Raw genomic sequence first — 55,487 nt, forward strand, 5'->3', positions numbered from 1 at the left:
TTGCCGGCGGCGTCCTTCAGGGGCGCCCCCAGCAGGTTGGCGCTGCGGATCATCAGGCTGTCGAGGCTCATCACGTCCCTCCGGTTTGCGTGGGGAACGCCTAGCTGCGCCGTTCGATCCCGGCGTTCGGTGGTGCGAAAAGGCAAGCCGGGATCCGGCCCGGCCTGAAGCTAGGCGGCGCTGGCCTTGCGGTCCTTGGTGCGCCGCTCGGCCACCGTCTCGGGCGTGAGCGGATGGCGGCACTCGCTGCAGATCACCACGGTGTCGACCGGATGGCCGCACTGGTTGTGGGTGACGATCACCGGCGGCTGATCGTCGTTGAGAAGCCACTTGTCGGCCCAGATCAGCAGGGCCAGGGCGTGGGGATAGAGATCCTTGCCCTTCTTGGTCAGCCAGTACTCGTAGCGCGGCGGCGACATCTCGTAGAGCCGCCGCTCGAACACCCCGTTGGCCACCAGCACCCGCAGGCGGTCGGTGAGGATGTTGGTGGCGATGTCCAGCATCGACTGGATGTCGTCGAACCGGTGGATGCCGAAATACTGGGTCGAGATGACCAGGCCGGTCCAGCGGTCGCCGGTCATGTCGACGACGTCGGCGACGGTGCGCGAGGCGTCCTCCGCGCTGGACTGGCGGCGGCGGTGCAGGCGGGCGATCTCGACTTCCTCGAAGCCGGCGCCGGGGCCGGGATGGTGGCTGCAGCTATGCAGCGAGACGTCGCCCCCGCAATGGCGGCAGACCATGATCGGCAGCATCGACTTGCCGCATTCGGTGTGGACCAGGCCGGCCGGGCCGTTGGGGGCGGTGGCGTCCCAGCGGATGCCCCAGCACCAGGCGATCAGCACCGAGTCGAACAGGTCCAGGCCCATCGGGGTCAGGTGATAGGACTGGCGGGCCGCGCCCTCGCGATGCGCGCGCTGCTCGAAGATGCCGCTGGCGACCAGGCCGCGCAGGCGGTTGGAGAGGGTGTTGCGGGGGGCGCCGGTGCGGGCGCGGAACTCCTCGTACCGGGTCGCCCCACGGAAGGCTTCCTGGATGATCAACTGGCTCCAGCGGTCGCCGATCGTGTTCAGCGCCCGGTGCACGGAGTTCTTGATGATCTTGCGGGTGCGGGCCATCCTGCGTCCAGGCCTATCGCCGCTCAACCCTACTGTCCAGTCGGGATTAGCGAACCGGAGGCGGCTGCGCGTGGAGCGCGAGCGCAGGCAAGTCTCTTTTTGAAAGTGCTTAGAAGTCCCTTTGTGCAACCTGCTGAATCGAGGCGCAGCATCGAGCTCCTCGCGGCCTGACCGCCTTCCGCCAGGAGGGCGGCCTTGGCCGCTTACGGCCGGCCGACGCGTGACGCTACTGAGGCTGCGGCACGATCCGCAGGTAGGGGCGCGGGGCGTCCCAGCCGTCGGGATAGATGGTCTTGGCTTCGTCGTCGGACACCGAGCCGGCGATGATCACCTTGTCGCCGTGCTTCCAGTTCACCGGCGTCGCCACCCGATGCTTGGCGGTCAGTTGCATCGAGTCGAGCACCCGCAGGATCTCGTCGAAGTTCCGGCCCGTGGTCATCGGATAGGCCAGCATCAGCTTGATGCGCTTGTCGGGACCGATGATGAACACCGTCCGCACGGTGGCGTTGTCGGCGGCCGTGCGCCCGTCCGAGCCGCCTTCGATCTCCTCGGGCAACATGTTGTAGAGCTTGGAGACGGCCAGGTCGGTGTCGCCGATCATCGGATAGTTCGGCGCGGTCCCCTGCGTCTCGGCGATGTCCTGGGCCCAGCGGGCGTGGTTGTCGACCGGGTCGACCGACAGGCCGATGACCTTGGTGTTCCGCTTGTCGAACTCGGGCCTCAGCTTGGCCATGTAGCCCAGCTCGGTCGTGCAGACCGGGGTGAAGTCCTTGGGGTGGGAGAACAGGATCGCCCAGCTATCGCCGATCCAGTCGTGGAAGTTGATCGTCCCCTCGGTGGTGTCGGCCGTGAAGTTCGGCGCCTCGCCGTTGATACGAAGTGTCATCACCCCATTCCTTTCATCAAGGCCGAGGCGATCACGGCTCCCGCGGCGCAGGGCGACCGGCTGACGCTCGGCGAAGTGTCTCCCTGCTAGGGAACCCCCGCGCGGCGCGCGATGCAATCCCGGCATGAACCTGGGGGGCGGTTCAGGGCGAGCGAGGTCCGAAGACGATCTCGGCGGCGCGCCCTTGCTCCTCGATGTCCTTGGCGGCCTTGGAGGCTGCGCTCCGCGCGGCGTCCTGCGAGAGATAGTCGCCGAAAAAGACGTCGTCGCAGGTGACGTGCCAGACGCCATGAGCGCGGGCGCTGCGGATCACGACGGGCGAGGGGACGTGCGTCGGCATGATGTGCTCGAACTCTCCGATGGGGGCCTCCACGAAAGCGGATCCTCCAGGCTGGGGCCCGGCCTCGACGGCCGCGCGACGGCGCGAAAGCCATGCCTCATATCTGGGGGTTTCGATGCGGGCCGCCACTCGAATAGAGAAAATACGCCGAGTTTTCCGATCACGATTATGAATGACTGCGTATTATTCCAGTGAACGTGATATGTTGTGGTGATCAAAAGCGCTGAATTGGCGCCTTCTCTCAGATAGATACGCGCGGCGTAGCTCTGGGGGAGATTGTGAAAGCTCACCCCATGAGCACTTTATCCAACCGAATTGATATAGCGAATGCTCCCGGATACTGGGCGATCGAGATCCGTCTGGGCGAGGCCGGGCAGGGACGCCGCTATCTGTGCCACGCCGAAAACGACCGCGCCGCCGTCAACATGGCCGGCCGCCTGATGGGATCGGCGGTGGAGGCGCGCGGCTTCGACAGCCTGTGGATCCAGGAAGCGCTGCTGGAGCGGGAGCGCGCGTCGCTGCCGGGCATGGGCGCCCACCAGGTCGTGTCGAGCTCTGCGGAGTGGGACGGGCTGGTCGCGGCTCACAACGCCTCCGAAGCCGCAGACCCGCTGCGGTCCTAGGGCGCTCGCCGATGACCCAGCACCTGAAGCTCTATCCCGGCGCGACGGCGAACGACTCGTCGCGCAACCGGCGTTGGATCTCGCAAGAGAACGTAGTCCGCCAGCCCGGCCACGGCCGGGCGGCGGCCGAGCCGGCTGGGCCGGTCGCGGTCAACCCTGTCGCGGTGTGGGAGGATGACGGCGGCAATGCTTCGTTCCCGACCGGAAGCGACAGGACCGCGCGCCGCCCCCGCTAGGGCCGACGCGCAATCCATGGGCTGTTGAGCGTCAGAACCCGAGTTGGCGTCCGGCCAGGTCGCGCAGGATCTCTTCCGAGCCGCCGCCGATGACGAAGATGCGGGCCTCGCGGTAGATGCGCTCGACGCGGTTGTCGCCGGTATAGGCGCGGCCGCCCAGAACCTGCAGGCTCTCGCGGGCGACGAACTCCAGGGTCGTGGTCGCCTGCACCTTCATCATCGCCAACTCGGCGACCGGGGTCTGCCCCTGCTGGAAGCGCCAGACCAGGATGTCGAGGAAGGCGTAGCAGGCGTTCACCCGCTGGATCATCTCGACGATCTTGTGGCGGATGGCCTGGTGGTCGATCAGCCGCTGGCCGAAGGTGTGGCGCTGGCGGGCCCAGTCGATGGCCTCGGCGATGGCCGTGCGCGCCATGGCCAGGGTGGCGGCGATGCCGCTGAAGCGCTCGATGTTGAACTGGTTGGCCAGGCCCGCGAAGCCGCGGTTCTCCACCCCGATGAGGTTGGCGGCCGGGACCTCGACATTGTCGAAGGTCAAGGACCCATTGTTGCCGTTGTACCAGCCAAGGCCCTTGACCGGGGCGCTGGAGACGCCGGGACGGTCGGCCTCGATCATCAGCAGCGACAGGCCGCCGACGCCGGGGCCGCCGGTGCGCACCGCGGTCAGCAGGTAGTCGGCGCGGGTGGCGCCCGAGATCAGCGTCTTGCCGCCGTTGACGATGTAGCTGTCGCCGCGCTTCTCGGCGGTGGTCTGGAAGGCGCCGACGTCGGAGCCGCCCGACGGCTCGGTCACGGCGAAGGCGATCTTCTTCTCGCCGCGCAGGATCGGCTTGGCGACCCGCTCGCGCATCTCCTGCGGCCCGAAGGCGATGATCGGGGGCAGGGCGATCCAGTGGGTGGCGAGGTCGGCGAACACCACCCCCGAGCCCATGCGGAAGAACTCCTCGGCGAAGATGATGCGGTGGTAGAGGTCGATGTCCTCGCCCGTGCCGCCCAGGTCCTCGGAAAAGCCCATGCCCAGGACCCCGGCCTTGGCGGCCTTCACATAGAGCTCGTCGGGGAAGGTGGCGGCCGCATCCCAGGCGTCGAGGTGCGGATTGATCTCGGCGTCGATGAAGGTGCGAAGCTGCCGGCGCCAGGCGTCGTGCTTCTCGGTCAGGAAAGGGCTCGGCGGGCGCAGCCCGTCGAAATCAAGGCGAGGTTTCTCCGCCGCGGCCATCCGTTCGTCCTCCCGGCTTGTTACTTGCGAAATGATACTAATGAGGCGGGGCGGGGCGGGCAATGGCTGGTTTGCGGGGCCGTGCGATTTCTGCGGCGGAGAGAATGAGATGCTCCCCCTCTGGGGGAGCTGTCAGCCGAATGGCTGACTGAGGGGGACTTTGACTCTGCAGACTTGAGAGCAATCCCCCTCCGTCTCCATGCTGCGCATCGATCCACCTCCCCCAGGAGGGGAGGAGCTAGGCCAGCGTCGCGCGCAGTTCGCGCTTCAGCACCTTGCCGACCGGGTTGCGGGGCAGGGCGGGCAGGATCTCCAGACGCTCGATCTGCTTGAAGACCGCCACCTTGCGCTCGCCGGTCAGGAAGGCGTTGATCGCCTCGCGGTCGAGCGTCTTGCCCGGCCGCGGCACCACGAAGGCGCAGACCCGCTCGCCCAGCCGCGCGTCGGGCGAGCCGACCACGGCGGCGTCGGCCACCTCCGGGTGGGCCATCAGGTGGTTCTCCAGTTCCTCGGACGAGATGTTCACCCCGCCGCGGATGATGATGTCCTTCAGCCGCCCGACGAAGTGATAGTACTGGCCCCTGTCGCCGGCGATTTCGAACAGGTCGCCGGTGCGGAACCAGCCATCGGCGTCGAAGGCCCGCGCCGTCAGTTCCGGCGCCCGCCAATAGCCGGCGAAGACGGTCGGTCCCTTGATGCGCATCTCGCCATGGCGGCCGGGCTCGGTGATCTCCTCCTCGGTGTCGGGATCGACGATGCGGCTGAAGAAGCGGTCGTTGAGCGGATAGGCCCAGTCGAAGCCGGGCGCGCCGACCCGCGGGAAATAGGTGGCGCGATCGCCGGGCGCGGGGATGTCGGCGGCGGTCCCGCACAGGGACATGCCCTCGTTGGAGCCGAAATAGTTGACGATCTCGACCCCGTAGCGGTCGAAGAAGGCGCGGATCATGGTCTCCGACAGCGGCGCCGAACCCGAGCCGATGGCCCGCAGGCGGCCGAAGTCGACGCCTTCCAGCAGCTTGGGATCCTGGGCCAGCAGGTTCAGCACCGCCGGCGGGGCGATGGTGTAGTCGATGGCGTGGTCGCGCATCTGCTGCAGCATCACGGCCAGGTCGAAGGGGTGGTGCTGGATCAGCACGCCGCCGATCAGCAGCCAGCCGGCGACGGCGGTCGAAACGCCGCCCATATTGACCATCGGGAACGGGTTCAGCACCCGCGCGCCCATCGACAGGCCGCCGGCGGCGACCACGCCCTGGGCCATGATCAGCCATTCGTTGTGGCTGCGCGGCACGCCCTTGGGCTCGGCCTCGGTGCCGGAGGTCCAGCAGATGGTCGCCACGTCGTCGGCGGTGATGGCGGCGGCGTCGGCCGCGGCCTGCGCGGCGGCGAGCTGGCCGGGCGTCATGGCGGCCATGGCGGCGCCCAGCTCCTGCGCGCCCTCAGCTTCCCCGACGCTGAAGACGTGCGCCAGCGGCAGGCCGCGCAGTTGGGTCACGTGGTCGTGCCCGCCGATCGTCGCGCCGGTGATCGCCGCCTTGGCGTTGGTGCGGCGCACGATGCTGGAGAGCTCGTTCTCGCGGTACTGCACCGGGGCGGGGGTGACGATGATCCCCAGCCTGAAGGCGGCGAGATAGGCGAGGCTCAGCTCCACGACATTGGGCAACTGCACCAGCAGCACGTCGTCCTTGGCCAGGCCCGCGGCGTGCAGCACCGCGGCCAGGCGCTCGACCTCGGCGCCCAACTGGCTCCAGGTCAGGCGGCGCGGGGGCCGGCCGATGATCGCTTGCGTGTTCGGCGGGTCGATCAGGGCGTCGTCGCCGGGCCGCTCGGCCACGTGGCGGTCCAGCAGGTCGATCATGGTGGTGTCGCCCCACCAGCCCTTGGCGCGGTATTCGGCGATGCGGTCGGCGGGAACGAGGATCATCGTCGGCTCCGATCAGGCCAGGCGCTCGACCACCATGGCCGCCCCGACCCCGGCCGCGCCGGTGGCGACGACCAGGCCCAGCCGGCCGTCGGCGTCATCCAGGGCGTCCAGCAGCGAGGAGAGCAGGATCGCCCCGGTGGCGCCCATCGGATGGCCCTTGGCCAGGTGGCCGCCGCCGACATTGACCTTGGCCGGGTCGGCCGGCCGGTCGCGCAGGAACTTGGCGATGGTGACGGCGAAAGCCTCCATGAACTCGATCCGGTCCATGTCGGCGAGCGTCAGGCGGGCGCGGGCCAGCGCCTTGTCCATGGCCGAAAACCCGGCCAGCAGCGAGGCCTGCGGATCGCCGCCGGATTCTGCGTAGGCGAGGATGCGGGCGCGGGCCTTGCGCTCGCCCGTCGGCGCGCCGCCGACGAGCGCCAGGCCGGCGCCGTCGCAGACCGGCGGCGCGTGAGCGATGGTGTGACGGTGGTCGATCGGGCCTTCCAGCGCCTCGGCATAGTCGGCCGCCAGCGGGGCGAAGGCGGGGGGCATGGCGGCCAGGGATTGGGCGGTGGTCTGCGGCCGGGCGCACTCCTCGCTCGCCGCCGCGCCGACCGCGATGCGCGAGGCGACCAGGGCGCGGTTCGCCTCGGCCAGGCCGGTGCGGACCTGGGAGACGAGGGCGACCGCGTCCAACTCCTCACGGCTGACGCCCTCGGCCTGCGCCAGCCGGTCGGCGGCGACGACGACGGGGATATAGCGCGAGCGCTTCGGGAAACTGGCGTCGGTATAGTAGCCGGCGTTGTCGCCCATGAACGGCACCCGCGACATCATCTCGACGCCGCCGGCCAGGGCGCGGTCGATCGCGCCCCCGGCCGCCATGGTCGCCGCATGGCCGATCGCGGTCAGGCCAGAGACGCAATAGTTGTTGAGCGTGAAGGCGTAGGCGTCCTCGGCTACGCCGGAATGCAGCTTCGACACCAGGGCGATGTTGGCCCCCTGGTCGCCGATCTGGCCGACGCAGCCCAGCACCATCGCCTGGCTGGCGCGCGGGTCGCAGCCGCGGGCCTCCAACGCGTCGACCAGCGCGCCGACCAGTTCCTGCGGCTTGTTGGCGGCCAGCGCGCCGTCGGGGCGGGCCTTGCCGCGCGGGGTCCTGACGGCGTCGTAGATCCAGGCGTCCACGTGCGTGTCTCCTCCCGGCCGCGCCCTTGATCGGGCGTCTGGCCAGGCTCCGGCTTGCCACGATAAGTTCAGGAATGCAAGCTAACGAAAAGTGGGTTGGGAGCGGTCATGGCGCGCAGGCTGCGGGTCGTCCAATGGGCGAGCGGATCGATGGGAAAGACCTGCCTGCGGGCGGTGCTGGATGCGCCGGACCTGGAGCTGGTCGGGCTCTACGTCTACTCGCCGGCCAAGGCGGGCGTGGACGCCGGCGAGATCGCACGGCGGCCCACCAGCGGCGTCCTGGCCACCCGTTCGATCGACGCCATCCTGGCCCTGGACGCCGACGTGGTGCTGCACTGCCCGATGCTGGCCAGCCCCTATGACGGCCACGACGCCGAGGTGAAGCGGCTGCTGGAGAGCGGCAAGAACGTCATCTCGATCAACAACTACTTCCACCCCTGGGCGCTGGGCGCGGCCTACGCGCAGGATCTGGAGGCCAGCGCGCGCAAGGGCGGGGCGACCCTGGCCGGCGTCGGGGTCAATCCCGGCTGGGTCGCCGAGAAGGTGGCCGCGGCGGTGGCAGGCATATCGCTCCGCCTGGACCATATCGCCACCCGCGAAGTCATCGACTGTTCGGGCGTCCCCAACGCCGCCTATGTGTTCGGCGCGCTGGGCATGGGCGCCGATCCCGCCGGCCTGGACCTCAAGGATGGCCCGCTCGCCCGCACCTTCACCGCCATGTACGCCCAGCCGGTCGCGGCCCTGGCCCGGAAGCTGGGGATCGAGCTGGACGCGCTCGAGGTCGACCACGCCGTCATGTTGGCCGACCACGACCTCGACGTCCGCGCCGGGGTGGTGCGGGCCGGAACGGTCGCGGCGACCACTTGGCGCGTGCATGGCCTCAGCGACGGCGTCCGCCGCATCACCCACGCGGTCAACTGGGTGATGGACATGAGCCTGCCCGCCTTCGCCGGCAAGCCGCACTGGGAGATCGAGGTGACCGGCCTGCCGGGCGTGCGCCTCTCGATGGACCTGACCGAAGCCGCCGAACCGGGCGTGCGCACCAGGCCCGAGCAGTACGCGCTCGCCGGCATGGTCCTGGCCGCGATCCCGCAGGTGGTCGCCGCGCCGCCGGGCCTTTGGCGAGGCTAGAGCCCTCCAATTGCTCCCCGCTGGGGGAGGCCGATCGCATGTGCCCCGTTTTCCTCCCCTGCGCAGCGGGGGAGGGGGGAGGAAAAATGCGGCGACCTCCATAGCGATACCCCCCGCTGGGGGAGCTGTCAGCCGCATGGGCGCATATGGCGCTGTCGTCTCGCCCCCACGGCCCGGCCATGACGAAAGATGGAGGAAAGGGGGTTTGAGCGCCTACGCCGCCCGGCCGATCACGAAGCTGACCACGGTCCCCAGCGAGCCGCCGATGTTCAGGGTCTGGTAGGTGCGCGCGCCTTCGACCTGGTAGTCGCCGGCCGTGCCGGTGACCTGGCGGCCGGCGTCCAGCAGCATCCGCGCGCCGGTGGCGCCGACCGGGTGGCCGACGCCGATCAGGCCGCCCGAGGCGTTGACCGGGCACTTGCCGCCGAAGTCGATCAGCCCGTCCTCCACCGCCTGCCAGGACTGGCCCGGCGCGGTCAGGCCCAGATGGTCGATGGCCATGTACTCGGTCGCGGTGAAGCAGTCGTGGGTCTCGACGCCGCTGAGGTCCTGCGGCCCGGCGAGGCCGGCCCGGCCCCAGGCGTCGGTGATCGCCTTGCGCACATGCGGGAAGACGTAGTCCTCGCCCTTCGAGCGCTCCAGCTTGTCGAGGAAGCGGATGCCGGCGTTGGTGTGGCCCCAGCCGAGGATCTGCGGGAAGTCGCTCGCCTTCACCCCGCGCCGGGCGGCGTAGCGCTCCATGAAGCGCTCCGAGCACAGCACGATGGCGCAGGTCCCGTCGGTGATCTGGCCGCAATCCATGCGCCGGGTGCCCGGCTCGATGATCGGGTTGGCGGTGTCGTCGTCGGTGAAGTTCTCGGGCGTGAACGCCCACTTGCGGGTCTGCGACAGCGGGTTGCGCTTGGCGTTGGTGAGGTTGATCTCGGCGATGCGGTTGAGGTGCCTGCGGTCCAGGCCGTAGCGCTCGCCGTACTCCTGGGAGAGGCGGCCGAACACGGCCGGCCACATGAAGCGGCAGTCGATGCCCTCGCGGCCCTGCCAGGAGGCGGCGTTCTGGACCTTCGACGCCTCGTCGCCGGGCAGGTTCTTCTCTTCCTCGACACCGGCGATCAGCACGCAGTCGTAGCGTCCGGCCTCGATCTCGGCGGTGGCGGCCAGCACGGCGATGGAGGAGGAGGCGCAGGCCGCCTCGTGGCGCATGGCCGGCACGCCATGCAGTTCGGGGACCACCTGGGCGACCATGGCCGCCAGGTGCCCCTGGCCGCGATAGAGTTCGCCGAAGGCGTTGCCGACATGGACCGCGTCGATGTCCGACGGATCGAGCTGGCAGGCGTTCAGCGCCCCCAGGACGCCGTCGCGCATCATGTCGGAGAGGTCGAGCCCTTCGCGGGACCAGGCGCGGGCGAAGTCGCTCTGATGACCGCCCAAGAGATAGATCGCCATGGCTTCCTCCAAGCTCGTCTTTCGTGATCTTGCCGGCGAGCCTAAGGTGTAAGTTCGTAAATGCAAGTGATAAGGCGCCGGGCGTCATCGCTGGCCCAGCCGGGCGTGCCCGAGACCCTGGCCAGGGCCACGTCTCTGGGCCGCGCCGGCCGCCCGGAAGAGGTGGCGGAGGCCGCCGCCTCCCTGTGCAGCCCGGCGTCCGCCTACGTCGCCGGGACCAGCCTGCTGGTCGACGCCTCTCGTGTCATCCCGGAAAGCCCGGAGGGCTTGTCCGGGACCCATTCGCGCCGTGTCTGACGAACGAGGCGCCGCCCCGCCGCATCCCCTTCCATCCGGTGTTCATGGGTCCCGGTCTTGCTTCGCAAACCGGGATGACACCTGCTTTTCCTCCGGTGGCGTTTGGCGCAAGCTGCTCGGCGGATTTTGAAACACCAAGACCACGAAGGACACGAAGAGCACGAAGGCGCCGTGCGGGTGGAGGGCGTGGTGCGAGGGGTGGAGTGCGCCTTTGGCGCAGTTGTCGCCTTCGTCGCGGGCGTGCTCCCCGTGTCATCCCGGAAAGCCCGCAGGGCTTGTCCGGGACCCATTCGCGCAGCGCAGGCAGGACGAGGCGCGGCCCCGCCACTTCTGGCGCCACTAGGCGTGGCTCGGGCAGATCGCGCTCCGACGGCCCTTGCACCGCAGCAAGGTTCGTGTAGCTTTCATATAAAGACTAAAAGACGGCGCGGGGAGGAAACGCGCGCTCATGCAGCTTGAGGGGCCTTCATGCAGGTCAAGGATTCCGTCGCCCTGGTCACCGGGGCCAACCGCGGCATCGGCGAGGCGTTCGTGCGCGAACTGGTCGCCGCCGGCGCCGCCCACGTCTATGCCGCCGCGCGCGACCTGGCCTCCGCGGCGCATCTTGAGGCCGAGTTTCCCGGCAAGGTCACGGCCATCCAACTCGACGTCGGCAAGCCTGACCAGATCGCCGCCGTCGCCGCGGCGCGTCCGGACGTCTCGCTGCTGGTCAACAACGCCGGGGCCTTCACCCACGGCCTGCTGATCGGCTCGGCCAGCCTCGACGGCGCCCGCGAGGAGATGGAGGTCAACTATTTCGGCCCCGTCGGCCTCTGCCGCGCCTTCGCGCCCGCCCTGGCCAGGAACGGCGGCGGCGGGATCATCAACGTGCTGTCGGTCGGCGGCATCCTCGCGGCCCCGAACATGGGCGGCTACAGCCCCTCGAAGTTCGCCATGCGCGCGGCGACCCAGTGCATCCGCGCCGAACTGGCCGACCAGGGCACGAGCGTCTGCGCCCTCATCGTCGGCTCGGTCGACACCCGCATGGCCGAGCACGTGAAGGGCGCCAAGGAGCCGCCCTCGGTGATCGCCAAGGCCGGCGTCAGGGCGATCGAGCGCGGCCAGGACGAAGTCGACACCGACCGCATGGCCATCGAGACCCGCGCCGCCCAGGCCCGCGATCCGAAGGGCCTGGAACGCCAGATGGCCAGGATGCTCAAGGCCACAGAAATCTCGACCGGCCGCTAGGGGGAACGACCATGCCTGAACTGTCCCAGATCGCGACCTTGCTCGCGGTCAATTTCGGCCTGCTGGTCGCCGCCTTCCTGATCCTCTGGATGATCGGGGTGGCGATCAGGGACGTCACCTTCGTCGACGCCTGCTGGGGGCTGGGCCTGGCCGGCATGGCGGCGGCGAGCTTCTTCCAGACGCCGGACGGCGCGCAATCCCGCCGCTACCTGCTGACCGGCCTGGCGCTGGCCTGGGGCCTGCGGCTGGGCCTGCACATCCTCGGCCGCTGGCGCCACGAGGGGCCGGATCGCCGCTACGTCAAGATGATGGACCGCGCCAAGTCGGACAAAGGCTGGAGCTACGCCCACGCCTCGCTGCGCATGGTCTTCGCCTTCCAGGCGCCGCTGCTCTGGGTGGTCAGCCTGCCGGTGCAGCTCGGCCAGATGTCGTCCCAGCCGGCGGCCATCGGCGTCCTGGGTTGGATCGGCGCGGCCCTGTCGGTGTTCGGCGTCGCCTTCGAGACCACCGCCGATTCCCAGCTCAAGCGCTTCAAGGCCGACCCCGCCAACAGGGGCCAGGTGCTGTCGAGCGGCCTGTGGCGCTACACCCGCCATCCCAACTACTTCGGCGACATCTGCGTCTGGACCGGCTTCTACCTGATCGCCGCCGAGACCCAGCTCGGCCTCTGGGCGCTGCCCGGCCCGCTGCTGCTGATCTTCCTGCTGACCCGCTGGAGCGGCGGGCCGTCCTACGAGCGCCGCCTGACCCACCAGCGGCCCGGCTATGACGACTACATCCGCCGCACCAGCTCGCTGATCCCCTGGCCGCCCAAGCCCGCCGAAAGGAGCGCTCCGTGAGGACCCTGCTGTCGCCGACCATCGCCGCGCCGGCCCCGCGGCCGATCGGGACCTTGCCCGGCCTGCACGCGGCCCGCGACCCGCATGCCCCGGCCATCACCTGCGAGGGCCAGACCCTGACCCGGGCGCAGTTCGCCGCCCGCGTGAACCGCCGCGCCCGGGGCCTGGCCGCCCATGGCGTGCGGGAAGGGGACTTCGTCGCCATCGCCCTGCCCAACGGCCCGGCCTTCCTGGAGCTGGCCTTCGCGGCCTGGACGCTGGGCGCCACGCCGGCCCCGGTCTCCTACCGCCTGCCGGCGCCGGAACTGAAGGCGATCATCGAGCTGATGCAGCCGCGCGTCGTCATCGGCGGCGAGGCGACCCGCGCCGCCGGCGTCGACTTCCTGGACGAGGCGGCGACCCACGACGAGGCGACCTCCGCCGATCCGCTGCCCGAACTGATCGCCAGGCACGTCAAGGCGATCGCCAGCGGCGGCAGCACCGGACGCCCCAAGGTCATCGTCGACCACGCCACCTCGGTCTGCGACCCCGACGCGCCGTCGCTGGGCATGCAGCCGGGCGACACGGTGATCATCCCGGGCCCGCTCTATCACGCCGCCCCCTTCGGCCTGGCCTACATGGCGCTCTGCTGGGGCTGCCATCTGGTGGTCACCAAGCGCTTCGATCCGTCCGAAACCCTGCGCCTGATCGGCGAGCACAAGGTCCAGTGGGCCTATCTGGTCCCGACCATGATGCACCGCATCTGGCGGCTGCCGGAGGAGGGGCGGGCGGCCGCCGACGTCTCCAGCCTGGAGATGATCGTCCACATCGCCTCGGCCTGCCCGGTCTGGCTGAAGGAGAAATGGATCGAGTGGCTGGGCCCCGACGCCGTCTGGGAGGTCTATTCCGGCACCGAGGCCATGGGCGGCACCTCGATCGGCGGCCGCGAATGGCTGACCCACAAGGGCTCGGTCGGCCGCCTCATGCCCGGCAGCCAGATCCGCATCCTGCGCGAGGACGGGAGCGAGGCCGCGCCGGGCGAGGTGGGCGAGGTGTTCTTCCTGCCGGCCGGCGGCCGCGGCGCCACCTATCACTACATCGGCGCCGAACCGCGGGCGAAGGGCGAGTGGGAGACCTTCGGCGACCTCGGCCATATCGACGGGGAGGGCTACCTCTATCTCGCCGACCGCCGCACCGACCTGATCATCTCCGGCGGGGCCAACATCTATCCGGCCGAGGTCGAGGCTGCGGTCGACGCCTATCCGGGCGTGCTTTCCAGCGTCGTCGTCGGCCTGCCGCACGAGGACCTCGGCCAGAGCGTCCACGCCATCCTGGAGATGGCGCCCGGCGGCCCGCCGCTGGACGAGGCGGCGGTCAAGGCGTTCCTGGCCGAGCGCATCGCCCCCTACAAGATCCCCCGCAGCCTGGAGGTCACCCACGAGCGCCTGCGCGACGACGCCGGCAAGGTCCGCCGCAGCGCCCTGCGCGACCAGCGGACGAAGGTCGAGGCTTGAGCATGACCTGAGAGGTAATCGCCCCCGCCGCCCCTGCCGCCTAGCCTGGCGTCGTGCAGATGGAGGTGCGGTCGATGTCGGGTTTCTGGCGGACGTGGATGGCGGGCTGGTGCTGGGCGGTCGCCGCCTTCGGCGCGCTGCTGGCCGGCGGAGCGGTGGAGGCGACCAGCGGGCCGGTGCGGCTGTTGCTCGAGGTCCTGAACGGGCCGGCCGTGGTGACGTTGGACGACACCGCCCGCTTCAGCCTCGCCGTCCTGGGCGCGGTCACCATCGGCTGGAGCCTGACCCTGCTGGCGGCGATCGATGCGGCCTGCCGGCTCGGCGCGCAGGGACGCCCCATCTGGCGGCTGATCGCGATCAGCCTCGCGGTCTGGTACGTGATCGACTGCGTCCTCTCGGTCGTCACCGGCTTTGGGCTGAACGTGATCCCCAACACGGTGCTGACCGCCGCCTTCCTGCCGCCGATCGTCGGCCTGCTCCGGCGGCCCTCAGCCGCATTCCATTCGCCATAGGAGAACCCCGGCTGGACCGCCCCCCATCGGCTCATCCCGGCGAAGGCCGGGCCCCAGGCGGCGCTTGCGCCAGGGCGGGAACGCTGCTGGCTTGTTTGCGATTCAGCTTGGGTCCCGGCCTTCGCCGGGATGAGCGGTATTGAGTGCGGCCATGCGCCTCTTCCACTTCAGCGAGGATCCGGGGATCACCCGGTTCGAGCCGCGTCCGGTCCGGGTTCCGTCGGCCCGCGCGCCGGGCCGCGAGTGGCTGAACGGGCCGCTGGTCTGGGCGATCGATGAGCCGCACCAGGGCATGTACCTCTTCCCCCGCGACTGCCCGCGCATCCTGATCTGGCCGGTGGCGGCGACGACCGCCGCCGACCTAGCGCAATGGTGGGGCGAGCGATCCTGCGCGATGCTGGCCCATGTCGAGCGCGGTTGGGCCCAGGCCCTGCACGCGGCGCGGCTCTATCGCTACGAGCTGCCGCCAGAGGCTTTCGAGAGCCTGGACGACGCCGGCATGTGGGTGTCGCGCCAGGCCGTCACGCCGTCCGCGGTGGACGAGATCGCCGACCTGCCGGCCGCGCTGGCGGCCTGCGGCGTCGAACTGCGGGTGGTCGGCAGCCTCACGCCCCTGCGCGGGGTCTGGGAGAGCAGCCTGCACGCCAGCGGCGTCAGGCTGCGCAACGCCGTCGGCTGGTAGGCCCTCCCTCCGCCGCGCGGCGGCAGGGCAGGCGCGCCGGTCAGTGCGTGGCGTTGGGATCGGCCATCTGGAAGTAGTCGCGCCAGCCGACGATCTTGCCGTCCGGCTTGAACTCGATGACGCCCATATAGGGATGGGTCACCGTCTGGCCGCTGGCGTTGACGTATTCCTCCCGGCCCTCGGTGAAGAGGTGGGTGTCGGTCTCGGCGTGGCGCTCGATCACCCAGGTCGAGCCTGAGTTGTCGGCCCAGTACTTGGTGATGAACTTCTCGACCCAGTCGCGGCCCATCAGCGGGCGGGTGCCGACGTGATAGTGGTACTCCACCTCCGGCGCGAAGAAGTCGAGGAAGCCGGCCTTGTCCTTGGCGGCGATCGCCTGCTGCAGGCGGCGGATGACGTCGATCTTGGCCTCGCTCACGCGGCGGTCTCCTTGCGGGGCGGCGCCTGGATGCGCGCCGAGTCGTAGTAGTCGCGCAGCTTGCAGATCTTGCCGTCGCGGAATTCGATCGCCTGCATGAACGGGTTGTCGATCAGCACGTCCTTGGCGCGGTCGTAGAGCTTCTCCATACCCTCGACCAGAATCTTGTCGTCCTTCTCGGCCCAGTTCAGGACCGTCCACTCCTGCTGATCGAAGCCCTGCTCATAGTTCCGCAGGAACTTGCGCATGGTGGCTTTGTCGCGGATGGGCTTGGTTCCCATGTGCCAGTGATACTCGATATCGTCGGTCAGGGTGTCGAGGAAGGCGTCGTGGTCCTTCCGTTTCGAGGCCGCCATCATGGCCTCAAGGGTCTTCATGTTTTCGCTCATGGCGCGTTTCCTGCGTTTCCCTGCACGCAGGCTATTTGCGTTAGTTCGAATTTGCAAGTAACAACGCCGGGGCGGTTGACGCTGCTTCGTGCGGCAAATAAGTTGCGATTTGCAAGTTAATGGGCGCGGGGGCTCGCGCCTGGGGATATAAGGATACCCGATGCAGGATTTGGTTTCGCTCAAGGGGCGGCTGCGGCTGCCGGCCATCGCTGCGCCGATGTTCCTGGTCTCCGGACCGGAACTGGTGCTGGCGGCGTGCAAGGCGGGGATCGTCGGCTCGTTCCCGGCCAACAACGCGCGCACCATCGAGGTGCTGGACCAGTGGCTGGGCGAGATCAAGGCGGCGGTGGGCGACGCGCCCTGGGCCATCAACATCATGGTCCACCGGACCTATGAGCGCATGGCCGAAGAACTCGCACTGATGATGAAGCACAAGCCGCCCATCGTCATCACCGCCCTGGGCAGCCCAAGGGAGCTGGTCGCCGAGGTCCAGGCCTATGGCGGCAAGGTCCTCGCCGACGTGAACAGCATCGGCTACGCCCGCAAGGCGGCCCAGGCCGGCGTCGACGGCCTGGTGCTGATCTCGGCCGGCGCCGGCGGCCACACCGGCCAGCTCTCGGCCTTCGCCTTCGTGCCGGCGGTGCGCGAGTTCTTCGACGGGGTGATCGTGCTGGGCGGGGCCATCGGCTCGGGCCAGGCGGTGCGCGCGGCCGAGATTCTCGGCGCCGACTACGCCTATCTCGGCACCCGGCTGATCGCCTCGGAAGAGAGCATGGCCCACCCGGACTACAAGACCATGCTGGTCGAGGCGAGCGCCGACGAGATCATCCTCTCGGCCTCGCTGACCGGGGTGCCGGCCAACTGGCTGAAGGGCAGCCTGGTCGCGGCCGGCTTCGACCCGGCCCAGATGGGCGCCAAGGCCGAGATCGACCTGGGCCGCCCCGAGAACAACGACGCCAAGCGCTGGAAGGACGTCTGGTCGGCCGGGCAGGGGGTCGGCGCGGTGCGCGCCATCGAGCAGGTCGGCGCCATCGTCGACCAACTGGTGGACGAATACCAGGCCGCCAAGGCCCTCTAGGCGGGCTCGGGGGCGTCCTGCCGCAGCGGCGAGGCGCCCATCAGCGAGCCGATCACCCGCCGTTGCTCCATCGGCACGGGCCTGGTCCCGAACACGTCGGACAGCCACAGGCCGTCGGCCACCAGCCGCTGGAGCAGGGCGTCGTCCGCCCCGACCACGTCGTTCGGCTCGTCGCGGGTGATCCTGTCGGTCCACCAGCGCCAGCGATCGGCCAGCGCCGGCTCCAGCAGGCAGGCGATCAGCACCACCTTGCTGGTGCGGACGTCCTCTTCGCTCATCGTCAGCTCGACGGTGGCCGCCAGATAGGCGCGCGCATAGCGCCCGACCCGATGCGGGTCCCTGGCCGCCTGGGCCTCGACGGCGTTGGCGAACTTCTCGCCGGCCTCGTCGACCAGCGCCTTCAGCAGTTCGGCCTTGCTGGGAAAGTGGTGCAGCAGCGCGCCCTTGCTGACCGGCAGCCGCGCGACCACGGCGTCGAGCGTGAAGCCCGCCGCCCCGCTCTCCTGCAGGGTCCGCATCGCCGCCCCGATGATCTGGGCGCGGGTGGCTTCGGGCTGGCGTCGGCGGGGCTGCTTCATTGCGCCTACATACCAATCGGACGGTAATTATCAACGGCCCTTGCCGTTGCGTCAGGTGGTGGTCGCCAGCCACCGGCGCAGGACCGCGCTTGTCTCTTCCGGCTGCTCGATCGCCGGCAGGTGGCCGCAGCGGTGGAACAGGTGGAACGCCGGGCGGGGCAGGGCGCGGAACATCCCCACCGACTCGGCCGGCGGGGTCAGCACGTCGCCGTCGCCGACCGCGACCAGCACCGGGATGTCGATCGAGGCGAGCAGCGGGCGGCTGTCGGGCCGGTGCATGATGGCGGTCTGCTGGCGCACGAACGCCTCGCCGCCCACCCGCAGGGCCATGGCCTTCAGGTCCTCGCCGACCGGCCCGCCCAGGTGCTGCTCATCGACCAGCCGCGGCAGCAGCCGGTCGGTGACCCCCGCGAACCGCCCCGAGCCGAGCGAGGCCAGCGCCGCCTCGCGTTCGGCCGAGCGCCCCGGCGCGTCGGGCGCGGCGCTGGTGTCGAGCAACGCCGCCGCGCCCACCCGCTCGCGCGCCTGGCGCAGGACCTCGAACGCCACATAGCCGCCCATCGACAGGGCGATCAGCGTGAATCGCGGCGGGGCGGCGGCCAGTAGCCGCGCGGCCATGGCTTCGACGCTGTCGTCCAGCGTCACGTCGGCGATGCTTGCGGGGGCGAGGGCGGCCAGCGACTCGCGCTGGTCGCGCCACAGCCGCTCGTCGCAGAGCAGGCCGGGGATGAAAACGATGGGAAGCATGCCGCGGTTTTAGCGCGGGCCGGCCTCAGCTGTCGCCCTCGACCAGGACCAGCTTGCTGAGCGTGGTGCGTTTGCGCAGCGCGAACAGATCCTGCGCGTCGGGATCGTTCAGGAACGCGCGGGCATGATCGCTCGTGGGGAATTCCAGCACGACCATCCGCTCCGGCGCCCAGTCGCCCTCCATCACCTCCGCCTCGACGCCGCGGACGATGTAGCGCCCGCCGTGCTTGGCGATGAAGGCGGGGATGGCCTCCACGTACGGCATGAAGCCGCGGAGGTTCTTGATCGAGAAGTCGAGCACCAGATAGGCGGTCATCGTCGCTCCCCATGTTGGGCGCCGGAGCCTAGCATCACCAGCGCGCCGAGCCAGCCGCTCGACGGCGCCGGCGCGGCGCGGCTAGGTTCACCCCGACCGGCGGCGGCGTGCGCTGGCGGCGAAGGGGCGAGCGATGGCGCGACAGGCGGAACGACGGGCGGCGACCAGCGCGGCGATGCTGGCGGCGGCGCGCGACCTCTTCTGCGCCGAAGGCTACGAGGCGGTCAGTATCGACGACATCGCCACGGCGGCGGGCGCCACCAAGGGCGCCTTCTACCACCACTTCGCCACCAAGCAGGCGATCTTCGACCATCTCGTCGACCAGTTGCAGGGCGAGATCGCCAGCCGGCTGGCCGCCCGCAAGCCCGCGCCTGGGGGACCCGAAGAGGCCATGGCCGCCAGCATCGGCGCCTATCTCGAGGCGGCCAACCAGCCGCATGTACAGCGGATTTTGCTGATCGATGGCCCGGTGGTTCTGGGCTGGCGGCGCTGGCGTGAGATCGACGACGCCCACTTCGCCGGCATGGTGCGCGCCGGCGCGGCGCGACTGATGGGACCGCAGGCGCGCCCAGCCGAGGTGGACGCCGCCGCGCGCCTCGTTCTCGGCGCGGTCATGGAGGCGGCGCTGGCGCTCGGCGATGCCGACGACAAGGGCGCTTCGGCGTCCGACTACGGCGCGTCGCTGACCCGCCTGTTGCGCGGCCTTCGACCGGGGTGACAGGTCCGTGGTTGACTTGCATACCGCGGGTCTGCAAAAACAGACTCAAAGTATGTAAATCAACGGAGGAGACGTCATGGCTATCGACACCGCGGCCCTGTTCGCCCGCTATCACGCAGCCTGGGAAGCCAAGGATCCGGCCCGCATCGCGGCGCTGCATTCGGAGGACTCCAGCTTCATCCTGCACGACGGCTCGGCCCGCGTGCATGGCCGCGCGGCGCTGGAGGCCGACTTCGCGGAATTGTTCCGCAAGCTCCCGGGGTTCGGCTTCAAGATGCGCCGCACGATCTTCGGCGAGCGCCACTGGGTATTCGAGTGGGCGATGACAATGCCGCTGCCGGGCGGCGGAACCGCCAGTGTCGACCTGCTGGATGTGGTCGACCTCAACGAGGCGGGCGAGGTCGTCCGCAAGGACGTCTACATCAACGGCGCCCAGCAGGCGGCCTTGTATGCGCGGCTGGAGGCGGCCTAGCCTTCGCGGAGCGGCGCCTGCCCAAGGGGCGCAGGGCAGGCCGCCCGCCTGACTAATGCGTCGACAGCTTCTCGCGCTTCACTCGGATCCCCGCGGCCTCGCGGTCCCAGGTCTGCGCGGTGACGCCTTCCTTGCGCAGCTCGACCTTCTGGATCTTGTTGGTCGGGGTCTTGGGCAGCTCGGCTTCCACCCGCACGTAGCGCGGCACCATGAAATGGGCCATGCGCGGGATCAGGAACTCGATCAGCGCCTTGGGATCGACGCTTGAGCCCTCGCGCGGGGCGACGCAGACCATCACCTCCTGCTCGCCGCCGGGCAGGTCGACGCCATAGGCCGCCACCTCGCGCACGTGCTCATAGGCGCTGACCTCGATCTCGATCTCCAGCGAGGACATGTTCTCGCCCCGCCGGCGGATCGCGTCCTTCTTGCGGTCGACGAAGTAGAAGCGGCCCTCGGCGTCGCGCCACAACAGGTCGCCGGTGTGGAACCAGCCGTTGCGCCAGGCCTGGGCGGTGGCGGCCGGGTCGCCCAGATATTCCTTGAACAGCTCCCAGGGGCGGTCGGTGCGGAGGGTCAGCTCGCCGACCTCGCCGACCGGAACCTCCTGGTCGAAGGCGTCGACGAGGCGGCACTGCACCCCGGCGCGCGGCCGTCCGCAACTGCGCATGGTCTGCTCGTTGACCTCGCTGATCAGCGGCGAGGAGACTTCGGTCATGTTGAAGCCGGAGACGTAGTCGAAGCCGAACCGCTCGGCCAGGGCCACGGTCTCCTCCGACACCGGCGACAGCGTGCAGATCCGCAAGGGATTGTCCCGGTCGTCGGGGCGCGGCGGCTCCTTGTGCAGGAAGCTGGTCAGGGCGCCGATGAAGCCGCTGCAGGTGGTCGAGCCGGTCTCGCGCACCAGGTCCCAGAACCGGCGGGTGTCGAAGGCCTCGAACAGGGCGATGGAGCCGCCGCTGGCCAGCGCCGCCATGATCCCGCTGATCCCGCCGACGTGGAACATCGGCAGGTTGACCAGCATCCGGTCGTCGGCCCGCATGTAGCCATAGGTGACGCGGGCGGTGGTCCACTCCTGGACGTATGAGGTCACCACCGCCTTCGATGGCCCCGTGGTGCCGGAGGTGAAGATGATCACCGGCGTGTCCCAGGGCTGCGGATCGGCCAGGACCGCCTGCGCGGCGTCGCCGTCCAGCGCCGAGGGCGGCTCGATCGCCTGGGTCAGGTCCAGGGCGTTGGGGCCGGGCGCGGTCAGGATCACCCGCTCCAGCGCGGGCAGGGAGAGGCCGGCCAGGCGCGGGGCCAGGTCCGGATGGACGATCGCGACCTTGGCCCCGGTCTTGTTGACCGCGTGCTCCAGCAGCCGGCCGCGGAAGCTGGTGTTGATCGGGGCCAGGGCCGCGCCGGCGTAGTTGGCGCCGAACCAGGCCCGGCAGAGGGCGGCTGAGTTGGGCGCCCAGGCCGCCACGATGTCGCCGGCCTCCACCCCGCGCGCCCGCAGGGCGGCGGCCGTGCGCAGGGCGATGTCGCGGGTCTGGGCCCAGGTCCATTCCTCGCCGGTCTCGAACCGCAGGAACACCTTGTCGGGCGTCGCCGCCGCATGCCGGTCGATCAGCCGCGGAACCACGCAGTCCGCCGCGCTCGGCGCAGCCTTGGGGTCGAACCAGACGGGGTGGGACATGCGTTTCCTCCAACAGACGCGTGACGCCCGGGCGGCCGCTTCGGTCGGCGGCGCTGCCCTGCGCACGGATTGAGATACATCAAATCAGTCTCGAAATGAAAGTGATATTCGGCGCCGGGCCGGATCGGATCGCGGACTGGCGAATTCTAACTGGCAAATTGGAACTAACTGCGCCTATCATGCGCCAACGACGGACGGCCGTGAGCCGTCCAGCCAAGGGAGAACGACATGCCCGTCGAACTGGTGAACCGGGTCCAGACCACCATCGCGCCGAACGACCATCCGTACATGAACGGCGCCTGGGCGCCCCAGCACGAGGAGTTCAACGGCACGGAGCTCGAGGTGATCGGCCAGGTTCCGGCCGACATCGACGGCGTCTATGTGCGCAACACGGAAAACCCGGTGCACGAGCCGATCGGCCGCTATCACCCCTTCGACGGCGACGGCATGCTGCACGTCATGAGCTTCAAGGACGGCAAGGCAGCCTATCGCAACCGCTTCGTCCGCACCAAGGGCTTCCAGGCCGAGGAGGAGGCGGGCCGCGCCCTGTGGGCTGGCCTGGCCGAGAACCCCGCCAAGTCGACCCGTCCCGGCTGGGGCGCGCACGAGCGGCTGAAGGATTCGTCCTCGACCGACGTGGTCGTGCACGCCGGCAAGATCCTCTCGACCTTCTACCAGTGCGGCGAGGGCTATCGCCTCGACCCCTACACGCTGGAGCAGGAGGGCATTGAGAGCTGGACGCCGATCGACGGCATCTCGGCCCACCCGAAGGTCGACGAGCACACCGGCGAGCTCCTGTTCTTCAACTACTCCAAGCACGCGCCCTACATGCACTACGGGGTCGTCGGGCCGGACAACAGGCTCAAGCACTACGTCCCCGTGCCGCTGCCGGGTCCGCGCCTGCCGCACGACATGGCCTTCACCACCAACTATTCGATCCTCAACGACCTGCCGGTGTTCTGGGAGCCGGAGCTGCTGGAGAAGAACCTGCACGTGGTCCGGTTCCACCGCGAGATGCGCTCGCGCTTCGGCATCCTGCCGCGCTACGGCCAGCCGCAGGACATCAAGTGGTTCGACGCCGACCCGACCTACGTGCTGCACTTCCTCAACGCCTATGAGGACGGCGACGAGGTCGTGCTCGACGGCTATTTCGAGGAGAACCCGGAGCCGAAGTCGTCCAACAGCGCCCCGGCCGGCTATGAGCGGATCATGGCCTACCTCGACCAGAACGAGCTGCGGCCGAAGCTGCACCGCTGGCGCTTCGACATGAAGACCGGCGAGACCCGCGAGCAGCGTCTGGACGACCGCATCCTGGAGTTCGGGGTGATCAACAACCAGTACGCGGGCCGCAAGTACCGCTACGGCTACAGCGCGGTCTCCAAGCCGGGCTGGTTCCTGTTCACCGGCCTGGTCAAGCACGACCTGGACACCAGCGAGAGCTGGGCGATCGACTTCGGCGAGGAGCGCTACGGCAGCGAGCCGGGCTTCGCCCCCCGCGTCGGCGGCGTGGACGAGGACGACGGCTACCTGGTGACCTTCGTCACCGACATGATCGCCGATCGCTCGGAATGCGTGGTCTATGACGCCAGGAAGCTGGCCGACGGCCCGGTGTGCCGGATCGTGCTGCCGGGCCGCATCTCCAGCGGCACCCACGCGACCTGGGGCCAGGGCGAAGCGATCCGCGCCGCGCAGGACCGCTAAACCCCCGCCTCGAGCGCCATCCCGGAATGCGCCACGCGCATGTCCGGGATCCGTTCGCGGCATCTGTCACGAACCACAACCATTGGCCTCGTCAGTCGCCGTCGCCGAAACGGCCGAACCGCTGTCCGCGCGACCGGGAATGTCTGCGAGGGGGGGTTAGGAGGCATTGGATTGCCTCCCTTGGCGAGAGGACGCCCGCCGGCCCAGTGAGCTATGATTGCATATTACGCAGGCATATCCCCTCTGGCAGGCTTAAGCTGGAACTCAGGTGTCAGCGACATCAACACGATTGCGATCAACGATAAGCCTGCCGTGGCGATCAGCGGAGCGCCCAGCGACGCCCCGCCACTCTGGTGAGACACCGTAGTGAAAAACCCAAACATGAGCGGCGGTCCCATCATCGCGGCGAGAGCTGCAATGGCGCTCCTCACCCCCGTAAACCGGCCTTGTTCTTCGGACGTCACCTGCCCGCTGAGGGTGGCGATCAAAGCGGGCCCGCCCACGGCGCCCAGAAGGTTCAAGGGGACGCCGCACCACAGAATGGTCGCGTTGTCGGCGAAGGCGAAGATGAGCAAGGCGGCCGCCCTGAGGCCGACGCCGATAATCGCAGTAAACTTCAATCCCAACCACTGGGCGGCCAGTTGAGTCCCTCGAATCTGTGCGATCGCATCGCCAAAGCCGAGGACGGCGAACAGGAGTCCATTTTGCGCGGCCGAGAAGCCATATCTGTTTGAAGTATACAGGACCAAATACACCGTGACCCCAGCAAGGCATAGCTCCAGCAGAAAACCTGCAACCATTAATCCACGTAGTTCTTTGTAGTCTTTCATGAAGGACCAAATCGCCGCGAGGGGGTTCATATGCTTCCAACTCAGTGTGAGCTTGGCCGATTTCGCCGGCAGGGACTCGCGAAGAAGGACGATTGCCGAAGCCCAATTGATAAAGCTCAGCATCGCCGCCGCCGCAAAGGGCAGGCGTTCGTGGACTTCGCCGAGCGCGCCGCCAAGCAGCGGGCCGACCACGGCCCCAACACTTGCCGCTGCGCCAATCCAGCCAAAGCCCTGGATGCGCTTATCCGCAGGGAGGCAGTCGGCGATATAGGCATAGGCTAGAAACGACGCCCGCCCCACCACCCCGGAGATGGCGCGCCCGACGATCAACCACACCATGGTTGGTGCTAGAGTCATCAATAGATAGTCGAGCGCCAAGCCGAGGTTAGACAGCAGCAGCACTGGGCGCCGGCCAAATCTGTCGGACAATGATCCGAGAAGCGGCCCAACGGCGAACTGACCCATTGCGTAAATCACTGCGAAGACAGTGAGTGACCGAGCTGCGCGCGCTGTGTCGCCGCCCTCCAGTGTCAGGGCTAGCTTCGGGAGCACCGGATAGACGATACCCATCGAGAGGCAGGCGAGAAATACCGTAGCTAGGACAATGCTGATGGATCGGGTCAGCAGCGGAGGCTGCGAACCTCTTGGAGGCGCGCCGCCGCGGGTCATAGGTGCAGGTTGGCTCATGGCTCGAATGACGCCACCCTAGGCTGTGGAATGCAAGGAGCTTTGCCTTGGGCTCAAACCGCCCGCCATGTAGGCGGGCTACAGTTCTGAAAATCGGTCGCTCGTTTGCGATGGAACTGGCCGGCCGCCGAAACTTCAGCGGGCAATGCGGACATTGACGCGTTCGCCGAAGACCGGCGATCCTGCAGCGTGAGGCAGGGGATGACATGAGCAAACCCGTTATTTCGGCACTTCTGTTCGATGCCGACGGAGTTATTCAGCGCGCGCCCCATTTCGCTCAAAGACTCGAAAAGGCCTTCGGAGCCGCCCCGACGGATTTGGCCGGCTGCGTCGCGGAGATATTCGCGGCCGAGACGCCATGCCTCTCCGGGAAAGGTGAGTATACGGAGGCCTTGAAACCGGTTCTCCAGCGGTGGGGCGCAGGGTGCGATCCGCTAGAGTTTCTCGAGGCTTGGCACCTCATCGACGCTGACGCCGGTGTCCTATGCTTGATCGAGACGCTACGTGCGACCGGCGTCTACTGCGCCCTTGCGTCCAACCAGGAAGCTCATCGCGCGCGTCGGATGTCTGATGCTCTCGGTTACAGGACCATGTTCGACGCGGAATTTTACTCCTGCGATATCGGGCACGCAAAGCCTGATCCTCGTTACTTCGAGCACATCCTGAGCAGCGCCAGCCTCGATGCTCGAAGGACGCTCTTCATTGATGATCGTCCTGACAACGTGGATGCTGCGCGGGCTGTCGGCTTGAACGCGATGCTCTTTGAGTTGGAGGGACGGCCGGAATGCGCAGATCGCTTGGCTATATGCTTGAGCGCCTACGATTTGCGCCCGATATGATTGGCGTCCGATAGCGGACCTTCCGAAGGACGGGTGGGAAAGCGGAACCGACTGCGCGCATCGTGCCACCATGCAGGGCAAGGCATATGGACCCGAAGATATTACTCGGCTGCTCAAGGAGCGTGGGCGGCTCGTGGAATTTGTTCAGACGATTGAGTCACGAGACCGTAGTCGGGTCGCAAAGCTGCTTGAGGAGGTGCTGCGTCACGATGATGGGACGCTGACCGCACTCTACTTGAGCGAGCCGGAGCTGCTTGCCGATCTCCGCATGCACCTTTGAAGCCGCGAGGTCCACGACGCCCGCCACGGGTCGATTTCGGTCCTGCGCCTTGTGGCGGAAAGCGGACATCGGTCGAGTGGTCGAGGACCGGACGCCAGAATTGTCAGCAACGCGTGCGACGGACCTAACCTCGGAGCGGGCTTCGTTGACGCCACAGGCGCTCTCCGCAGGCTCCAACTCGGAAAACCAACCGCCCCGACCACAGTGGCGAGCGCCAAGCTGGCAATCCAGCTAGGCCAACAGGTCAGCGCCCCCATGATGCAAGGGCGGAAGGTTCGACACCAAGACCACGAAGGACACAAAGGACACAAAGGGACTGGCGATCTGGCAGCCCCGAAAGATCCTGGGAGCGCGCCTCCGGCGCGGGCCTCTTGGTGGTCTTCGTGTCCTTCGTGGTCTTGGTGTTTCCCTTTTTGCAGCCCCCGCCCGAGGCAATCGAGCCGGCCGTCTACAACGGGTCGGGGCGATCCGCTTCTGGCCGGATAGCAGCGGTCGTTGCGGGCAGCCTTGCCTCAAGCTCCGGCGCTATGGCCCTATGGTCGGCCCGCGTCGCAAGTTGGAGTTCGCGTGCCTTCGCCTGACCTTCCGCTCCTCGCCTTTCCGCACGCCGAGGCGTTCGAGGCCTGGCTTGCAGATCAGCCGCAAGCGGCGGCGGGCGCCTGGATCAAGCTTGCCAAGCCCGGCGCGCCCGAGGCGACGCTGAGCAAGTCGGACGCGATCGACAGCGCGCTGGCCTACGGCTGGGTCGACGGGCAGCTCGGGCGCGTGGACGAGCACTACTACAAGGTCAGGTTCACGCCCCGTAAGGCCCGCAGCGCCTGGTCTCAGGTGAACCGGGAGCGCGTCGAGCGCCTGATCGCGGCTGACCGGATGAAGCCCGAAGGCCTGGCGCAGGTGATGCGCGCGAAGGCCGATGGCCGTTGGGACGCGGCGTATGCGCCGCAGGGCCGCGCAACGCCGGATCCGGACCTTTTGGCCGCCCTCGATGCGCAGCCTGATGCGCGCCGGTTCTTCGACAGTCTCGACGCCGCCAACCGCTATGCGGTGCTCTATCGCGTTCACCAGGCCAAGGGGCCGGAAAAGCGCGCCGCGAAGATCGCCGAGATGGTGGCGCGGCTGGCCTCGGGCGAGGCCTTCCATCCGATCCGAAAACGCCGCGCCTAGCCGGCGCGAGCGCGCATTCGGCCGTCCCGGAGGACGACGACTGCGCCTACCAGGTCTTCAGCGGCTTCACAGCCATCGGGGCCTTGTAGATATAGACGGGTTTGGCGGGGGTGCTGGACGCCGGCCTGGACGTGAACCTGACGGTGTTGTCGGTGGCCGCGCGGTTGGGCGTGATCTTGTAGGCGACGGCCGTCAGCAGGCCGACCGGCTTGGCGTCGTTGCGCACCTGTCCGCTGCTCTGCGCGGACGCCGTCCCCAAAGCCAGCAGGCTCAGGACGGCGGTCAAGGCGACGATCTTCACGCGCCTTCCTCCCATGTATTTGTCTAGTCACGGACCTTCTTGCGGGTCCGGTAAGCAGGCTGCACCGGTTTTGACGCCGGTGCAAACCCGCAGATCACAAACCTCAGTGATCGGACGTTTGCGCGATCTCTTCGTCGGCGGCGCGGACATAGGGCCTGATGGCCGCCAGCAGGGCCGCGACGCCCAGCGGCAGGACCACGGCGGTGACCACGGCCACGGCCACGCCGATCTTCCTGGGGTCCTTCAGCCAGTGGTCGCTGATCAGCGCCACGGCCGTCGGCCCGACCGTGAAGGCGACGATGTTGCCGATCAGCAGGTAGAGCGCGATCACCCGGGCGCGCACGCGGTTGGGCGTCACCGCCTGGAACGACACCGCCGGCAGGCCCTGGGTCAGGCCAAAGCCCAGGCACATCAGCGCCAGCATGACCGCGGCCATCTCGCCGGTCTTCATCAGCGGCGCGGCCAGGGCGAAGGGGAAGGCCGACACCGCGCCGATGATCGCCACCCGCAGCACCGCGTCCTTGCGGCCGGCGGCGGCGAAGCGGTCGGTCCACCAACCGCCGATCAGGACCCCGGCCGTGCTGCTGACCAGCAGGATGCTCCCGTAGACCGCGCCGACCTTGCCCACCGGCCAGCCGTGCGCGCGCATCAGGAAGGCCGGCGCCCAGGTCAGGTAGGCGGCGATCGCCACCCCGACCAGCGAGTAGCCGGCCGAGAGCAGGGCGAACACCACCCAGCGGCGGCGCAGATAAGGGGCGAGGGGAGCCGACGGCGCGGCGCCCGCGCCCTGGCGGGCCGGCTCGCGCAGGAACATCATCGCCAAGATCAGCACCGGGCCGGGCAGGCTGACGATGATGAAGGCCATCTGCCAGCTCTTCAGGGTTCCGATCACCGGCAGGGTCACGGGCGGGGCCGTGCTGGCCCATTCGATCACCGCGCCGCCGATGATCAGCGCCATGCCGACCCCGGTGATGGCCCCGATCGCATAGACCCCCATCGCCCGCGCGCGCTTGGCCGGCGGGAAGGAGTCGGCGATCAGCGAATAGGCGGCGGGCGAGAGGCCGGCCTCGCCGATCCCCACCCCCACGCGGGCGGCGAACAGCGAGATGAACGAGCTGGCCAGGCCGCAGGCCGCGGTCATCGCGCTCCACACCCCGATGCTGATCATGATCAGGTTGCGGCGCGACCCGCGGTCGGCCAGCCAGGCCAGCGGCACGCCCATCAGGGTATAGAACAGGGTGAAGGCCAGGCCGCTGAGCAGGCTGAACTGCGTGTCGCTGATTCCAAGGTCGCGGCGCAGGGGCTCGACCAGCAGGGTGAGGATCTGGCGGTCGACGAAACCGACCGCATAGGCCGCCATCAGCACCAGCACCGTGGCCCAGGCACGGGCCGGCGCCGGCCAGTCGGGGGCGCCGATGTCGGCTGGGGCGACGAAATCCGTTGTCTTTTGAAGCATTCCTGCGCCCCCGATGCGTGGCCGTCTGCGCGGCGTCGGGGGAAACGTCACTCGAATGGTATTAAAATGCAAGCCAATCCCTAGCGACTTTCAAAAAGGGACTTGTGCATAAACGTCTTTTAATGCAAGTCTCTGATCACGGGCCGTAGAGCCCGACGGAACAGCGGCTCCAGACGCCGGAAAAGCGGGGGAAATTCCTATGACCAGGCAAGCGATCTTTCTGTTGGCCACCTGCGCCGTCGGCGCGCTCTCGACCGCGACCACGGCGATCGCGCAAACCGCGCCTGCGGAACGGCAGGTGTCCGTCGAAGAGGTGATCGTCACCGCCGACCGCCGCGAGCGGCGTCTGCAGGACGTCCCCACCGCCATCAGCGCGATCACCGAACAGGCGCTGGAGCGGAGCCGCATCGTCGATCTCAGCTCGCTGTCGACCAGCGTGCCGTCGTTCTCGATGACCGAGAGCTCGGCCCTGGGCAAGGAGCTCAGCATCCGCGGCGTGACCAGCGTGCGGATCCTCGACGCCACCGCCGAGCCGTCGGTCGGCATGTTCGTCGACGAGGTTTACCTCTCGCGGATGGGGTCGGCCTTCACCGACTTCTACGACCTGGAGCGGGTCGAGGTGATCCGCGGCCCGCAGGGCGTGCTGCTGGGCAAGAACGTGGTCGGCGGCGCGATCAGCGTCATCACCGCCAAGCCCAAGTTCGACCCGTCCGGCGCCACCACCATCTCGTTCGGCAACTACGACTCGGTGATGGCCACCGGCTATGTGACCGGGCCGCTGACCGAGGACCTGGCTGGCCGCGTCGCCTTCCAGGTGCGCAACCGCTCGGGCTACAGCGAGAACGTCGTGCTCGGCGGCGACATGGACAACCTGAAGTCCTACCAGGGCCGCGGCGAGCTGCTGTACCGCGCCCCCAACGCCGATCTCCAGGCGCTGCTGACCTTCGACTACGGCTCGGACGAGACCGACGGGACCGCCCGGGTCATGAGCGACGATCCCTTCGCCGCCGGCGTCGGCGTCGTGGCGGCCTGGCGCGAGGCCCAGGGCCTTGGCCCGCGCGACGCCACCAGCCCGCAGCATGAATACAGCCGCCGCATCACCCGCGGCGCCAGCCTGCGGATCGACTGGGGCGTGTTCGAAGGCGCCAAGCTGACCTCGATCACCGGCTGGCGCAGCTCGAAGGGCGTGATGGGCTACAACCAGTTGGGCGTCGGTTCGCCGCCCGGCCTGGCCGACACCTTCTATTCGACCAGCGAGCGCCCCGAGACGATCAGCCAGGAACTGCGGCTGGTGTCCGACAACCCCGACAGCCGGTTCGACTGGATCGTCGGCGCCTTCCACCAGAGCGACGACGTCACCCGCTACGACTCCAACGTCGCCACCACCTCGACCACGATCGCCGCGCTCAGCGGCACCTTCCTCTACACCAACGAGGCCGACCTCAAGACCACGGCGGTCTTCGGCCAGGTCGGCTACAAGTTCACCGATCAGCTCAAGGCCACCGTCGGCCTGCGCTACACGATGGACGACAAGAGCGGCGTGCGCCTGGCCGAGTGCCTCGAGGACGGCGGCGACGGCCTCTGCGTCGCGGCCCTGGTGCTGGCCAAGGGCCAGTCCTTCACGGTCGACTACGGCAAGGACTGGAACGCCCTGACCCCGCAGGGGATCATCGAGTACCGCCCGACCGAGAGCATCATGATCTATGCGAGCGCCGCCAAGGGCTTCAAGGGCGGCGGCTGGGATCACCTGCCGTCCACCGCCGCGGCCGCCAGCATCGGCTATGACCCCGAGAAGGCGACCAACTACGAGCTCGGCGTGAAGTCGGACCTGTTCGACCGCCGGGTGCGCCTGAACCTCGCCGCCTTCCAGATGGACTACAAGGACCTGCAGTCCCAGCAACTGGTCCTGGAGTGCCTCTGCCTGATCACCAGCAACGCCGGCTCGGCGAAGATCAAGGGGCTGGAGGCCGAAGGCACCTGGGCGGTGAACGAGGACCTGACCCTGACCGCCTCGGGCTCGTGGCTCGACGCCAAGTACAAGGACTTTGTGGACGGCGCCGGCGTGGTGTTCTCGGGCAACCGCATCCAGCGCTCGCCGGAATACAAGTTCGACCTCGGCGCGAACTACGTGTTCGGCGTCGGCCAGTGGGACCGCGCCTTCAGCCTGCAGACCAACTACACCAAGCAGGGCAAGAGCTACTGGACCCCGGCCAACACCTTCTACCAGAAGCCGTTCGGCCTCTGGGACGCCTCGCTCCGCGTCCAGCCGCCGAACGCCCCCTGGTCGGTCACGGTCTGGGGCAAGAACCTCACCGACGAGCTCTACGCCGTCGCCGCCCAGACCTTCTTCGGCGACCTGATGAACTACTACGCCCCGCCGAAGACCTACGGCGTGGACCTGAAGTACGAGTTCTAGGCCCAGCCCCTGACCCTGGAGGAAAGCCGGCGCCCGCACCGCGGACGCCGGCTTTTCTCGTCGCGGGCAGTACGGGGAGCCGCGGGGGGGCTGGGTGAACCCTTCGAGGTAGGGTTCCCGCGGCTCCCCGCTGCCCCAAGGCGCGCCCCGGAAGGCGCCGCCCCTAGAACCTCTGCGGGTCGCCCGACGCGGCGATCAGACCTTCGCGGCCTGCGTGCGACGCGTGCGGCGTTCGTGGCGGAGCAGGGCGCCCGCGCTGGCGAAGCCGACGATCATCACGATCCAGATGGCGAAGATGTCGCCGAGCCGGCCGCTGGCGGCGGCTGCGGTTCCCACGGCCATCACCGACATTGCCGGCAAGAGCTTCAACATCTGCGTCACGTCCTGTGTTCGTGACCGCAGGTATGACGTGCTTGTGTGTGGATGCGCCAACAAGTATTTGAAAAATAACGTAAAGAAGTGTAACGCGCGCAGGCCCAGGGTAGCGACGGGCCCGCGGCGCCACCTTGAGGCGGTCAGAGTTCGACGAAACTCTCGAAGCCGCCGAAGATCATCCGCTTGCCGTCGAACGGCATCTTGTCGGGGTCGTCCGGCATCCGCGGGTCGGCCATCACCTTGGCGTTGATCTCGTCGCGCTGGGCGCGCGAGTTGTAGACGATCCACGAGAACACCACGATCTCGTCGTCCTTGGCCTGCACCGCGCGCGGGAAGGACGTCACCTCGCCATAGGGCGTGTCGTCGCCGACGCATTCGACATAGGCCAGCGCGCCGTATTCCTTCCAGATCGCGCCGGCCTTGCGGGCGATCTCCTTGTAGGCCTCGATATTGGCCTTCGGCACGGCGAGTATGAAACCGTCGACATAGGACATGGGACTTCCTCCTTTGGGCTGTGCAGACCAAAGGACGTTCGCGCGGCGTTCGATCCGACAGCCGCGCGAGTTTTCTGGTCCCTAGCCGCTGTTCCTCAGGCCCGCGGCCACGCCGTTGATCGTCAGGTGGATGCCCTCGCGCACGGCCTCGTGGCTGTCGCCGGCGCGGCGGCGGCGGATCAGTTCGATCTGCAGGTGGTTCAGCGGATCGATATAGGGCAGGCGGGTGCGCAGGGCCTCGGCCAGGTCCGGGTGCCGGTCCAGCAGGGCGCTCTGGCCGCTGATGGTCAGCAGCGCCTGGACGGTCCTCTCCCACTCGGCCTCGATGCGGCCGAAGATGGTCTGGGCCAGCGCCTTGTCCTCGACCAGGCCGGCATAGCGCCGGGCGATCAGCATGTCGCTCTTGGCCAGCACCATCTCCATATTGGCCAGGGTGGTGGCGAAGAACGGCCAGGCCTCGTGCAGTTCGTTGAGCTCGCTCAGCGACACCCCCGAGGCTTCGATCGCCGAGCCGAAGCCGTACCAGCCCGGCAGCATGGTGCGCGACTGCGACCAGGAGAACACCCAGGGGATGGCGCGCAGGCCCTCGATGCTGCGGGTCGGCTGGCGCGAGGCCGGCCGGCTGCCGATGTTCAGCTCGACGATCTCGGTCAGCGGCGTGGCGCCGTAGAAATAGTCCACGAAGCCGGGGGTCTCGTAGACCAGGCTGCGATAGGCCTCCATCGAGGCCTGCGAGAGCCTGTCCAGCACCGGGGCGTGCTTCTCCCCCAGCCGCTCGGCCGAGGGCTTGCGCAGCGAGGCCAGCACCACCCCGGCGGTGATGGTCTCCAGGCTCTGGTCGGCCAGTTGCGGGTCGGCGTACTTGTTGGCCACCACCTCGCCCTGTTCGGTGATGCGGATGCGGCCGCGCACCGTGCCCTCCGGCTGGGCCAGCAGCGCCTCGTAGCTGGAGCCGCCGCCGCGGCCGACCGTGCCGCCCCGCCCGTGGAACAACTGGAGCCGCAGGCCCATCTCGTCGGTCGCCGCCAGCAGCGCGCGCGAGGCCTGGTGCAGCTCCCAGGTCGAGGTCAGGTAGCTGCCGTCCTTGTTGGAGTCCGAATAGCCGATCATCACCTCCTGCAGGCGGCCCTCGGACAGCAGCGACCTGATCAGCGGCAGGGAATGATAGGCCCGCATGGTGTCGGGCGCGGCGCGCAGGTCGCCGATGGTCTCGAACAGCGGCTCGGCGAACACCTCGGTGCGCGGGGTCTCGCCCGGATGGAACAGCCCCACCTCCTTGAGCAGGACATAGACCTCCAGCAGGTCCGAGACCGAGGTGGTGTTGGAGACGATGTAGGCGACGATCGCCTGGCGTCCGTAGCGCTTGCGCGACTGCGCCGCCTGGGACAGCACGGCGTACTCGCGGCGGGTCTCCTCGCTGTAGTCGGCATGGGGTGAATAGAGCAGCCGCCCATGCGCCAGTTCGGCCAACAACAGGTCGCGCCGGGCCTGTTCGTCCAGGGCCTCGTAGTCGGCGCAGACCCCGGCCACGGCCATCAGCTCAGCGATGGTGCGGGCATGGACGGCCGAGTTCTGGCGCAGGTCCAGCGTCGCCAGGTGGAAGCCGAAACAGTCCACCGCCCGGATCAGCTCGGGCAGCGGGCCGATGGCGAAGGTCTCGCCGTGATTGGCGATCAGGCTGTCGAGGATGACCTGCAGGTCGGCCTTCAGCGCCTGGGCCGTGGCGTAGGGCTCGGCGGGCAGGGGCGAGGGGCGCGGCGGCGCCTCGCCGGTCAGGATCGGATAGGTGGCCGCCAGCCGCGCATAGACCCCGCGCAGGGCCCGGCGATAGGGCTCGTCGCCGCGCTGGGGCGAGGCGTCGCCCGAGGCGTCGGCCAGGGCCTGCAAGGCCGGCGTCACCTGGGCCAGGGTGCTGGACAGCGACAGCTCCGCGCCCAGGGCGTGAATGCGCTCCAGATAGTTCAGCAGCGCGGCCTGCGACTGGCGCGCGAAGGCCTGGCGCTGGACGGCGTCGGTGACGAACGGATTGCCGTCGCGGTCGCCGCCCACCCACGAGCCGATGCGCAGGAAGCTGGGCAACTGGGCGTCAAGCTGGCGCGTCCAACGGGCGTAGAGCCGCGGCAGTTCGGCCAGGAAGCTGCGCTCGAAATACGAGACCGCGGTCTCGATCTCATCGATTACACCCAGGCGAACGCCGCGCAGCAGCCGCGTGCGCCAGAAGATCGCCACTTCGCGCAGCAGCTCCAGCTCGCGGTCGTGGCGGGCGGCCTCGCCGCTCGCCTGCTCCAGGGCGGTCAGGGCCGCGGCGATGGCGCCGGTGCGGTCCAGCACGCTCTTGCGCCGCACCTCGGTCGGGTGGGCGGTGATGACCGGGGCGATGAAGGCGGTCTGCAGCATCTTGGCCACCGCCGGCGCCTGCACGCCCTCGGCGGCCAGCGCCTCCAGGCTGCCGGCCAGGGTGTCGGGCCGCGCATCGCCGCTCTTGCGGCGCTGGACATAGTCCTCGGCGATGTTGGTGATCTGCAGGAAGCAGGCGAACGAGTGGGCGAAGCGGACCGTCTCGTTCAGGTCCAGGCTGCGCAGCCGTTCCTCCAGCAGGGCGGCGTTGGCCGCGCCGCCTTCGCGATGGAAGGCGACCGAGGTCTTGCGGATGTCCTCGATGCGGTCGAACAGCACCTGGCCGTCCTGGGATTTGATCACGTCCCCCAGCACGCGGCCCAACACCCGAACCCTGGCCCTCAGCTCCGAGGGCGGCGACTTCACAGCTCTTTCCGGCACGCTCGCACTTCCAGAATGTCGTTACGTCAATTTCGACGCGCGGCGTTGTCTACAAGCTGACGGGCGCGGCGTCGCGGATGACTTTCGCATCTGGCGTATCGGCGGTCGACTTTCCGGCGGGCGGCCCAGCGAAGCGTATAGCCGCGGCAGGCGCATAGTGCATCTGATCCATTTTGGAGTGGAGTGAAGCAATGGGGAGGTCGCAAAAAACAACCGTCAGGCGAAGGGTTGGCGATCAATTGTAAATTGTCCAGCAAGCGTGTTGTGAAGCCGCTTCAGCAAACGCTAAGGCCCCCTGGTCAGGATTTATCGACAGGGGTGCGAAGTATGAATAAGCAAAAGAATAGCCTGAAACTGCCGGCGCCTGTCGCGATTTCAGCAATTGTCCTTGGTCTGGCCTTGGCCAGCCCCGCGGCGGCGGCCGTGCAAGTAGAGTTCAAGAATGTCACCGGCGCCTGGTTCGATCCCGTCGGCGGCACGAACGTCAACATTTCGCCGAACGGCGGCGACGGCACGATCCGCTGGGGCGTTTCGACCGGCTATGGCCAGAGCGGCTACAACTTCATCGGGACCGACTTCTCGACCGTCCTGAACCAGGACATCGACTCTTCGGGCGCGGTGAATATCGGCGAGTTCCAGCACCTGAACTTCCCGATCAGCACCGGCGGCGCCATCACCAATGTCGGGCTGAAGTTCACCACGGACGTCTGGGCGGACGACAATTTCCTCGGCACGAAGACCTTCGAATACAACTTCTCCCACTTCGAAACGCCGAACCAGGACAACTCCTGCGCCAACGGCCTGCCCAACAACGCGGGCGTCAACAGCGCCGGCTGCGCCGATCGCGTGACGATGAACTTCAACTCGAATTCCCAGGTCTTCGACATCGGCGGCAAACAATACACCCTGAACCTCGACGGCTTCCTGGTCGACGGCTCGCCCTCGGGCGGCTTCTGGACCCAGGAACAGGCGCTTAACAGCGCCTTCATCCGCGGCAAGGTCGACCTCTACAGCGTCGCCAGCGCGGTGCCGGAGCCGGGAACCTGGGCGATGATGATCATCGGCTTCGGCAGCGTCGGGACCATGGTCCGCTCGGCCCGTCGCCGGCAGGCGCTCGCCGTCTGATCGGCGCTCCGACCTGGATACCGAAAGGCCCGCTCGGATCGAGCGGGCCTTTTGCATTTGCGAGGTTCGTGCGCCGCCGCCTTCAGTGGTCCAGGTGTTCGCGGATCAGCGCGCGGGCGGCGCGGGGCAGCATGCGGGCCGGGCCGTCGTTGGCCAGGGTGATGCGGGCCATGTACGAGCCCTCCAGCAGCAGCAGCAGCCCGTCGCCCAGGTCGTCGTCCTTCGCGCCGGCCGCCTTGGCCATCTCGATCAGGCGGCGGCGGGTTTCGAGCTTGTGCTCCTTGGCCACCAGGAAGGCCGGGTGGTCGGGCTCGTGCAGCTCGACGGCGGCGTTGCACAGCGCGCAGCCATGCTCCTCCACGTTCTCCGACTTCTCGGCGAAGGCGTCGAACAGGCCCTCCAGCTTGGCGCGCGGGGTGTCGTAGCGGGCCAGGACCTCGTCCCACCAGGCCCAGCCCTCGCGCGACTGCTCGCGCAGCACCTCGGCGACCAGCTCGTCCTTCGACGGGAAGTTCCGGTAGAGGCTCATCTTGGTCGCGCCGGCCTCGGCGGCGATGCTCTCCACGCCCACCGCACGGATTCCCTTGCGATAGAACATGTCGCGCGCGGTCTCGAAGATCCGGTCGCGGGCCGGCCTGCGTGACGTTTCCGCCACGGCGCCCGCCTCAGTTTCTCTCCCCGATATTTTCATATTTCCTCTCATTGACGTGAGAGTGACCGGTCAGTATCTATGCTCCACCGCGTTACCGACCGGTATCGTCACATTCTTCCTAAATCACCTACTGCCCGACGCGTCAAGCGCGGGTCTCCGCGACAGTTTGGCTGGAAACATCGCATGTCCGTGAAATCATTCGTTTCTATCGGGTCCGTCCTGGCCTTGGCGCTGCTGGTCGCCGGCTGCGGCGCTCAAGCCCAACAGAACACCAACGATCCGCCGCCGCCGCAGGTTTCCGCCGCGCCGGCCGTCTTCAAGTCGCTTCGTCAGTGGGACGAGTTCACCGGCCGCCTGGAGCCGGTGGAGCAGGTGCAGATCCGCTCGCGGGTCGGCGGCTATGTCGACAGCGCCCGCTTCCAGGAAGGCGCCCAGGTCCGCAAGGGCCAGGTGCTGTTCCAGATCGACCCGCGGCCGTTCCAGGCCGAGGTGAACCGCCTGGCCGCCGAAACCGACTCCGGCCGCGCCAAGCTGGAGCTGGCCAGCGCCAACCGCCTGCGCGGCGAGCGGCTGGTCGAGCAGAACGCCCTGGCCCGCAGCGAATACGAACGGCTGATCTCCGAGGAGAAGGCCGCCCGCGCCGCGCTGGAGGCGGCCTCCGCCGCGCTCAACGCCGCCAAGCTGAACCTGGAGTTCACCAAGGTGACTTCGCCGATCGACGGGCGGGTCTCGCGCGCCATGATCACCGCCGGCAACCTGGTGACCAGCGCCGACCTGCTGACCACCGTGGTCAGCGAGAACCCGGTCTACGCCTCGTTCAACACTGACGAGCAGACCTTCCTGAAGTATGCGCAAGGCGCCCGCGGGCGGCCCTCGCCGGTGTTCATGGGGCTGATGACCGAGGACGGCTATCCCCACGAGGGCAGGCTGGTCTTCGTCGACAACGCCATGGACGCCGGCTCGGGCACGATCAACGGCCGCGCCCTGTTCACCAACCCCGACGGCCGCTTCACCGCCGGCCTCTTCGCCCGCATCCGGCTGGTCAGCGAGGCGTCCGAGACCGTCGCCCTGATCCCCGACCGGGCGATCGGCGCCGACCTCGGCAAGCGCTTCGTGCTGGTGGTCGGCCCCAAGAACCTCGCCGAGTACCGGACCGTGACCCTCGGCCCCAAGGTCGGCGACCTGCGCATCGTCCGCACCGGCCTCAAGCCCGGCGAGGTGGTGATCGTCGGCGGCGGCCAGAAGGTGAAGCCCGGCCAGGCCGTCGTCCCGACCCGGGTCGCCTTCAAGCTGCCGACGCAGGCCCTGGCCCAGGTCGAGGTCGAACCGCTGCGCACCGCCCAGCTTGAGACCGCGCCCACCGCGAACTGATCAGCTCGGCCTCGACGCGCCGCGTCGATCCACTCCCCAGATGCTCCCCCGCTGGGGGAGCCGTCGGCGAACGCCGACTGAGGGGGACTTTGACTCCAAATTCCATCGCGCGGCCGCCTCAAGCCGCCAAGGACCCCCGACCATGAACTTCTCACGGTTCTTCGTGGACCGGCCGCGGTTTGCCGCCGTGCTGTCCATCATCATCTTCGTGGCCGGGCTGATCGCCCTGCCGCGGCTGCCGATCAGCGAATATCCCGAGGTCGTCCCCCCGACCGTGGTGGTGCGCGCCGCGTTCCCCGGCGCCAACCCGTCCGTCATCGCCGAGACCGTGGCCTCGCCGCTGGAGCAGGCGCTGAACGGGGTGGAGGGGATGCTCTACCAGTCGTCCCAGTCGACGGCCGACGGGGTCATGACCCTGACCGTCACCTTCGCCCTCGGGACCGACCTCGACAAGGCCCAGGTCCAGGTCCAGAACCGCGTCGCCCAGGTGCTGCCCAAGCTGCCGGCCGAGGTGCAGCGGGCAGGGGTGGTGACCAACAAGGCCTCGCCCGACCTGACCATGGTCGTGCACCTGATCTCGCCCGACAAGCGCTACGACATGCTCTACCTGTCGAACTACGCGCAGTTGCGGATCAAGGACCGCCTGGCCCGCATCGACGGCGTCGGCGACGTCCAGATGTTCGGCTCGGGCCCCTACGCCATGCGCGTCTGGCTGGACCCGGAAAAGGTCGCCTCGCGCTCGCTGACCGCCGGCGACGTGCTCCACGCCATCCGCGAGCAGAACGTCCAGATCGCCGCCGGCCAGCTCGGCGCCCCGCCCGCGCCCGGCCAGGCCGACTTCCAGCTCGCCATCAACGCCCAGGGCCGGCTGACCGACGAGGAGGACTTCCGCAACATCATCATCCGCACCGGCGCCTCGGGCGAGATCACCCGCCTGGGCGACGTGGCGCGGATCGAGCTGGGCTCCTCCAGCTACGCCCTGCGCTCGCTGCTGGACAACCAGCCGGCCGTCGCCCTGCCGATCTTCCAGCGCCCCGGCTCCAACGCCCTGAACATCTCCCAGGACGTCCGCGCCGCCATGGCCGACCTGAAGAAGGACTTCCCCCAGGGCGTCGACTACAAGATCGTCTACGACCCCACCGTCTTCGTCCGCGGCTCCATCGACGCGGTCATCCACACCCTGGTCGAGGCGATCTTGCTGGTCGTCATCGTGGTGGTGCTGTTCCTGCAGAGCTGGCGCGCCTCGGTGATCCCGCTGATCGCCGTGCCCGTGTCGCTGATCGGCACCTTCGCGGTCATGCTGCTGATGGGCTTCGGGCTCAACACGCTCACCCTGTTCGGCATGGTGCTGGCCATCGGCGTGGTGGTCGACGACGCCATCGTCGTGGTCGAGAACGTCGAGCGGAACATCGAGAACGGCCTGCCGCCGGGCGAGGCCGCCCGCAAGGCGATGAGCGAGGTCACCGGCCCGATCATCTCCACCGCCCTGGTGCTCTGCGCCGTGTTCGTGCCCGCCGCCTTCATCAGCGGCCTGACCGGCCAGTTCTACCGCCAGTTCGCCCTGACGATCGCCATCTCGACGATCATCTCGGCCTTCAACTCCCTGACCCTGTCGCCGGCCCTGGCCGCGGTGCTGCTCAAGGCCCACGGCGCGGAGAAGGACCGCTTCCAGAAGCTGATCGACGCCGCCTTCGGCTGGCTGTTCGGCCCCTTCAACCGCTTCTTCGCCCGCTCCTCGCACGGCTATGTCGGGCTGGTCTCGCGGGTGCTCGGCAAGTCGGGGGTCGCCATGGCGGTCTATGGCGTGCTGATCGCCTTCACCGTGGTCGGCTTCATGCGCACCCCGACCGGCTTCATCCCCGGCCAGGACAAGCAGTACCTGGTCGCCGCCGCCCAGTTGCCGGACGCCGCCTCCCTCGACCGCACCGAGGCGGTGATCCGCCAGATGAGCGACATCGCGCTCAAGACGCCCGGCGTCGAAAGCGCCGTGGCGTTCCCGGGCCTTTCCATCAACGGCTTCACCAACAGCCCCAACGCCGGGATCGTCTTCGTCACCCTCGACCCGTTCGAAAAGCGCAAGGGCAAGGACCTCGCCGCCGACGCCCTGGCCGAGCAGCTCAACGGCAAGTTCGGGGCGATCGAGGACGCCATGGTCGCGGTCTTCCCGCCGCCGCCGGTCATGGGGCTGGGCACCATCGGCGGCTTCAAGATCCAGATCGAGGACCGCGCCGGCCTGGGGGCCGAGGAGCTCTACGCCCAGACCCAAGGGTTGATCGACAAGGCCGGCCAGGACCCGTCGCTGACCGGCCTGTTCACCGGCTTCCAGATCAACGTGCCCCAGGTCACCGCCGACATCGACCGCGAGAAGGCGAGGGCGCAGGGCGTCTCCCTGACCAACCTCTTCGAGACCATGCAGGTCTACCTTGGTTCGGTCTATGTGAATGATTTCAACCGCTTTGGGCGGACTTATGAAGTCGACGTCCAGGCCGACCAGCGGCACCGCCTGGAGCCCGACGACATCCTGCGCCTGCAGACCCGCAACGGCGAAGGCCAGATGGTGCCGCTCGGCTCGTTCGTCACCCTGCGCCAGACCACCGGCCCCGACCGCGTGACCCACTACAACGGCTACCTCTCGGCCGAGATCAACGGCGCGGCCGCGCCCGGCTTCTCGTCGGGCCAGGGCGAGAAGGCGATGGAGACCCTCGCCAAGTCCGAGCTGCCCAACGGCATGGGCTACGAGTGGACCGAGCTGACCTACCAGCAGATCCTGGCGGGCAACACCGCGGTCTTCGTCTTCCCGCTCTGCGTGCTGCTGGCCTTCCTGGTGCTGGCCGCCCAGTACGAGAGCTGGAGCCTGCCGCTGGTGGTCATCCTGATCGTGCCCATGACCCTGCTGTCGGCCCTGGCCGGCGTGGCCATGGCCCGCGGCGACAACAACATCTTCACCCAGATCGGGCTGATCGTGCTGGTGGGGCTGGCCTGCAAGAACGCCATCCTGATCGTCGAGTTCGCCCGCGACCGCGAGGCGCACGGGGTTCCGACCCTGGAGGCGGTGCTGGAGGCCTGCCGCCTGCGGCTGCGCCCGATCCTGATGACCTCCCTGGCCTTCATCATGGGCGTCGCGCCGCTGGTCTTCGCCCATGGGGCCGGGGCCGAGATGCGCCATGCGATGGGCGTGGCGGTGTTCGCCGGCATGCTCGGCGTGACCTTCTTCGGCCTGATCCTGACCCCTGTCTTCTACCTGCTGGTCCGCCGCTTCACGGGACGCACCCGCGTCGCGGCCGGCCAGGCGGCCATCGAGGAGGCCCGCCCTTGAACCCGTTCCGCCTGACGGCTCCCGCCCTCTTCGCCCTGGCCTTGGGCGCCTGCGCGGTGGGCCCGGACTACAAAGCCCCCGACACCGCCCCGGCCGTGTTCCACAACGCCGACGCCGCGGCCTTCACCGCCGCCGGCCCCGAGGCCGACTGGTGGCGGCAGTTCGAGGATCCGGTGCTGGACCAACTGGTCGCGCGCGCGCTTTCCGCCAACCTCGACCTCAAGGTGGCGGTGGCGCGGGTCGCCGAGGCGCGGGCGATCTTCACCGACACGCGCCTCGACCAGGCGCCGCGCGTCGGCCTCGCCGGCGCGTCCAGCCAGAGCCGCCAGCAGCAGCCCGGCTCGGGCGACGCCCGGGTCGAGAGCGAGACCTACAGCCTCGGCTTCGACGCGGCCTGGGAGCTCGACCTCTTCGGCCGCGTCCGCCGCGGCGTCGAGGCCGCTGGGGCCGAGGCCGGCGCGGCCCGGGCCGAGTTGCGCGACGTCCAGGTCACCGTCGCCGCCGAGACCGCCCGCAACTACTTCGAACTGCGCGGCGCCCAGGCGCGGCTGGACGTCGCCCGCCGCAACCTGGAGACCCAGCGCGAGACCGTGCGCATCACCCAGGCGCGCTTCGACGTCGGCGGCGCCGACCCCATCGACATCGAGAGCGCCACCGCGCGGATGAAGGCGACCGAGGCCACCATCCCGGCCCTGATCGCCGCCGAGCGCGCCGCCGCCTACCGCCTGGCGGTGCTGACCGGCCAGCGGCCCGGCGCGCTGGACGACCTGCTGCTCGCCCATGGCGGCCGCGCCGCCCCGTTCGCCAGGGCGCTGCCGATCGGCGAGGCCGGCGACCTGCTGCGCCGCCGCCCCGACGTCCAGGCGGCCGAGCGCCGGCTGGCGGCCCAGACCGCCCGGGTGGGCGTCGCCACCGCCGACCTTTTCCCGCGCGTGCGGGTGACCGGCTTCGTCGGCTTCCTGGCCGGCGACCTGTCGTCCCTGGGCGAGGCGGCCAGCAACGCCTGGTCGGTCGCGCCGGCCGTGACCTGGCCGGGCCTCGACATCGGCGGCGCCCGCGCCCGGCTGAAGGCGCAGCAGGCGAGGGAGGACGCCAGCCTGGCGATCTACGACCGCACGGTGCTGACCGCGCTGGAGGACGTCGAGAACGCCCTGGTCCGCTACAGCCAGCGCCAGGCGCAGCTCAAGTCGCTGACCGAGCAGGCCGCCGCCTCCCGCCGCGCGGCCGAACTGGCGCGGGTCCGCTACCGCGAAGGCGTGCTCGACTTCCTGGTCCTGCTCGACGCCGAGCGCACCCTGCTGGCCGCCGAGGACGCGGTCAGCGTCGCCGAAACCGGCGTCAACACCGACGTCGCCGCGCTCTACAAGGCGCTCGGCGGCGGCTGGCCGGCGGCCTAGTCGGACGTGTCGTCCCGGTTTCGGCGCAGCCGGAGACCGGCGACGGCGCCGCCCATCCAAAGGCTCCGCGACCCTTTCCCGCAAGGCGCTGAAGCCCATTTGGCGAACGCTGTCCGACAGCGCATGATGTCGAACAATTGTTTGAGGAATCCCGGCCGGGGGGCCGGGACGCGAACGCAAGGATGGCACTGGTGGGCAGCGAGCATTTCGACGTTCTGATCGTGGGGGCCGGCCTGTCCGGGATCGGGGCCGGCTACCATCTCCAGGCCAACTGTCCGGGCAAGACCTACGCCATCCTGGAAGGCCGCGAGGCCAGCGGCGGCACCTGGGACCTGTTCCGCTATCCCGGCATCCGCTCGGACAGCGACATGTACACCCTGGGCTACGCCTTCAAGCCCTGGCGCGAGGCCAAGGCCATCGCCGACGGCCCCTCGATCCTGAAATACGTCCGCGACACCGCTGCGGAGAACGGCATCGACCGCCACATCCGCTACGGCCACCATGTCAGTTGCGCCTCCTGGTCCTCGGCCGACGCCAGGTGGACGATCGAGGCGCAGGTCGGGCCGAACAAGGAAGTCGTGCGGCTGACCTGCAACTTCCTCTTCATGTGCACCGGCTACTACGACTACGCCGAGGGCTACACCCCGCAGTTCGCCGGGACCGACCAGTTCCAGGGCCAGATCGTCCATCCGCAGAAGTGGCCGGAAGACCTCGACTATTCGGGCAAGAAGGTCGTGGTGATCGGCAGCGGCGCGACCGCCGTCACCCTGGTGCCGGAAATGGCCAAGACCGCCGCCCACGTCACCATGCTGCAGCGCTCGCCGACCTATGTGGTCTCGCGCCCGGCCGAGGACGCCGCCGCCAACTGGCTGCGCGCCAAGCTGCCGGCCAAGCTGGCCTATGCGATCACCCGCTGGCGCAACGTCCTCTTCGGCATGCTGTTCTACAACCTGGCCCGCAAGAAGCCGGAGAAGACCAAGGAACGCATCATCGGCATGGTGCGCGAGCACCTGGGCCCCGACTACGACGTCGCGACCCATTTCACCCCGCGCTACAATCCCTGGGACCAGCGCCTGTGCCTGGTGCCCGACGCCGACCTGTTCGACGCCATCAAGTCGGGCTCGGCCTCGGTGGTCACCGACCACATCGACAGCTTCACCCGGACGGGGCTCAAGCTGAAGTCCGGCCAGGAGCTCGAGGCCGACGTCGTCGTCACCGCCACGGGCCTGAAGCTGCAACTGCTCAGCGGCCTGCAGGTCAGCGTCGACGGCGAGCGCGTCGATATGGCGGGGACCATGAGCTACAAGGGCATGATGTACAGCGGCGTGCCGAACCTGGCCTCGGCCTTCGGCTACACCAACGCCTCGTGGACGCTGAAGTGCGACCTGACCTGCGAGTACGTCTGCCGCCTGCTGAACCACATGGAGCGCACCGGCCAGCCGATATGCACGCCCAGGCCCGACCCGTCGGTGGGCGAGGCCCCCTGGCTCGACTTCTCCTCCGGCTACGTCCAGCGCGCCATCGACCAGTTCCCCAAGCAGGGCACCAAGAAACCCTGGAAGCTCTACCAGAACTACGCGCTCGACCTGGTCACCCTGCGCTTCGGCGCCGTGGACGACGGGGTGATGGTCTTCTCCAAGCCGACGGCCCGCGCGCGCCAGGACCTCGCGGCCTGACGCACGCTGCGCCGCCGCCGACCGCGCCCGGAAAGTAACATCTCCCGCCAAACCGCCCCGGCGCGCGTGTCGGCTTCGTGACATTTCCGTTGCGGTGCGACAGGTTGCGCCTCCGCCGGCCCGGAGCCGGCGTGGGGTGGGCATGGTCGATCTGCTGTCGTCGCGCGCCGAGGTTCGCGACATCTATGACGGGTTCAACGGGCACGTGGCCGAAGGGCCGCGCGCGCCGCGCCATGGCCCGGCCTCGGCCCGCCTGCCGGTCGAGCACGGCGCCGGCCACTGGGACGTGGTGCGGCTCTACGACTACCTGCTCGTCTGCGTGGCCGACAGCAGCTACGACGACCACTACACCTTGCCGATCCGCGCGCCGGAAGACCTGGTCTCCCTGCGCTTCGTGCTGGCCGGCGGCATCGGCCTGCACGACGCCGGCCCCAATGCGGTGCGGGTGGAGAAGGGCTACGCCTCGGTCCTGACCCTGCCGGCCGGGCGCGACTACGACCTGCACATCCACGGCCGCGAGCGGCTCGCCTCCCTGACCCTGCACTTCCACGCCGGCAACCTGGCGCGGATCATGGGGCTGGAGCCGGACGAGCTGCCCAGGCTGCTGCGCGACCTCGACCGCCGCGGGCAGGGGTTCAATCACCTGGGCATGCGGCTGACCCCGGCCATGCACAGCGCGGTCGGCGACATCGTCGGCGCCTCGTTCAAGGGCGCCCTGCGCCAGCGCTATCTCGAGGCCAAGGTGATGGAGATGCTCTGCCTGCTGGTCGATTCCATCGACAGCGGCGAGCAGGGGCCGCGCGCCGCTTCGCCGGTCCGCCGCAGCGAGCGCGACAGCCTCTATCAGGCCCGCGAGATCCTGCTGGCCGAGTTCGCCGATCCGCCGACCATCGAGGTCCTGGCCCGCCGCGTCGGCCTGAACCGCACCAAGCTGCAGGGCGGGTTCAAGGAGATCTTCGGCGCGACCGTGTTCGACTTCTGCCAGGCGCGGCGGATGGAGCTGGCCAAGGACCTGCTGCGCGAGGGCGGCATGACCATCGCCGAGATCGCCGAATCGGTGGGCTACGAGCACCCGACCAACTTCACCGCCGCCTTCCGCCGCCGGTTCAACGCCGCGCCCAGGGACTTCCGCCGAAGGTAGCGGGCCGGGCCTGCTGCACTTCAGGTTGCCCCGTCGCGGCGACTGATTGCATCGCGCATCAGAATGGCTGCTTGGCGCATCATTCGCCGCGGCGTCGCACGCCTATGTTCCGGCTCGAAAATTGCGCCCGCCGTCTGGAGCGGCCGGTGCGAACGTCATTCGGGAGGGGATCCTATGAACATGAGCACCAAGACGCGCCTGCTGGCCGCGTCGGTCCTGGTTTCGGCGACGGCGCTGACCGCGGCGCCGTCCTTCGCGCAGTCGGCCCGCGACGGCGCCATCGTCGACGAACTGGTCGTCACCGCCCGCAAGCGCACCGAATCCGTGCTCGACGTGCCGATGAGCATCAACGTGGTCGGCGAGCAGGCCATGCAGAACATGGGCGCCGAGAGCTACACCAACCTTCTCGGCTCGGTGCCCAGCCTGACCGCCTACCAGAACGGTCCGGGCCGCACGCGCCTGTCGATCCGCGGCGTCACCAACGGCGGCGGCAACGACAACGACACCCAGAACCAGGAAACCGTCGGCATCTATATCGACGAAATCCCGATCTCGATGGGCGCCCTGAACCCGGAACTGGCGCTGTTCGACCTGGAGCGCGTGGAAGTGCTGCGCGGCCCGCAGGGCACGCTCTACGGCGCCGGCTCGATGACCGGCACCGTGCGGATGATCACCCATCGCCCGCAGTTCAACGAGTTCTCCGGCAAGCTGGACTACGGCGTCTCGCGCGTCAGCGAGGGCGGCGACGGCTTCTCGCTGAAGGGCCTGCTGAACGTGCCGGTCGTGACCGATCGCGTCGCGATCCGCGCTTCGGGCTACTACACCAAGACCCCGGGCTACATCGACAATGTCGCGACCGGCGAGAGCGACCTCAATGACGGCCTGGCCCGCGGCGGCCGCGTCGAGGCGCGCTTCCAGGTCACCGACGACTTCACCGCCGACCTGTCCTACTTCAAGCACCACTACAAGGACGGCGGCCGTCCCGAGGATCTGGAGCGCGTGCCGGGCCTGGGCCGCGACTACACCTCGAACGACGGCTACGACGACAAGCTCGACATCTACAACCTGACCCTCAACTACGACCTCGGCTTCGCGAACCTGGTCTCCTCGACCTCGTATTTCGACCGCACCACGGTCAACAAGCGCTCGCTGGACGGCCTGCTGGCCGCCTTCCCGGGCGTGACGCCCAGCCCGCTGGTCGACACCACGGATTCCACCTATTTCGCCCAGGAGATCCGCCTGGCCTCGCAGGGCGAGGGCCCGTTTAGCTGGGTGGCCGGCGCCTTCGCCGACAAGAAGGACATCTACTACCTGAACACCGTGCCGGTGCCGGGCTTCGACGCCGCCATGGGCGTCAACTCCAACGACTTCGGCGCGCCCACGGACAATCCGTACTGGGGCTATGACGACCTGGAGGTGAAGACCTACGCCCTGTTCGGCGAGCTGACCTACGAGATCGGCAAGTTCAGCGTCACCGGCGGCGTGCGCTACTTCAACTGGGAACAGAAGTACAAGCTCTACGCCTCGGGCTTCTTCAACGGCGCGGTCCCCAGCGACCCGCCGCGCCGCACGTCCAAGGAAGACGGCTTCAACCCGAAGCTCAACGTCTCCTACGACCTGACCGACGACTTCATGGTCTACGCCCAGGCCGCCCGCGGCTTCCGCTACGGCGGCATCAACACCCCGGTGCCGCAGGACGTCTGCGCCGCCGAGCTGGCCGATTTCACCCGCACCGGGACCGACCCGAACACCTTCGCGGCCGACAAGGTCTGGAACTACGAAGTGGGCGGCAAGGGCTCGTTCGCCGGCGGGCGCGTGCGCGTCAACGGCGCCTACTTCCACCTGGTCTGGGACGACATGCAGACCCAGCGCCGGCTCGACTGCGGCTTCGGCTTCCGTGAGAACGTCGGCGGCGCCACCAGCGACGGCGTCGAGCTGGAACTCACCGCCAACCCGATCCAGGGCCTGACCCTGACGGCCGGCGGCGCCTACATCGACTCCAAGCTCTCGACCGACGTGGTCAACCTGAAGGCCAAGGAGGGCGACAAGGCCCCGTTCGTGCCGGAGTTCACCTTCAGCGGCTCGGCCGAGTACGTCTTCACGCTCAGCGACGACCTCGACGCCTTCGTCTACGCCGGCTACCAGTACATGGGCGAGCGCTTCACCGAGTTCAGCCCGCAGCTCAGCACCTATCGCAAGATGGACGCCTACAACGTGGTGAACCTGCGTGCGGGCGTCACGCACCAGGGCGTGGAGCTGTCGATCTATGCGAACAACGCGCTCGACAGCCGCGGCGTGATCCGCGCGCTGCCGGCCAGCCCGTTCGATCCCGAGGCGCGCATCCGCATCACGCCGCGCACCATCGGGGCCAACATCCGGGTGGCGTTCTGACGACCAGGGCCGGCGGGGCGACCCGCCGGCTCGCAAGCTGGGCAAGGGGAGGGCCGGGCATGGCCATGAAGCTCGTTCGACGCGCCGTGCTGGGCGCGGCCCTCTTTCTGGCGGCGGCAGGCCCCGGCCCCGCCGCCCCGCCGGCCGCCGTGCCGGTGGTGATGACCACCGACCTGGGCGTGGTGGAGCTGGAGCTCTATCCCGACCGCGCGCCGCTCACCGTCGCCAACTTCCTGCGCTATGTGGACGAGGGCCGCTACGCCGGCGCGACCTTCTACCGGGTCGTGCGCGCCGCGACCGATCCCAATCCCAAGGCGCCGATCCAGGTGATCCAGGGCGGAATCGACAGCGACGCTCGTCGCGGCCAGATGCAGCCGCCCATCGCCCACGAGACCACCGCCACGAGCGGGCTGAGCCACACCGACGGCGTCATCTCGATGGCCCGCGACGGCCCGGGCTCCGCGACCTCGGAGTTCTTCATCACGGTCGGCGACAACACCAGCCTCGACTTCGGCGGCGCCCGCAATCCCGACGGCCAGGGCTACGCCGCCTTCGGCCGGGTGACCGGGGGCATGGACGTGGTGCGCAGGATTCAGGGGCAGCCTTCGGACGCTCCGACCGATGTGGTCTACGTCAAGGGACAGATTCTGGAACGTCCCGTCGAAATCCTGACGATACGGCGCAAATAGGAGCCCGATTGTGAAGTTCAGCGCACTTTCCGCCGTCGCCCTGACGATAGGCCTGATGGCCGGTCCGGCCCTGGCCGACGACCGTGCCGACGTCGCCAAGGTGCTGGCCGACGCCAGCGCCGGCTGGAGCCGCGGCGAGCTCGACACCTTCATGGCCAGCTACGAAAAAGCCCCGCAAATCAACTATGTTAGCGGTGGAAAGGTCATCCAGGGCTATGACGCCATCCGGGCCATGTACGCCCCCCGGTTCGCCGACCCGACGGCCATGCCCAGGCTCTCGACCGAGGTGGTCGACTTCGACCCGCTGGGCCCCGACTACGCCGCCGTGATCGGCAGGTTCAATCTCGACCTGCCGAACGGCGAAAAGGCCACCGGCCTGTTCAGCCTGGTGTTCCACAAGACCGCGGACGGCTGGCGGATCGTCTCCGATCACTCCGGCTGACGAGGCAAGCTAGACCACGCGGTCGACGATGGGGCCGATGTCCTTGGCCTCGATCGCGCGCACGTCCTCGCGCCACAGCCGCGCGCGGTAGGCCCGGCCGGTGATGCGGAAATCGCCTGCCAGCACCGCTCCGATCTCGCGTGGCGGCGGCCGCGGGCCTCCGGGCGGGGCGTTGGAACGTTCGGAAGTCATGCTCCTTCAACGCCGCGCCGGCCCTTGTGGTTCTTGGGATGGTGAACGCCGCGCCTAGGCCGCGCCCAGTTCGGCCGCCAGCCAGTCGAGGAAGGTCCGGGCCTGGGCGGACAGCGGTCGCGAGCGGTGCGGAATGGCGGCGAAGCCGTCGGGAAACGTCGTGAAATCGGCCACCGCCGCCAGCCGACCGGCCGCCAGCTCGGCCTGGGCCAGGCGGCGCTCGGCCACCGCCACGCCCATGCCGGCCACCGCCGCCTGCAGGCAAAGGTGCGTGTGCGGAAAGCTGATCTGGGCCGGGGCCTCGAGCGCCAGCCCCGACAGCCTGCTCCATTGCGCCCAGGCCCCGGCGGCATGGTCGTGGACGATGCGCCGGGCGACGCGCAGGGTTCCGTCCCGGGGGCGTCGTTCGACCGGGTAGTCGGGCGCGGCGACCGGCCCGAAGCTGGCGTCGGCGAGGCGGATGGCGCGCGCCTGGTCTTCGGGCGGATAGGCGCTGCGGTCCCACAGGATCACCAGGTCGGCGTCGCGTTCCTCGCGCATGTCCTTCGCCGAGGTCATCGAGAGTTCGAGCCGCACGTCCGGGTGTCGTTCGGAAAAGCGCGGCAGGTGCGGGACCAGCCAGCCCATGGCGAAACTGGCGCTGCACGCGATGCGCAACGCCGGTGCGCGGGCTTCGCGCACCACCTCGGCATAGGCTTGGCCCAGGTCGTCGAACGCGCGCCCCACCGCCTGCGCCAGCCGCTTGCCGGCGGCGTTGGCCTGCAGGCCGGTCCCGACCTTGTCGAACAGCGGCGCGCCGGCGTCCAGGCGCAGCGCCTGCAACTGCTTGCTGACCGCGCCGTGCGTGCGGCCCAGCTCCTCGGCGGCGCGGCCGACCGAGCCGAGCCTGGCGACGGCCTCGAAGGCGCGCAGGGTGGCGAGCGGCGGCAGGCGTGGACGCGTCATGGCGATCTCACAGTTGAATTTGCCTCACCTATAGCACGACCCGTTCTCGATTTTTCGGCGAAAAGGAACGGGGTAGACATCTCTTCATCGGATTCAAACGTGAGGAGAATTGACGAATGGCGGTAGGCGGAGACGTGGACTACGACCGCACGGGCGGCGGCTATGCGGCGCAAAGGCGGCCCGACCCGGTGCTGGCCCACCGCATCCGCCAGGCGCTCGGCCCAGTGCGGACCGTGCTCAATGTCGGGGCCGGGACGGGGTCCTATGAGCCCCAGGACTGCTACGTCCTGGCGGTCGAGCCTTCGGCGGTGATGCGCGCTCAGCGACGGCCGGGCGCCGGCCTAGCGATCGAGGCGTTCGCCGAGGCGCTGCCGCTGGACGACGACAGCGTCGATGCGGCGATGGCGGTGGCCACCGTCCATCAGTGGCGCGATCCGGCCAAGGGGCTGGCGGAGTTGCGGCGCGTGGCGCGCGGTCCGGTCGTGGTCGCCGCCTTCGACGGGCCGGCCCTGTCGCGCTGGTGGCTGAACGACTACGCCCCCGAACTGATCGCCGCCGAGCAGCGGCGCTATCCGGGGATCGAGGCGATCGTCGACGCCCTCGGCGGCCAGGTGAGCGTCGAAACCGTGCCGATCGCCATCGACTGCGTCGACGGCGTCACCGAGGCCTTCTACGCCCGGCCCGAACGCCTGCTGGAGCCGGCGGTGCGCGGGGCCCAGTCCTCGTGGGGCTTCGTGGCGCCGGAGGTCGAGCCGCGGTTCGTCGCCGCGCTGTCGGCCGACCTCGCCTCGGGCGCCTGGGACGAGCGCTACGGCCATTGGCGGCGGATGCCGACCTATGACGGGTCGCGCCGGCTGGTCATCTCGCGCCCCTGAGGCCGGCGGACTGTCTTGCGCCCGTCACGAACCGATATGTAGTCTGGGGTGACAACGCCAGGAGCCGCCCCATGAAGTTCAAGCAGCTTGGCCGGACGGGCCTCTACGTCTCCGAGATCTGCCTGGGGACGATGACCTTCGGCGGGAACGAGGACGCCGGCATGTGGAAGGCGATCGGCTCGCTGCCGCAGGCCGACGTCGATGCGATCGTGGGCAAGGCCCTGGCCGCGGGGGTGAACTTCTTCGACACCGCCGACGTCTATTCGTTCGGCGCGTCCGAGCAGCGCCTCGGCCAGTCGCTCAGGAACCTCGGCGTCAAGCGCAGCGACGTGGTGCTGGCGACCAAGGTCTTCGGCCAGATGGGGCCGGGCCCCAACGACCGAGGGGCCTCGCGCGGGCACATCCTGGACTCGGTCAAGGCCAGCCTGGAGCGGCTGCAGACCGACCACATCGATCTCTACCAGATCCATGGAAACGACACGGTGACCCCCATCGACGAGACGTTGCGCGCGCTCGACGACCTGGTGAGCCAGGGGCTGGTGCGATACGTCGGCGTCTCGAACTGGTCGGCCTGGAAGATCGCCAAGGCCCTGGGGCTTTCGGAAGCCAAGGGTTATGCGCGGTTCGAAACCTTGCAGGCCTACTACACCGTCGCCGGCCGCGACCTGGAGCGCGAACTGGTCCCGATGCTGACGTCCGAGCAACTGGGCCTGATGGTCTGGTCGCCGCTGGCCGGCGGGCTGCTGTCGGGCAAGTTCGGGCCGGGCTCGAACAATCCGGAGAACGCGCGGCGCACCAGTTTCGACTTCCCGCCTGTGAACCTGGATCGCGCCTGGGCCTGCATCGAGGTCATGCGCGAGATCGCACAGGCGCACGAGGCGTCGGTGGCCCGCGTGGCCCTGGCCTGGCTGCTGGCCAAGCCGCATGTGATGAGTGTGATCATCGGCGCCAAGACCGTCGAGCAACTGGACGACAACCTGGCCGCGGTCGACCTCGAACTGACGCCCGAGGAGATGCAGCGCCTCGATGCGGTCAGCGAGCTGCCGGCCGAGTATCCGGGCTGGATGTTCGCACGCCAGGGCGCCAACCGCGTCCCGGCCCCCTTCAAACCCAAGGAATGATGGGAAACCCGACGCCGGACCTGGCCAGGCCGATCGCGGTGGTGCGCGGCGCCCCGACCCCGGCGATTCAGTCCCTGTTCTGCGCCTTCGCCCAGCGGCTCGGCCCCCGCGTGCGCGTCGCCGGCGTGGTCGAGGAGGAGCCCGGGGAGGGCGAGGCGCAGTTGCGCAGCCTGGTCGACGGCCGGCGCTTCCCGGTCTTCCAGGAGCTGGGCGGCGGCTCGACCGCCTGCGGACTGGACGCCGGCAGCATCGTGACCGCGTGCGAGGCGGTGCGCCAGGACATCGCCGCCGGCTGCGATCTGGTGGTGCTCAGCAAGTTCGGGCGGCTGGAGGCCGAACGGACCGGCCTGTCGGATGCGTTCGCCGCCGGCCTGGCCGCCCGCACCCCGATCCTGACCTCGGTGGCGCAGAAGTTCGACCCGGTCTGGTCCGCCTTCGCCGCGCCGCTCTACGTGGTCCTGCCGCCCGACCTGGCCGCGATCGAAGGCTGGTGGCGCAGCCTGCATCGCCAGGTCGCCTGACCGACGCTCGGCTAGGCCGCGACCAGGCGTAAAAGGCCGGCCGGCCGGATCACCTGGAAATTCCTGTAGCCGACGAACTTCACGAGGCCGTCCGACTGGAGCTGGGTGAGGGTTCGCGACACCGTCTCGATCGTCAGGCCCAGATAGTCGGCGATGTCCTGCCGGCTCATCGCCAGGGGGGTGAGATCACCCTTGGCGCGATCGGCGGCGCTCATCAGGAAGCTCGCAACCTTTTCGCACGCGCCCCTTCGGCCAAGGAGGAACAGGTGTTCCTGGGTCCGGGCGAGTTCCCGCGTCGTGGCCGTCCAGATCAGGCGCTCGAGCCGCTCGCGCTGCTCGCCGCAATGGTGCACGGCCGAACGCTTGGCCACCAGAATTGTGCAGGCGCCCAAGGCGTCGGCGGAAAAGCTGTGCTTGTCGCCGGCCTCCATCCCGAAGAGTTCGCCGGGATAGTAGAAGTCGCCGATCTGGCGCCTGCCGTCGCTGAGCAGGCGGCTGGTGCGGACCACGCCCTCCAGCACCTGATAGATCAGGTCGGCGTCCTCGTCCTGAGCATAGATTTCCTCGTCGGCGGCGAAGTGCATGCGCACGCCGATGGGCCCGAAGGCGTCGACCGTGCTGGACCGTGAGGAAGAAGGTTCACTGAGCGCCTGGGGGGGCATCGTCGGTCTCCCTGTCGATGACCCGAATTGTTAAGGCTGGCGGCCGAGCGGCGATATTCGTGGCCGGTGCTTAAGGGGCGCTGCTTAAGTAGATCTACGGAAGGGGTCAGCTCGCCAGAGGCTCCAGGCGCCAGTCCTCGATCACCCGCATCAGTCGTCGGGACCCCGGCGGCGCCGTGTAGTCGACCAGCGAAATGATCACCGGCCTGGCCTCCATGATGGCGACCGAGGGCGAGCCTGGATGGGGCATGAAGGCGGCGGGCCCCGATCGCGCCTCGATGGCCCGGTTCAGTTCCTTGATCCGTTCGCTGTCCCGCACTTCCATCGCCCGCGCCGCAATGGACAGGCCGCGCGGGTTCTGGCTTCCGCCCAGGGCGATGGAGACGCGGGGATCGCGGTCGATGTTCGCGAATTTCTGGCTCTCGCGAGAGATCACGAAGTACAGCGCGTGGCCCAGGCGCAGGTAGTTGACCAGGGTCACATGCGGCCAGCCGTCGCCCCGGACCGTTCCGATCGACATGACGCGGTTTTCGTCCAGGATTTCCAGGCACAGCGCGCGAGGGTCGAGGCCCCCGACCGCCTCGGGGGCGGCAACTGTGGAGTGTCTTGAGGACGCCATCCCGTTTCTCGCCCGTTTGCTGGGTTCCCGCTCCCGGGAGGAGAAGGAACGCCACATCAACCCCCGGCGAGGCGCATTGGTTCTTGGGATGCGCCTCGCCGGCGGCTATCTCTTGTAAGGATAGGCTCCGCCAACGCCTTGCGCCGGATCAATCCGGTCGAACCGGGGTGGCGGCCGAACCTGCGGTTGACCCACGTCAAGTCGGCGTCGCGGCCAGGCGTTAAGCTGCACGCCAACGGAGGCGCTCATGACCTATCGCGACATCCTCGTTCTGATGGATTCCACGCCGGCCGGGTCCTATCGCGCCCAGTTCGGCGCCGATCTCGCCCGCCGCTGGAAAGCCCACCTGACGGGGCTCTTCCTGACCAGCGAGTTCATACTGCAGTTCGGCGCGGGGGAGGCCCTGTATGGCCTTCCCTCCGGCGACATCGACCGGATCCTGCGCGACCACGCCAAGGGCGTGGCGCAGGCCAGCGAGGCCGCGCGCCAGCGGTTCGAGGCCGCGGCGGGAGATGCGGGGATCGAATCCGACTTCATGACCGCGAGCGGCGACTATCCCGACACGGTGATCGCCTGCGCCCGCAGGGCCGACCTGGTGATCATGCCCAGCCGCATGGCGATCCACATGGGGCAGAAGCACGTGGCGGCGGCGGATCTTGCGATGGCCAGCGGCGGCCCGGTGCTGGTGACGCCGGCTGACGACTACGCGCCGCCCGCCGGCAAGCGCGTCCTCGTCGCCTGGAATGGATCGCGCGAGGCGGCGCGGGCGCTCCGCGACGGCTGGCCCTTCATCGAGGGCGCGGAGGAGGTCCATGTCCTGGTCGTCTCGCCCTCGGGCGAGGGCGGGCCGGACGGCATGTTGCAGCGCCTGCTGGAGCGGCACGGGGTCAAGCCGAACATCATCCTGGACACGAGCAGGGACGAAGACGCCGCCGAAGTGATCGAGCGGCACATGGCCGAACTGGACATCGACCTGTTGATCGCCGGATTGTACGGCCGTCCGCGGCTGCAGGAGCTGGTTCTCGGAGGCGTCAGCCGGCAGCTTCTGCAGGACGTGCCGGCGCCCCTTCTCCTGTCGCATTGAGGGCGTCCCGTTCGGGAAAGGACATGATGATCGTCGAAAAGCCCGCCGACGCGCCTATTGCGGCCAGCCAGCTCCAGAGGCTGATGCGCATGGCCGAGTCGCAGCCGCCGCTGCTGACGGCCGTGGCGCACCCGGTCGACGTGCTCTCCCTGACCGGCGCGGTCGAGGCGGCCGAACGCGGGCTGATCACGCCGATCCTGATCGGACCCAAGGCGCGGGTCGAAGCCGCCGCCCGGGACGCGGGCCGCGACATCTCGGCGTTCGAGCTCATCGATGTCGAACACAGCCATCAGGCCGCCGCGACCGCCTGCGCGATGGCCGCCAAGGGGCAGGCGGCCGCGATCATGAAGGGCGCCCTGCATACCGACGAACTGCTCGAAGCGGTGGTGGCGCCGGGCTCGGGCCTGCGGACCGACCGCAGG

At 68.8% G+C, this 55,487-nt stretch carries 55 protein-coding genes (2 of these 55 running past the window's edge); 30 read left to right on the forward strand and 25 right to left on the reverse strand.

Going from position 1 to position 55,487, the window contains the following annotated elements; genetic code table 11:
- The 4 genes from RTL41_RS08275 to RTL41_RS08290 all read right to left on the reverse strand — a co-directional run.
- On the reverse strand, positions 1-71 hold the start of the coding sequence (locus tag RTL41_RS08275; protein ID WP_312163195.1) for a PRC-barrel domain-containing protein. Its footprint begins 277 nt before the window's first position; only the first 71 of its 348 coding nucleotides appear in the window; the start codon lies at positions 69-71; its stop codon lies beyond the left edge, outside the window.
- Between the two features lie 99 nt (positions 72-170).
- Positions 171-1,115: a helix-turn-helix domain-containing protein gene (locus tag RTL41_RS08280; protein ID WP_312163197.1), complete on the reverse strand. Its 945-nt coding sequence runs from the start codon at positions 1,113-1,115 to the stop codon at positions 171-173.
- Positions 1,116-1,341: 226 nt separating this feature from the next.
- Positions 1,342-2,001: a peroxiredoxin gene (locus tag RTL41_RS08285; protein ID WP_312163199.1), complete on the reverse strand. Its 660-nt coding sequence runs from the start codon at positions 1,999-2,001 to the stop codon at positions 1,342-1,344.
- Between the two features lie 142 nt (positions 2,002-2,143).
- The gene (locus RTL41_RS08290) at positions 2,144-2,374 is read right to left on the reverse strand and encodes a hypothetical protein (RefSeq protein WP_312163201.1); all 231 of its coding nucleotides are present in this window, start codon (positions 2,372-2,374) and stop codon (positions 2,144-2,146) included.
- A gap of 260 nt (positions 2,375-2,634) precedes the next feature.
- Here RTL41_RS08290 and RTL41_RS08295 point away from each other — a divergent pair, with 260 nt between their 5' ends.
- Together RTL41_RS08295 and RTL41_RS08300 are read left to right on the forward strand one after the other, a co-directional pair.
- Positions 2,635-2,964: a hypothetical protein gene (locus tag RTL41_RS08295; RefSeq protein WP_312163202.1), complete on the forward strand. Its 330-nt coding sequence runs from the start codon at positions 2,635-2,637 to the stop codon at positions 2,962-2,964.
- 11 nt (positions 2,965-2,975) lie between these two features.
- Positions 2,976-3,200 carry a hypothetical protein gene (locus RTL41_RS08300; protein ID WP_312163204.1) on the forward strand — a complete coding sequence of 75 codons (225 nt, stop codon included), beginning with the start codon at positions 2,976-2,978 and terminating at the stop codon, positions 3,198-3,200.
- Positions 3,201-3,231: 31 nt separating this feature from the next.
- Here the strand turns inward: RTL41_RS08300 and RTL41_RS08305 are convergent, their stop codons facing one another.
- The 3 genes from RTL41_RS08305 to RTL41_RS08315 form a co-directional block, all read right to left on the reverse strand.
- Positions 3,232-4,419: an acyl-CoA dehydrogenase family protein gene (locus RTL41_RS08305; protein WP_312163206.1), complete on the reverse strand. Its 1,188-nt coding sequence runs from the start codon at positions 4,417-4,419 to the stop codon at positions 3,232-3,234.
- Positions 4,420-4,657: 238 nt separating this feature from the next.
- Positions 4,658-6,340, reverse strand: a complete 1,683-nt coding sequence (locus tag RTL41_RS08310) for a class I adenylate-forming enzyme family protein (protein WP_312163208.1) — start codon at positions 6,338-6,340, stop codon at positions 4,658-4,660.
- Positions 6,341-6,352: 12 nt separating this feature from the next.
- Entirely contained in the window at positions 6,353-7,507 is a 1,155-nt protein-coding gene (locus RTL41_RS08315) for an acyl-CoA thiolase (RefSeq protein WP_312163210.1), read from the reverse strand.
- A gap of 150 nt (positions 7,508-7,657) precedes the next feature.
- On the opposite strand from RTL41_RS08315, the gene RTL41_RS08320 reads away from it, so the two are divergent.
- Entirely contained in the window at positions 7,658-8,638 is a 981-nt protein-coding gene (locus tag RTL41_RS08320; RefSeq protein ID WP_312163212.1) for a hypothetical protein, read from the forward strand.
- 213 nt (positions 8,639-8,851) lie between these two features.
- On the opposite strand, the gene RTL41_RS08325 is transcribed toward RTL41_RS08320, so the two are convergent.
- Positions 8,852-10,081, reverse strand: a complete 1,230-nt coding sequence (locus RTL41_RS08325) for an acetyl-CoA acetyltransferase (protein ID WP_312163214.1) — start codon at positions 10,079-10,081, stop codon at positions 8,852-8,854.
- 60 nt (positions 10,082-10,141) lie between these two features.
- Here RTL41_RS08325 and RTL41_RS08330 point away from each other — a divergent pair, with 60 nt between their 5' ends.
- From RTL41_RS08330 to RTL41_RS08355, 6 genes are all read left to right on the forward strand, one after another.
- Positions 10,142-10,378, forward strand: a complete 237-nt coding sequence (locus RTL41_RS08330) for an SDR family oxidoreductase (protein WP_312163216.1) — start codon at positions 10,142-10,144, stop codon at positions 10,376-10,378.
- Between the two features lie 468 nt (positions 10,379-10,846).
- Positions 10,847-11,605 carry an SDR family oxidoreductase gene (locus RTL41_RS08335; protein ID WP_312163217.1) on the forward strand — a complete coding sequence of 253 codons (759 nt, stop codon included), beginning with the start codon at positions 10,847-10,849 and terminating at the stop codon, positions 11,603-11,605.
- Between the two features lie 11 nt (positions 11,606-11,616).
- Positions 11,617-12,444, forward strand: a complete 828-nt coding sequence (locus tag RTL41_RS08340) for a DUF1295 domain-containing protein (protein WP_312163218.1) — start codon at positions 11,617-11,619, stop codon at positions 12,442-12,444.
- Positions 12,441-13,937: an AMP-binding protein gene (locus tag RTL41_RS08345; protein WP_312163220.1), complete on the forward strand. Its 1,497-nt coding sequence runs from the start codon at positions 12,441-12,443 to the stop codon at positions 13,935-13,937. The genes RTL41_RS08340 and RTL41_RS08345 overlap by 4 nt, the downstream gene beginning before the upstream one ends.
- A 74-nt stretch (positions 13,938-14,011) precedes the next feature.
- On the forward strand, positions 14,012-14,449 hold the full coding sequence (locus RTL41_RS08350; RefSeq protein ID WP_312163222.1) for a hypothetical protein: 438 nt from the start codon (positions 14,012-14,014) through the stop codon (positions 14,447-14,449).
- 151 nt (positions 14,450-14,600) lie between these two features.
- Positions 14,601-15,131, forward strand: a complete 531-nt coding sequence (locus RTL41_RS08355; protein WP_312163224.1) for a DUF6886 family protein — start codon at positions 14,601-14,603, stop codon at positions 15,129-15,131.
- Between the two features lie 40 nt (positions 15,132-15,171).
- Here the strand turns inward: RTL41_RS08355 and RTL41_RS08360 are convergent, their stop codons facing one another.
- Positions 15,172-15,549, reverse strand: coding sequence for a nuclear transport factor 2 family protein (locus RTL41_RS08360; protein WP_312163226.1), 378 nt, complete (start codon positions 15,547-15,549; stop codon positions 15,172-15,174).
- A complete protein-coding gene (locus tag RTL41_RS08365; protein WP_312163228.1) occupies positions 15,546-15,938 on the reverse strand; it encodes a nuclear transport factor 2 family protein in 393 nt (130 codons plus the stop codon). The genes RTL41_RS08360 and RTL41_RS08365 overlap by 4 nt, the downstream gene beginning before the upstream one ends.
- A gap of 160 nt (positions 15,939-16,098) precedes the next feature.
- Between RTL41_RS08365 and RTL41_RS08370 the strand changes: the two genes are divergently transcribed.
- Positions 16,099-17,016 carry a nitronate monooxygenase gene (locus RTL41_RS08370; protein WP_312163229.1) on the forward strand — a complete coding sequence of 306 codons (918 nt, stop codon included), beginning with the start codon at positions 16,099-16,101 and terminating at the stop codon, positions 17,014-17,016.
- Here the strand turns inward: RTL41_RS08370 and RTL41_RS08375 are convergent.
- The 3 genes from RTL41_RS08375 to RTL41_RS08385 are packed head-to-tail and all read right to left on the reverse strand — an operon-like array spanning position 17,013 to position 18,657.
- Positions 17,013-17,594, reverse strand: coding sequence for a TetR/AcrR family transcriptional regulator (locus RTL41_RS08375; RefSeq protein ID WP_312163231.1), 582 nt, complete (start codon positions 17,592-17,594; stop codon positions 17,013-17,015). The two genes, RTL41_RS08370 and RTL41_RS08375, sit on opposite strands and share 4 nt — an antisense overlap.
- A 51-nt stretch (positions 17,595-17,645) precedes the next feature.
- Positions 17,646-18,341: an alpha/beta hydrolase gene (locus tag RTL41_RS08380; RefSeq protein ID WP_312163233.1), complete on the reverse strand. Its 696-nt coding sequence runs from the start codon at positions 18,339-18,341 to the stop codon at positions 17,646-17,648.
- A 25-nt stretch (positions 18,342-18,366) separates the two neighbouring features.
- Positions 18,367-18,657 carry a DUF1330 domain-containing protein gene (locus tag RTL41_RS08385; protein ID WP_312163234.1) on the reverse strand — a complete coding sequence of 97 codons (291 nt, stop codon included), beginning with the start codon at positions 18,655-18,657 and terminating at the stop codon, positions 18,367-18,369.
- A 133-nt stretch (positions 18,658-18,790) separates the two neighbouring features.
- On the opposite strand from RTL41_RS08385, the gene RTL41_RS08390 reads away from it, so the two are divergent.
- Both RTL41_RS08390 and RTL41_RS08395 read left to right on the forward strand, forming a co-directional pair.
- The gene (locus tag RTL41_RS08390; RefSeq protein ID WP_312163236.1) at positions 18,791-19,375 is read left to right on the forward strand and encodes a TetR/AcrR family transcriptional regulator; all 585 of its coding nucleotides are present in this window, start codon (positions 18,791-18,793) and stop codon (positions 19,373-19,375) included.
- 76 nt (positions 19,376-19,451) lie between these two features.
- A complete protein-coding gene (locus RTL41_RS08395; protein ID WP_312163239.1) occupies positions 19,452-19,847 on the forward strand; it encodes a nuclear transport factor 2 family protein in 396 nt (131 codons plus the stop codon).
- Positions 19,848-19,899: 52 nt separating this feature from the next.
- On the opposite strand, the gene RTL41_RS08400 is transcribed toward RTL41_RS08395, so the two are convergent.
- Positions 19,900-21,525, reverse strand: a complete 1,626-nt coding sequence (locus RTL41_RS08400) for an AMP-binding protein (RefSeq protein ID WP_312163241.1) — start codon at positions 21,523-21,525, stop codon at positions 19,900-19,902.
- A gap of 228 nt (positions 21,526-21,753) precedes the next feature.
- Between RTL41_RS08400 and RTL41_RS08405 the strand changes: the two genes are divergently transcribed.
- The gene (locus RTL41_RS08405; protein WP_312163243.1) at positions 21,754-23,226 is read left to right on the forward strand and encodes a carotenoid oxygenase family protein; all 1,473 of its coding nucleotides are present in this window, start codon (positions 21,754-21,756) and stop codon (positions 23,224-23,226) included.
- Between the two features lie 224 nt (positions 23,227-23,450).
- Here RTL41_RS08405 and RTL41_RS08410 read toward each other — a convergent pair whose 3' ends face one another.
- A complete protein-coding gene (locus RTL41_RS08410; RefSeq protein WP_312163245.1) occupies positions 23,451-24,743 on the reverse strand; it encodes an MFS transporter in 1,293 nt (430 codons plus the stop codon).
- A gap of 206 nt (positions 24,744-24,949) precedes the next feature.
- Between RTL41_RS08410 and RTL41_RS08415 the strand changes: the two genes are divergently transcribed.
- Positions 24,950-25,582 (forward strand): HAD-IA family hydrolase, encoded by a 633-nt coding sequence (locus RTL41_RS08415; RefSeq protein ID WP_312163247.1) that lies wholly within the window; start codon positions 24,950-24,952, stop codon positions 25,580-25,582.
- 847 nt (positions 25,583-26,429) lie between these two features.
- Positions 26,430-27,026 carry a YdeI/OmpD-associated family protein gene (locus RTL41_RS08420; RefSeq protein WP_312163249.1) on the forward strand — a complete coding sequence of 199 codons (597 nt, stop codon included), beginning with the start codon at positions 26,430-26,432 and terminating at the stop codon, positions 27,024-27,026.
- Positions 27,027-27,072: 46 nt separating this feature from the next.
- Here RTL41_RS08420 and RTL41_RS08425 read toward each other — a convergent pair whose 3' ends face one another.
- Together RTL41_RS08425 and RTL41_RS08430 are read right to left on the reverse strand one after the other, a co-directional pair.
- Positions 27,073-27,327: a hypothetical protein gene (locus RTL41_RS08425; RefSeq protein WP_312163251.1), complete on the reverse strand. Its 255-nt coding sequence runs from the start codon at positions 27,325-27,327 to the stop codon at positions 27,073-27,075.
- Between the two features lie 103 nt (positions 27,328-27,430).
- A complete protein-coding gene (locus tag RTL41_RS08430) occupies positions 27,431-28,783 on the reverse strand; it encodes an MFS transporter (protein WP_312163253.1) in 1,353 nt (450 codons plus the stop codon).
- Positions 28,784-28,982: 199 nt separating this feature from the next.
- Between RTL41_RS08430 and RTL41_RS08435 the strand changes: the two genes are divergently transcribed.
- Positions 28,983-31,199: a TonB-dependent receptor gene (locus RTL41_RS08435; protein WP_312163254.1), complete on the forward strand. Its 2,217-nt coding sequence runs from the start codon at positions 28,983-28,985 to the stop codon at positions 31,197-31,199.
- Positions 31,200-31,394: 195 nt separating this feature from the next.
- On the opposite strand, the gene RTL41_RS08440 is transcribed toward RTL41_RS08435, so the two are convergent.
- The 3 genes from RTL41_RS08440 to ppc all read right to left on the reverse strand — a co-directional run bounded on the left by RTL41_RS08440 (position 31,395) and on the right by ppc (position 34,831).
- The gene (locus RTL41_RS08440; protein WP_312163256.1) at positions 31,395-31,571 is read right to left on the reverse strand and encodes a hypothetical protein; all 177 of its coding nucleotides are present in this window, start codon (positions 31,569-31,571) and stop codon (positions 31,395-31,397) included.
- A 143-nt stretch (positions 31,572-31,714) separates the two neighbouring features.
- Positions 31,715-32,068 carry a DUF1428 family protein gene (locus RTL41_RS08445; RefSeq protein WP_312163257.1) on the reverse strand — a complete coding sequence of 118 codons (354 nt, stop codon included), beginning with the start codon at positions 32,066-32,068 and terminating at the stop codon, positions 31,715-31,717.
- Positions 32,069-32,149: 81 nt separating this feature from the next.
- Positions 32,150-34,831 carry a phosphoenolpyruvate carboxylase gene (ppc, locus tag RTL41_RS08450; protein WP_312163260.1) on the reverse strand — a complete coding sequence of 894 codons (2,682 nt, stop codon included), beginning with the start codon at positions 34,829-34,831 and terminating at the stop codon, positions 32,150-32,152.
- A gap of 342 nt (positions 34,832-35,173) precedes the next feature.
- On the opposite strand from ppc, the gene RTL41_RS08455 reads away from it, so the two are divergent.
- Entirely contained in the window at positions 35,174-35,971 is a 798-nt protein-coding gene (locus tag RTL41_RS08455; RefSeq protein WP_312163263.1) for a THxN family PEP-CTERM protein, read from the forward strand.
- A gap of 82 nt (positions 35,972-36,053) precedes the next feature.
- Here RTL41_RS08455 and RTL41_RS08460 read toward each other — a convergent pair whose 3' ends face one another.
- Positions 36,054-36,626, reverse strand: coding sequence for a helix-turn-helix domain-containing protein (locus RTL41_RS08460; protein WP_312163264.1), 573 nt, complete (start codon positions 36,624-36,626; stop codon positions 36,054-36,056).
- Between the two features lie 180 nt (positions 36,627-36,806).
- On the opposite strand from RTL41_RS08460, the gene RTL41_RS08465 reads away from it, so the two are divergent.
- From RTL41_RS08465 to RTL41_RS08500, 8 genes are all read left to right on the forward strand, one after another.
- Positions 36,807-37,994, forward strand: coding sequence for an efflux RND transporter periplasmic adaptor subunit (locus RTL41_RS08465; protein WP_312163266.1), 1,188 nt, complete (start codon positions 36,807-36,809; stop codon positions 37,992-37,994).
- A 142-nt stretch (positions 37,995-38,136) separates the two neighbouring features.
- Positions 38,137-41,310 carry an efflux RND transporter permease subunit gene (locus RTL41_RS08470; RefSeq protein WP_312163268.1) on the forward strand — a complete coding sequence of 1,058 codons (3,174 nt, stop codon included), beginning with the start codon at positions 38,137-38,139 and terminating at the stop codon, positions 41,308-41,310.
- Positions 41,307-42,707: an efflux transporter outer membrane subunit gene (locus tag RTL41_RS08475; RefSeq protein ID WP_312163270.1), complete on the forward strand. Its 1,401-nt coding sequence runs from the start codon at positions 41,307-41,309 to the stop codon at positions 42,705-42,707. The genes RTL41_RS08470 and RTL41_RS08475 overlap by 4 nt, the downstream gene beginning before the upstream one ends.
- A 191-nt stretch (positions 42,708-42,898) precedes the next feature.
- Positions 42,899-44,383, forward strand: coding sequence for an NAD(P)/FAD-dependent oxidoreductase (locus RTL41_RS08480; RefSeq protein WP_312163273.1), 1,485 nt, complete (start codon positions 42,899-42,901; stop codon positions 44,381-44,383).
- Positions 44,384-44,525: 142 nt separating this feature from the next.
- The gene (locus RTL41_RS08485; RefSeq protein WP_312163275.1) at positions 44,526-45,524 is read left to right on the forward strand and encodes an AraC family transcriptional regulator; all 999 of its coding nucleotides are present in this window, start codon (positions 44,526-44,528) and stop codon (positions 45,522-45,524) included.
- A 180-nt stretch (positions 45,525-45,704) separates the two neighbouring features.
- Positions 45,705-47,915 carry a TonB-dependent receptor domain-containing protein gene (locus tag RTL41_RS08490; protein WP_312163277.1) on the forward strand — a complete coding sequence of 737 codons (2,211 nt, stop codon included), beginning with the start codon at positions 45,705-45,707 and terminating at the stop codon, positions 47,913-47,915.
- Between the two features lie 59 nt (positions 47,916-47,974).
- Complete coding sequence (locus tag RTL41_RS08495) at positions 47,975-48,604, forward strand: peptidylprolyl isomerase (protein ID WP_312163279.1); 630 nt, start codon at positions 47,975-47,977, stop codon at positions 48,602-48,604.
- Between the two features lie 10 nt (positions 48,605-48,614).
- The gene (locus RTL41_RS08500) at positions 48,615-49,046 is read left to right on the forward strand and encodes an SgcJ/EcaC family oxidoreductase (protein WP_312163281.1); all 432 of its coding nucleotides are present in this window, start codon (positions 48,615-48,617) and stop codon (positions 49,044-49,046) included.
- 9 nt (positions 49,047-49,055) lie between these two features.
- Here the strand turns inward: RTL41_RS08500 and RTL41_RS08505 are convergent, their stop codons facing one another.
- Both RTL41_RS08505 and RTL41_RS08510 read right to left on the reverse strand, forming a co-directional pair.
- Positions 49,056-49,238, reverse strand: coding sequence for a hypothetical protein (locus RTL41_RS08505; RefSeq protein ID WP_312163283.1), 183 nt, complete (start codon positions 49,236-49,238; stop codon positions 49,056-49,058).
- Between the two features lie 54 nt (positions 49,239-49,292).
- Complete coding sequence (locus RTL41_RS08510; protein WP_312163285.1) at positions 49,293-50,183, reverse strand: LysR substrate-binding domain-containing protein; 891 nt, start codon at positions 50,181-50,183, stop codon at positions 49,293-49,295.
- A gap of 116 nt (positions 50,184-50,299) precedes the next feature.
- On the opposite strand from RTL41_RS08510, the gene RTL41_RS08515 reads away from it, so the two are divergent.
- From RTL41_RS08515 to RTL41_RS08525, 3 genes are all read left to right on the forward strand, one after another.
- A complete protein-coding gene (locus tag RTL41_RS08515; RefSeq protein ID WP_312163287.1) occupies positions 50,300-51,058 on the forward strand; it encodes a class I SAM-dependent methyltransferase in 759 nt (252 codons plus the stop codon).
- Positions 51,059-51,129: 71 nt separating this feature from the next.
- Entirely contained in the window at positions 51,130-52,179 is a 1,050-nt protein-coding gene (locus RTL41_RS08520) for an aldo/keto reductase (RefSeq protein ID WP_312163289.1), read from the forward strand.
- Complete coding sequence (locus RTL41_RS08525; protein WP_312163291.1) at positions 52,179-52,700, forward strand: DUF2478 domain-containing protein; 522 nt, start codon at positions 52,179-52,181, stop codon at positions 52,698-52,700. Before RTL41_RS08520 ends, RTL41_RS08525 begins: the two co-directional genes overlap by 1 nt.
- Before the next feature lie 11 nt (positions 52,701-52,711).
- Here the strand turns inward: RTL41_RS08525 and RTL41_RS08530 are convergent, their stop codons facing one another.
- Both RTL41_RS08530 and RTL41_RS08535 read right to left on the reverse strand, forming a co-directional pair.
- Positions 52,712-53,284 carry a helix-turn-helix domain-containing protein gene (locus RTL41_RS08530; RefSeq protein ID WP_312163292.1) on the reverse strand — a complete coding sequence of 191 codons (573 nt, stop codon included), beginning with the start codon at positions 53,282-53,284 and terminating at the stop codon, positions 52,712-52,714.
- Between the two features lie 184 nt (positions 53,285-53,468).
- Positions 53,469-54,038, reverse strand: coding sequence for a pyridoxamine 5'-phosphate oxidase family protein (locus RTL41_RS08535; RefSeq protein ID WP_312163294.1), 570 nt, complete (start codon positions 54,036-54,038; stop codon positions 53,469-53,471).
- Positions 54,039-54,228: 190 nt separating this feature from the next.
- Between RTL41_RS08535 and RTL41_RS08540 the strand changes: the two genes are divergently transcribed.
- Together RTL41_RS08540 and RTL41_RS08545 are read left to right on the forward strand one after the other, a co-directional pair.
- On the forward strand, positions 54,229-55,065 hold the full coding sequence (locus RTL41_RS08540) for a universal stress protein (RefSeq protein WP_312163296.1): 837 nt from the start codon (positions 54,229-54,231) through the stop codon (positions 55,063-55,065).
- A 23-nt stretch (positions 55,066-55,088) separates the two neighbouring features.
- Positions 55,089-55,487, forward strand: partial view of a bifunctional enoyl-CoA hydratase/phosphate acetyltransferase gene (locus tag RTL41_RS08545; RefSeq protein WP_312163298.1) — the beginning only. It continues 561 nt past the right edge of the window; 399 of the gene's 960 nt are visible here — the first part of the coding sequence; the start codon lies at positions 55,089-55,091; its stop codon lies off the right edge, out of view.

It is taken from the genome of Phenylobacterium sp. (assembly GCF_031984885.1).
GTDB lineage: Bacteria > Pseudomonadota > Alphaproteobacteria > Caulobacterales > Caulobacteraceae > Phenylobacterium.

Coding starts and splice junctions, on each gene's coding strand:
- RTL41_RS08280 (WP_312163197.1), bottom strand. CDS start 1,115: ATGGCCCGCACCCGCAAGATCATCAAGAACTCCGTGCACCGGGCGCTG.
- RTL41_RS08285 (WP_312163199.1), bottom strand. CDS start 2,001: ATGACACTTCGTATCAACGGCGAGGCGCCGAACTTCACGGCCGACACC.
- RTL41_RS08295 (WP_312163202.1), top strand. CDS start 2,635: ATGAGCACTTTATCCAACCGAATTGATATAGCGAATGCTCCCGGATAC.
- RTL41_RS08300 (WP_312163204.1), top strand. CDS start 2,976: ATGACCCAGCACCTGAAGCTCTATCCCGGCGCGACGGCGAACGACTCG.
- RTL41_RS08305 (WP_312163206.1), bottom strand. CDS start 4,419: ATGGCCGCGGCGGAGAAACCTCGCCTTGATTTCGACGGGCTGCGCCCG.
- RTL41_RS08310 (WP_312163208.1), bottom strand. CDS start 6,340: ATGATCCTCGTTCCCGCCGACCGCATCGCCGAATACCGCGCCAAGGGC.
- RTL41_RS08320 (WP_312163212.1), top strand. CDS start 7,658: ATGGGAAAGACCTGCCTGCGGGCGGTGCTGGATGCGCCGGACCTGGAG.
- RTL41_RS08325 (WP_312163214.1), bottom strand. CDS start 10,081: ATGGCGATCTATCTCTTGGGCGGTCATCAGAGCGACTTCGCCCGCGCC.
- RTL41_RS08330 (WP_312163216.1), top strand. CDS start 10,142: ATGCAAGTGATAAGGCGCCGGGCGTCATCGCTGGCCCAGCCGGGCGTG.
- RTL41_RS08335 (WP_312163217.1), top strand. CDS start 10,847: ATGCAGGTCAAGGATTCCGTCGCCCTGGTCACCGGGGCCAACCGCGGC.
- RTL41_RS08340 (WP_312163218.1), top strand. CDS start 11,617: ATGCCTGAACTGTCCCAGATCGCGACCTTGCTCGCGGTCAATTTCGGC.
- RTL41_RS08350 (WP_312163222.1), top strand. CDS start 14,012: ATGTCGGGTTTCTGGCGGACGTGGATGGCGGGCTGGTGCTGGGCGGTC.
- RTL41_RS08355 (WP_312163224.1), top strand. CDS start 14,601: ATGCGCCTCTTCCACTTCAGCGAGGATCCGGGGATCACCCGGTTCGAG.
- RTL41_RS08365 (WP_312163228.1), bottom strand. CDS start 15,938: ATGAGCGAAAACATGAAGACCCTTGAGGCCATGATGGCGGCCTCGAAA.
- RTL41_RS08370 (WP_312163229.1), top strand. CDS start 16,099: ATGCAGGATTTGGTTTCGCTCAAGGGGCGGCTGCGGCTGCCGGCCATC.
- RTL41_RS08375 (WP_312163231.1), bottom strand. CDS start 17,594: ATGAAGCAGCCCCGCCGACGCCAGCCCGAAGCCACCCGCGCCCAGATC.
- RTL41_RS08380 (WP_312163233.1), bottom strand. CDS start 18,341: ATGCTTCCCATCGTTTTCATCCCCGGCCTGCTCTGCGACGAGCGGCTG.
- RTL41_RS08385 (WP_312163234.1), bottom strand. CDS start 18,657: ATGACCGCCTATCTGGTGCTCGACTTCTCGATCAAGAACCTCCGCGGC.
- RTL41_RS08390 (WP_312163236.1), top strand. CDS start 18,791: ATGGCGCGACAGGCGGAACGACGGGCGGCGACCAGCGCGGCGATGCTG.
- RTL41_RS08395 (WP_312163239.1), top strand. CDS start 19,452: ATGGCTATCGACACCGCGGCCCTGTTCGCCCGCTATCACGCAGCCTGG.
- RTL41_RS08400 (WP_312163241.1), bottom strand. CDS start 21,525: ATGTCCCACCCCGTCTGGTTCGACCCCAAGGCTGCGCCGAGCGCGGCG.
- RTL41_RS08405 (WP_312163243.1), top strand. CDS start 21,754: ATGCCCGTCGAACTGGTGAACCGGGTCCAGACCACCATCGCGCCGAAC.
- RTL41_RS08410 (WP_312163245.1), bottom strand. CDS start 24,743: ATGAGCCAACCTGCACCTATGACCCGCGGCGGCGCGCCTCCAAGAGGT.
- RTL41_RS08415 (WP_312163247.1), top strand. CDS start 24,950: ATGAGCAAACCCGTTATTTCGGCACTTCTGTTCGATGCCGACGGAGTT.
- RTL41_RS08430 (WP_312163253.1), bottom strand. CDS start 28,783: ATGCTTCAAAAGACAACGGATTTCGTCGCCCCAGCCGACATCGGCGCC.
- RTL41_RS08435 (WP_312163254.1), top strand. CDS start 28,983: ATGACCAGGCAAGCGATCTTTCTGTTGGCCACCTGCGCCGTCGGCGCG.
- RTL41_RS08440 (WP_312163256.1), bottom strand. CDS start 31,571: ATGTTGAAGCTCTTGCCGGCAATGTCGGTGATGGCCGTGGGAACCGCA.
- RTL41_RS08445 (WP_312163257.1), bottom strand. CDS start 32,068: ATGTCCTATGTCGACGGTTTCATACTCGCCGTGCCGAAGGCCAATATC.
- RTL41_RS08455 (WP_312163263.1), top strand. CDS start 35,174: ATGAATAAGCAAAAGAATAGCCTGAAACTGCCGGCGCCTGTCGCGATT.
- RTL41_RS08465 (WP_312163266.1), top strand. CDS start 36,807: ATGTCCGTGAAATCATTCGTTTCTATCGGGTCCGTCCTGGCCTTGGCG.
- RTL41_RS08470 (WP_312163268.1), top strand. CDS start 38,137: ATGAACTTCTCACGGTTCTTCGTGGACCGGCCGCGGTTTGCCGCCGTG.
- RTL41_RS08485 (WP_312163275.1), top strand. CDS start 44,526: ATGGTCGATCTGCTGTCGTCGCGCGCCGAGGTTCGCGACATCTATGAC.
- RTL41_RS08490 (WP_312163277.1), top strand. CDS start 45,705: ATGAGCACCAAGACGCGCCTGCTGGCCGCGTCGGTCCTGGTTTCGGCG.
- RTL41_RS08495 (WP_312163279.1), top strand. CDS start 47,975: ATGGCCATGAAGCTCGTTCGACGCGCCGTGCTGGGCGCGGCCCTCTTT.
- RTL41_RS08505 (WP_312163283.1), bottom strand. CDS start 49,238: ATGACTTCCGAACGTTCCAACGCCCCGCCCGGAGGCCCGCGGCCGCCG.
- RTL41_RS08510 (WP_312163285.1), bottom strand. CDS start 50,183: ATGACGCGTCCACGCCTGCCGCCGCTCGCCACCCTGCGCGCCTTCGAG.
- RTL41_RS08515 (WP_312163287.1), top strand. CDS start 50,300: ATGGCGGTAGGCGGAGACGTGGACTACGACCGCACGGGCGGCGGCTAT.
- RTL41_RS08520 (WP_312163289.1), top strand. CDS start 51,130: ATGAAGTTCAAGCAGCTTGGCCGGACGGGCCTCTACGTCTCCGAGATC.
- RTL41_RS08525 (WP_312163291.1), top strand. CDS start 52,179: ATGGGAAACCCGACGCCGGACCTGGCCAGGCCGATCGCGGTGGTGCGC.
- RTL41_RS08530 (WP_312163292.1), bottom strand. CDS start 53,284: ATGCACTTCGCCGCCGACGAGGAAATCTATGCTCAGGACGAGGACGCC.
- RTL41_RS08535 (WP_312163294.1), bottom strand. CDS start 54,038: ATGTGGCGTTCCTTCTCCTCCCGGGAGCGGGAACCCAGCAAACGGGCG.
- RTL41_RS08540 (WP_312163296.1), top strand. CDS start 54,229: ATGACCTATCGCGACATCCTCGTTCTGATGGATTCCACGCCGGCCGGG.